We start from the raw sequence: 57671 nt of genomic DNA on the forward strand, positions 1-57671 counted from the left end.
TAACTTATGCTACCGTGCTGAAAATGAAAATCGTTATCAGGAGAATATAATGGATGCGTTAGAACTGTTACTTAACCGCCGATCGGCGTCGCGCTTAGCTGCTCCAGCCCCTATGGGTGAGGCATTGGACCATATAATCCATGCTGGCATGCGGGCACCTGACCATGGCGCATTGCAACCATGGCACTTTTTTTTAATCGAAAATGACGGTCTGGAGCGTTTTAGTCAATTGTTACAAAAAGCGGTTCAGCAGGATGGTGCCAATGAAGCTGTACTGGAAAAAGCGAAGCAGGCTCCTTTCCGCGCGCCGCTGATTATCACGGTCATCGCCCATGTCACGGAAAATCCCAAAGTACCCAATTGGGAACAAGTGGTTTCAGCCGGCTGTGCGGTGCAAGCCATGCAGATGGCGGCGCTGGCTCAAGGCTTTAATGGCATTTGGCGTACCGGCTCCTGGACTCACCATCCGGTTGTTCGTAAGGCGTTTGACTGTCGCGAACAAGATGAAATTGTCGGTTTCCTCTATCTTGGGACACCACAATTAAAATCAGCGACCAAAGTGATACCACCGGATTACACTGCTTTTGTTAGCCATTTCTAAGAGTTATAGGTTATTTCTCAGGTTATACATCGCAGCTTGTGCTTTTTATCGACAACAAGCTGCGTTTTCGCCTGCTTTGTGAGCAACCTATCTGCCCGGCAGTGGCTATCTACTTACCAAACCACGTTATAGACGCTACCATAGGTACCCTGGGGTTTTGCCTTATCTGCATTATTCCTGACCAAATTACTGACTTATTGATTTAACTGCTTATTACTGACCATCAGACGGGAGAGTGTTATGACATCGCCAGCGATACGTCTTACTCAATACAGCCATGGAGCCGGCTGCGGTTGCAAGATTTCACCCAAAATTTTGGATAAAATTTTGCATACTGAGCAACAAAAATGGCTAGATCCCCGGCTGTTAGTAGGAAACGAAACCCGTGATGATGCAGCAGTTTATGATATTGGTAACGGTGTCGGTATTATCAGTACCACCGATTTTTTTATGCCGATCGTTGACGATCCTTTCGATTTTGGCCGAATAGCCGCCACTAACGCCATTAGTGATGTCTATGCGATGGGCGGCAAACCGATTATGGCGATTGCGATACTGGGCTGGCCAATAGATAAATTGGCACCAGAAATCGCCCAACAGGTTATCGACGGTGGGCGCTATGTTTGCCAGCAGGCGGGTATTTCCTTGGCAGGTGGCCATTCCATTGATGCACCAGAACCGATTTTCGGTTTGGCGGTTACCGGTATTATCAGCACGGCGCAGGTTAAGAAAAACAGTGGAGCCAAGGCGGGTTGTAAACTGTTTCTGACCAAACCGCTGGGTATCGGTATTCTGACCACGGCGGAAAAGAAAAGCAAATTGCGTCCTGAGCATCAAGGAATTGCCACCGAAACTATGTGCCAGTTGAATAAGTCGGGTGCTGACTTTGCCCATATCCCCGGTGTCACGGCGATGACTGATGTTACTGGGTTCGGTCTACTGGGGCATTTGAGTGAAATTTGTCAGGGATCCGGTGTTCAGGCAACGCTACATTTCTCTGTCATCCCACGGTTACCTGCGGTCGAAGAGTATATTGCTGCCGGCTGTGTGCCGGGAGGGACGGGGCGTAACTTTGACAGTTATGGTCATCTGATTGGCAATATGTCTGATCTGCAAAAACAATTATTATGTGATCCACAGACTTCCGGTGGTTTGCTGCTCGCGGTATTACCTGAGGCTGAGGCACAAATACAGGCGATTGCTGCTCAATATGGTATGAGGCTCAGCCCGATTGGCGAGCTAAGTTCAGTGGATAACCACCGGGCGCTGATTGAGATTACAGAATGACCTTTTCTTTGATGTCCTTTCCTTTGATGTATTCGTGCGGTGAATGATGCGACTTTTTATTGCTGAAAAACCCAGCTTAGCGCGGGCAATTGCCGATATTTTGCCAAAGCCGCATCGTCGAGGCGATGGATTCATTGCCTGTGGTAGTGATCAAATGGTGACCTGGTGTGTGGGTCACTTGCTGGAACAAGCCCAGCCTGATGCTTACGATAGCCGCTATGCACGCTGGTCGTTGGCTGATTTACCTATCATTCCCGAAAAATGGAAATTACAGCCACGGCCCTCGGTCAGTAAGCAATTAAATGTTATTAAACAACTTTTACAGCAGGCCGATGAAGTGGTTCATGCCGGTGACCCGGATCGCGAAGGGCAACTTTTGGTTGATGAGGTATTGGATTACCTCGATTTGGTGGCAGAGAAACGGCAAAATGTGCGGCGCTGCCTGATTAACGATTTAAACCCACAAGCGGTTGAACGTGCTGTGGAGCGTTTACGTTATAATCGTGAATTTATCCCATTATGTGTTTCTGCTTTGGCCCGTGCCAGAGCTGACTGGCTGTATGGCATCAATATGACACGCGCCTATACCATTCTTGGGCGTAATGCGGGTTATGACGGTGTTTTGTCAGTAGGGCGGGTACAAACACCGGTATTGGGGCTGGTGGTGCGCCGTGATGAAGAAATTGAAGACTTCATCTCCAAAGATTTTTTTGAGGTAAAAGCCCATATCGTCACCCCTGCTGATGAGCGTTTTATCGCGCTATGGCAGCCGAGCGGCTCCTGTGAGTCGTATCAGGATGAAGAAGGGCGTTTATTACACCGGTCATTAGCTGAGCACGTTGTGACCCGCATCACGGGCCAGCCCGCATTTGTTACATCTTATAATGATAAACGGGAATCAGAAACAGCACCGTTACCTTTCTCCCTATCAACCTTACAGATTGAGGCGGCCAAACGCTTTGCTCTAAGTGCTCAGCAAGTGCTGGATATTTGTCAGCGTTTATATGAAACGCACAAATTGATTACGTATCCGCGTTCAGATTGCCGATACCTACCAGAAGAGCATTTCGCTGGGCGTCATTCGGTGCTGAATGCTATCAGTATTCATCAGGCAGATTTATTGCCGCTAGATGTAATGGATAGTGATAGGCGCAATCGTTGTTGGGATGACAAAAAAGTCGATGCCCACCATGCAATTATCCCAACGGCCCGGGCAAGTAAAGTGAATCTGACCACCGATGAAGGCAAAGTATACCGCTTGGTGGCGCAGCAATATCTGATGCAGTTTTGCCCTGATGCGCAGTTCCGTAAATGTGTTATTGAATTGGATATTGCCGGCGGGAAGTTTGTCGCTAAGGCGCGTTTTTTGGCTGAAGCGGGTTGGCGTACCTTGCTCGGCAGCAAGGAACGTGATGAGGAAAACGAAGGCGCGCCATTGCCAGTGGTCAAGAAAGGCGCTGAGCTATTGTGTGAGCATGGTGAGGTTGTGGAGCGTCAAACTCAGCCACCAAGGCCATTTACCGATGCTAGCTTGTTATCTGCCATGACGGGAATTGCGCGTTTTGTACAGGACAAAGAGCTAAAGAAAGTGCTGCGAGCCACCGATGGATTGGGCACTGAGGCGACGCGAGCCGGGATTATTGAGCTACTTTTCAAACGCACTTTCTTATTTAAAAAAGGGCGCTACATACATGCAAGCCCGGCCGGAAGAGCGTTGATTCATGCGTTACCCGATATTGCGGCTCGGCCGGATATGACGGCACATTGGGAGTCGACATTGACACAAATCAGTGAAAAAAACTGTCGATATCAGGATTTTATGCAACCGTTGGTGGCGACATTGCAGGATTTAATTGGTCAGGCAAAGCAAAATCGATCACCTCAGGTTTTTCGCGGATTGCCAGCAGCACCTTCTGGAACGATAACTAAGCGTAAAAAAACACCATCTAAGGCCAAGGAGAATAAGTCATGAGAACATGGGTACTGCTGGGTTGTATTAGTTTTGCTACGTTTATTTCCGGTGCGGCAATGGCTAATCGTAACAATGTTGATGTTGTCGTCCCCCTGCCTCCAGAGATATGGAATAACTCATCAAACCGTAACACTAACAATAATCTGTGCACACGCTGCTGTATTTATCAAAATCAGAATTATTCGGAAGGCGCTGTATTACGGGTAGAAGGCGAAGTCTTGCAATGTGTGCGTGACTCTAGCGTGGTGGGCACTAATCCACTGATCTGGAAAAGATTAACCCGCTAGTACCTGGCGTTTTAGTGCAATAAAAGCATCCAATAGTGGGATATCGGCTGGTGCCAGAGGATAATGATAAGCATCCTCTGGCACCAGCCAGACAATAGCTGAGTGACAATGTAACACTGGCTCACCACTGAAGGTGTCAATGTGCCAGGCATGTAGTCGGATGGTGTATTGCTCCGAATCCCACTGATTGGTGGCGATATATCTTGCTACCATCGCCTCAATATTTAACTCTTCGGCAAGTTCACGTATTAGCGCTTGTGGTTGGCTTTCACCAGCGTCAACTTTCCCACCTGGGAACTCCCACAATCCAGCCTGATCGCGGTCTGCGTCTCGTTGCGCGAGTAAAATTTTGCCGTTTCGTTCAATAATTGCGGCGACGACATCAATCATTTTTTATTTATCCAACGCCGGTGGCTGGTTTGTACTGTTAATAAATGGCCCTCTATTTGAACAGGGCTTATCACCAACGTTATTAGAGCGCGAATTCGGACCATACTGGCGCATGATCTGATGGTTTCTCCATCCCGCGGATCTCGTAATCAATACCTGTTGCAATACAGCGGGCTGCCAGTGGTTGGCTTGCCAATAATAAATCTATACGCAGTCCTCTATTTTCATCAAAGCCCCGTGAACGGTAATCAAACCAAGAAAATTGATCATTACAATCAGGATTTGCTGCACGGAATGTATCAACCAGGCCCCAATTTTGTAGACGCTCTAGCCATGCACGCTCTTCAGGCAGGAATGAACACTTACCGGTGCGCAACCAGCGCTTACGACTCTCTTCACCGATACCAATATCCAGATCCGTTGGGCTAATATTGATATCTCCCATAATCAGCACCTGAGCATCCGCTGAAAGCTGTTGTTCCAGATACTGCTGTAAGTCAGCATAAAAACGTTCTTTTGCAGGAAACTTTATCGGATGATCGCGACTTTCTCCCTGAGGGAAATAGCCATTAATAACAGTTAAAGGGCCTTGTGGCGTTGCAATATCAGCCATGATAATACGGCGCTGAGCATCTTCTTCATCAGTAGGGAAGCCACGGCGAATAGCTAAAGGTTCTTGTTTAGTTAGCAGTGCAACACCGTAATGGCCTTTTTGCCCATGATAAAAAACGTGATAGCCATGCTTACTGACATCATCAAGGGGAAACATATCATCGTGTACTTTAGTTTCCTGAAGTCCGATAACATCTGGTTGATGTTGCTCGATTATTGCGGCCAGTTGATGAGGGCGAGCACGTAGGCCATTGATATTAAAAGAAACAAACTTCATGGTTAGCACCGTTTTTTGCTAAAAAATGATCTCAAATATTAGCAGATACAGAATAAAAATGTAATGCGTCAGCAGTGAATAAAGAAAGCGAATGATTTATCATTATCGTAATAGATAATGATAAATCATTTTTATTTAAACCAGACTCTCTGACTTCTTCATTAATTTCATGTGTTATTCATTAATGGTTGTTTTGAAATAGTTTATGATATGACGCTCTCTTCTTTAAATAAATGGTCTAATAGAGAATTAAATGCGAAATGTTATTCAAAAACTCCATTCACTATAATGTAATATTTTTATCTTTAATATATAAAAATATAATGCCATCAGATGTTATTCCGGCCTGAAATGGGTATTCTAAAATGTTATTTATTTTTTCATCCTCAACGAATTATTCGTTTTTGATGGTGATGAATCTTTTATCATAACTGGGTGTGTTAACTAATTTTGTAACAGGGAGAATAAAAAATAGTTATTTAATATCATGGAACTACGGTGATTTGTCTGTTAAAAGTGTGTGTAATATCGAGATGTTAATACACGCGTTTACTTAATGCATGATTATTGAATATGCAGGTTTAGATGGCTGTTTTTGCGCGATAATATCTTTATTATTAATCAAGTAATTATTATAAATAAAGTTTATGCAATTAACTTATTGAATATTGAACTATATCTACAGCTAGTATTATTAATATAGGCAGACCTGTCGTTTTTCTCTGATAAATATTAACACAAAGGATTAGTGAATTATGTTTCTATCTCGAAAGCTAGAAGCCTTTATGGCTGTGGTCGAAAATGGCTCGTTGAGTAAGGCTGCAAGAGTGATGAACAGGACTACACCGCCAGTGGCTAAGTCGATAAAAGACTTTGAAATTATAATAGGGAAAAGACTTTTTAAAAGAGAGAAGTTTGGTATGAGTTTAACGAGGGATGGTGAAGTTTTGTATAATGATCTGAAAGATTTGTATCAGCAAGAAAAAGAAATCACTAAAAAACACCTTACCGGTCATGTATCCAATGTCATCAATATTTACTATGATTGGGGTAAAAGTGAAAATTTGACAAGTTTGTATAAAGTGGCTGAAAAAAATAACATTCAAGCTAATATAATTAAATTTTACTATGAAAACATTGATGAAATTGGAGACTATGATGGAAATTCACTTATTCTTTCATCAGAAAAAATTTCCAGTGAACGATTTATGCTGTTAAATGAAATACCAGACAGCGGTTTTGGTATCTATGGCCGTAAAGATATAATTAATGGGAGTCAAGATGTTATAAATATTCTTCATAAGAATGTTTGGTTATGTAATCCGACATTATATAGAAGTGATTTTGTTAAGAATCTTGAAAAATCAGTTAAAAAACAATATGATAAAGTTAGTGTTAGACAGGTGGATAACTTGGCTTGTTGCTTGAATTTTATCTACTCTGGTAGATATATATGTATTACAGATTCAATAATGGATGATTTTAATGGTGATTCTAAGCTGGGATTTATAAATTTATCAAGTTTTAATAATGAGAATAAGTTATATTTTTATAAATCACGTTCACATTCAAGTGTATTAAATAAACTCATTGATTATATTTACACACTGATATGAAACTGCCCCAGCTATTAACCGTTGTCTCGCTACGCTCGGCGCGAACCTTATCGAAGGTTCTTACCTTCCCCACTGTGAGTACTATTTTAATTAATTGTATGCTGGGAGGTTTGAGATACTAGACAATGTGGTGGTGGGGGAAGGATTATTCGTCACGTTGTTCCTCACCCTTCGGGCCGCCGCTGCGCGTCGTTGTCTCGCTACGCTCGGCGCGAACCTTATCGAAGGTTCTTACCTTCCCCACTGTGAGTACTATTTTAATTAATTGTATGCTGGGAGGTTTGAGATACTAGACAATGTGGTGGTGGGGGAAGGATTCGAACCTTCGAAGTCGATGACGGCAGATTTACAGTCTGCTCCCTTTGGCCGCTCGGGAACCCCACCACAGAGTTCGTGGTCTTTATAGCAGAATACATGGACTAAACTGAAACTTAATGGTGGTGGGGGAAGGATTCGAACCTTCGAAGTCGATGACGGCAGATTTACAGTCTGCTCCCTTTGGCCGCTCGGGAACCCCACCACTGGCCTAACTACTTAGCAATACTGTCTTGGTAAGCGGGGCGCATCATATCAAATGAAACGCCCCTGTAAAGACGTGAAATGAAAAAAATAATTCGTTCGATGCTTTTTTGTTCTCAGCGATGCTTATATGGACAAAAAATATCTATTTATTGTGTGCTTACAGAATAACCGTACGGTTACCATACACAAAAACACGTTGCGCCAAAACACGATACAGAGCACGGCTCAAAACATTTTTTTCCACATCACGTCCAGCTCGCATCATATCTTCAGCAGTATATGAATGATCAACATGAATCACATCTTGCATGATAATTGGGCCTTCATCCAAGCTGTCATTGACGTAGTGAGCGGTGGCACCAATAATTTTCACCCCTCGTTCATAAGCTTGATGGTAAGGGCGAGCGCCGATAAATGCTGGTAAGAATGAATGGTGGATATTAATAATCTGGTAGGGGAAACGCTGAACAAAGGCTGGCGTCAGTACACGCATGTACTTAGCCAGTACAACATAATCGGGTTGACATTGTGCAATCTGCTCAATCAAACGCTGATCATGTTGATCACGGGTTATACCTTCATGGCTGATTAGGTGGAAAGGTATATCAAAGCGCTCGACCAAGTTCTGGAGTGCATCGTGGTTACCAATGACCGCCGCAATTTCGACATCCAAGCCACCATAGGCGCTCTTCATTAATAAGTCGCCCAGGCAATGCGCTTCTTTCGTGACCATAATGACAATACGACGCCGCCCCGCGGTGTGTAATTCGCGGTTAGTCCCTTCTGGTAATGCATCGTCCAAATCTGCGAGTAGGGTAGCGTCATCAAAAATACCCTCAAGCTCGGTACGCATGAAAAAACGACCCGTCAAATGATCAACGAATTCATTATTCTGTACAATATTTAACTGATGCTTGTAGCAGATACTCGTGATTTTTGCGATTAAACCTTTGGCATCAGGACAAATAGTGCGTAACACTTTCTTTTGAACATTCTGGTGTGGCATAAGGTGGTACATCCTGTCTTAACAGTACTTGATGTTATGTAAAAGTGTGATGTTACGGTCAGTCGTCAGTAATGAAACGTTTTTACTGTTAACGTCCGCAGCATTTCTTATATTTTTTCCCCGAACTGCAAGGGCATATATCATTTCTACGCACGGATGGCCGGACTCCGTCGATATAATACCAGTGTTCTTTTATTTGAAGGAAGCGCGAACGTTCATGCATCGTGCTGATCTGTGCAGTATTTGTATCGGTAAGGCTGGTATCAGTAAAACGGGCAATGAACTCAACAAAGGCTTCTCCATCATGAGTGCCAGCCATTTCATTGAGTATTGTTAATCCGTGCCATGAAGTATTGGTAAAGCTTTGGATTATCCCTGATCGCCACTCTTGGGCCTGGCAGTCGGGGTGCCAGGTTCTAACCAAGTAATCCACATCTTTTTTTGCATAGGCGCTATAACGGGAGCGCATCAAAATTGCAGGCTTAGCCGCAATCTGAGTACCAAGAATATAGGGTTCACAGCATACCTGGTATTCCAGGGCACTGCCGCATGGGCACGGTTCTGACAAAATTTCTCCGAAAAAATCATTAATGCCGCTATATCTACTGATGATAGGTCAGTTACAGATAGGGATGGGCAAGTAAAATAGTTATCAATATGGGACTATCTTACCTAATCGCGAGTTGAGGTTCAAAGTTGATCATTTTCTGAGGATACTCACTAAAATTAAGTTTTGTGATTACCATCACAAAAATACTTGACCGGCGTTTCATTATGGCGTAACTTGGCAATTGTGATGTGTGTCACAAAAAAATAATGATATTTACAGGAGCAACCCATGAAGCTGATCAATAAAGTCATCGCACTGTTCGAAAAAATGAGTGTCTCATTCGGCACCATCAACGGTTGATTTTCCGTAAGAATTCATAATATTCTGGCTCAAGTCCGACATATAGTTAATAGCACTGTAGCCATCGAAAGCTGGTAGTGAAATGAAAGCGTAATATGCGATTATCTATTTATCGAGCTTTATATTACCAGGTAACTGTTGATCGGTATGATCCTGAGTATTTATTCTGAATGGTCACCATTATGGTGGCCATTTTGCATTCTTATATCAGTTATTGAAAAATAAAAGCTAACACATTACCGCTTGATAAATTAATTGCATATTACTCCTCTGCCTATCAATTTAGTTACTGCTATTCAACGATTTCACCATATATAGACTCAATGGGTCGTCTTGGTAACAAGCAAATTCAGATGTAAGCTCGACGCTTAATCGTTGATATAGCTTTACCGCTTCAGATTGATAAATTCCCGTTATCTAGATAAATAGCCTTTAAATTTAATTGGTTAGATCTACCAATCAACGTTGCTGCTAACCGACCTGCAATCCCACTGGCACGATAGTTTGGGGTGACAAATACGCGTTTAATTTCAGGGGCTATTTTCAAGCAGAGAAAGAATAGCATACCCGACAGCCTGCCCTTCCAGCCTGGCAATATAAACGAATGTCTTTATCTGACGCATACTCATAATTGACTCTGCATGATTGCTCCCAGTTGGGTAGAGTGCTGTTTGATACGCATCTAATTGAGCAATCAATGCAATAAGATCAGGGTTAAACAGATCGGCCTAGCATATTTCAATATTCACAGTATATCCCTCTGCCGTGCCGCTATATCATTAGTAATGAAATGTAAACTATTTGTATCAATTTACCAGAAGGATTAATGTTCACTATAGTTTAATCCGTAGAGTTATAAAACTAACGGAGGAAAATACCTTTTCCTCCTGCGTGGCAGGTAAGCTGTAGCCTGATAATTTAAGCACCATAGAGTTGTACTGGTAGCCCTAGCTTGAGTTGATTTGTTCGCTTGATGAATAAAGTGCCAAACTGATTGAAAATGGACGAAATAAAATGAGAAAAATCAAGGTTGGACTGGCTCTTGGAGCTGGAGCCGCTAAAGGATGGGCACATATTGGTGTCATTAACGCGCTGAAAAAAATGGGCGTAAAAATCGACGTTGTAGCCGGTTGTTCGGTGGGTTCGCTGGTCGGTGCTGCTTATGCCAGTGACCACTTGGATGCGATGGAGCATTGGGTTCGTTCATTTAAATATTGGGATGTTATTCGTTTGATGGATTTTTCCTGGCACCGTGGTGGGTTGCTGCGGGGGGAGAGGGTTTTTAATGCGGTAAACAAAATAATAGCAGTGCAGGATATTGCAGAGTGTAAATTGCCTTTTGGTTCAGTCGTAACAAATTTAACGACAGGTCGTGAGTTATGGTTTACTGAAGGGGATATTAAATCGGCAATCAGGGCTTCGTGTAGCATGCCCGGATTATTTTCTCCTGTTTGGTTTGGTGGCTATTGGTTGGTTGATGGTGCGGTAGTTAATCCTGTTCCTGTCTCTCTGGCCAGAGCAATGGGGGCTGATATCGTAATAGCAGTTGACTTACAGCATGATGCACATCTTATTCAGCAAGATCTTTTCTCCTCACAAACATCCCCTGAAGGCAAACTTTCTGGTGTTCCTGAAAATTGGCATCAGCGTTTGAAGGCGCGAATAGCCAATATATCCGTTAGCCCAACTAAGGCGGTCCCCAGCGCGATGGAAATAATGTCTACCTCAATACAGGTGTTGGAGAACAGGCTAAAACGTAATCGTATGGCTGGGGATCCCCCCGATGTGTTAATCCAGCCTTATTGCCCACAAATATCAATGTTGGACTTCCATCGAGCGGATGAAGCAATTGCTGCCGGACAATTGGCCGTTGATAAAAAAGTTGAGCAGCTCAGTCATTTAATAAGGGATTAATGAGTAATAAGTGGCTGCCATAAAATTCATTCATAACAATTTCTGACAAGCACAAACAATCATTTTGAGCCACTATTACGTATAAGATTAGCAAGAGAAGCAGTACATGGAAAAACCATTAGCAGGTAAAAATATTTTAGTCATTGAGGATGAAACAGTCTTTCGCACCGTCATCGCGGGATTCTTGGGTTCACTCGGTGCTATGGTTCATCAGGCGGGAAATGGACTGGAGGCGTTAGAGCAGCTTAAAGTCCAGTCTCCGGACCTGATACTGTGTGATCTTGCTATGCCTAAGATGGGAGGCATCGAGTTTGTTGAGCGTTTACTTACCCAAGGGGTGAAGATCCCAGTATTAGTTATATCGGCCACTGATAAGATGACTGATATTGCTAAAGTTTTACGTTTGGGGGTAAAGGACGTTCTACTAAAACCGATAGTTGACTTGAACCGCATACGTGAAGCGGTACTGGCTTGTCTTTATCCTGCATTATTTACATCCCATGCAATTGAAGAAACAGAGCTTATTCAGGATTGGGAGGCACTACGTAAGAACCCTTATGAAGCTGCTCAACTATTAAAGCAACTACAACCACCGGCACAACAAACCATTGCACACTGTCGAGTAAATTATCGGCAATTGACAATGGTTGAGCAACCGGGGTTGGTACTTGATATTGCTGCATTATCAGACAAGGATTTGGCTTTTTACTGTCTGGATGTCACTCGAGCGGGGGATAATGGCATTCTGGCAGCATTATTGTTACGAGTGTTATTTAACGGGATTTTACAAGAAAATTTGGTACAGCAGCAGCAGCGTTTACCGCAAATGTCAACGTTACTGAAACAGGTTAATCAACTATTACGGCGCACTAATTTAGATGGGCAATTTCCTTTGCTCGTCGGTTATTACCATGTGGAATATCAGAATTTAATTCTAGTCTCGGCGGGCTTGCATGCGAATCTCAGCGTAGGGAAAAATCAGATTCAACTCAACAGTGGTGTGCCTTTAGGGACATTAAAAACAGCATATTTAAATCAAATTAGTCAGCGCTGTGAAGCATGGCAATGCCAAGTATGGGGAGGAGGAAGTCGTTTAAAATTGATGCTTTCAACTGATGAGTCACCCACACATTAAGTCTAGCACTCAATAAATAACCTCTATAATTAAGGTGTTTCTGTCTTTTATTTGTCACAAAGCCCTCCCTACCATAAATGGTTCTATAACGAATCTGTGAAATAAGCCTAATTTGTTTCAATCAATGTACATAGCCAAGATGTGCGAAATATCGGTTGATATACTTTCCTCCTTACTTATGACTGAACATTTTTAGTCTACATTTATTATTCGCTGGCAATAAAGGGTATCGCCTCAGGCTAAATTAAGGTTAGTTCCTGATAATGGTACGACAAGTACGCCCCTTATTGAATTCCAACTCGAGGATTGATTGCATGAAGGTTACGGTTTTTGGTATTGGTTATGTCGGCTTGGTGCAGGCAGCGGTGCTTGCCGAAGTTGGTCATGATGTTCTTTGTATTGATGTCGATGCAAACAAAGTTGCTGACCTACAGAAAGGCCGTATCGCTATTTTTGAGCCAGGATTGGCACCTTTGGTAAAAGAAAACTACGAGGAGGGTAGACTTCGGTTTTCAACAGATGCAAAAGCTGGCGTCGCGCACAGTACCATTCAATTTATTGCCGTTGGCACTCCCCCTGATGAAGATGGTGCGGCTGACCTTAAATATGTACTTGAAGTTGCTAGTACTATTGCTAAATATATGGATGCACCTAAAGTCATTATCGATAAATCAACAGTGCCAGTAGGTACTGCGGATAAAGTGCAACAAAGAATAAAAACTGTTCTACAGGAACGTGATAAGGACATCGCATTTAATGTAGTTTCCAACCCCGAGTTTCTAAAAGAAGGGGCAGCTGTTGCTGATTGTAAACGGCCTGAGCGTATCGTTATCGGTATTGATACTAATGATAATGGTGTAATCGATTTAATTAGCGAACTATACGAGCCCTTCAACCGAAATCATGATCGTATGTTAATTATGGATATCCGCAGTGCAGAACTGACCAAATATGCAGCAAACGGTATGTTGGCAACAAAAATCAGTTTTATGAATGAGATTGCTAATATAGCTGAACGGGTTGGCGCAGATATCGAGAAAGTGAGACAAGGCATTGGTTCGGACTCACGCATTGGGTACCATTTTATTTATTCCGGCTGTGGTTATGGTGGTTCCTGTTTTCCAAAAGACATTCAGGCATTAATTCGTACAGCCGAAAGTTATGGTTATCAACCACAACTATTACGGGCTGTAGAGCAAATCAATAATGAACAAAAGTATAAATTAGCCGAACTTATTCAGTATCATTTTGATTCACAACTTGCTGGGAAAATATTTGCGCTTTGGGGATTAGCATTCAAACCCAATACGGATGACATGCGGGAGGCACCAAGCCGAGTTTTAATGGAGACATTATGGAACGCAGGAGCGATTATTCAAGCTTATGATCCTGAGGCAATGGATGAGGCTCAGCGCATTTATGGCGCAAGAGATGACCTAAGATTGATGGGAACTAAAGAATCGGCACTACAGGGAGCGGATGCTTTGATTATTTGTACTGAATGGCAGAGTTTCAGGGCCCCCGATTTTGACATGATCGAGTCCCGGTTAAAACAACCGGTTATTTTTGATGGGCGCAATCTGTACGATCCAGAGCGTTTAAATAGTCGAGGATTTACTTATTATGGGATTGGTCGCGGTATGTCGATTAATCGGGTGTAAGGCGCGTTACAGATGATTTTAAGCGTGAGTACAAAGTTAAATTAGTTTCTATTTTGTACTCAGCTCATACACAGTGAGACTTAGCAACAGTTCATCGCCAATATTATGCTTTATGAAAATTATCGAATGATTCAGTCGGTTATATCGATGATGGTGGCTTTATAAATTAACGGAGTATTCTGATGGATATACAATCAGAATCATAACTAAAATTTATTTATCGAAGGCGATATGTTTAGGTTAGTTGTTCTTGGTTGACTGTATGTAAATTCACCGATGGCCAAGGTGAGAATTTCAACTATGATGGATTTGTTGGAAGGAAGCTAAAAAAATACCCCCCCTATAATAGGAGGGTATTTTTATCGTAATAATAAATTAATTAAGACTATTACAGCAGGAAATCATCCAGTGATTTGCCTTCTTCTTCAATGGCTTTCTTAATCACTGCTGGAGTACGGCCTTGGCCTGTCCAGGTTTTCGTTTCGCCATTTTCGTCTACGTACTTATATTTAGCTGGGCGCGCAGCACGCTTAGCTTTAGTCGTCGCTTTAGTTGCACTCATCGTTTGCAGCAGTTCATTTGGGTCAATACCGTCAGCAATAAGCATTTCACGGTATTGGCTCAATTTACGTGTGCGTTCTTCGATTTCTGCTTGTACTTGAGAATCTTCTTCGCGGCGTTCGTTAACGACCACTTCGAGTTTCTCTAGCATTTCTTCTAAAGTTTCTAGAGTGCATTCACGTGCTTGTGCACGCAGAGTACGGATGTTGTTAAGAATCTTTAACGCTTCGCTCATTGTCCTGGTCTCAAATTATAATTGGTGGGGGGGCGTCTGGATAATAATAGAGTGCTATTTTAATTTCTGCAATAGCCAATTTGATTAGCATACTCGAATTTACGTATTTTATTAGCGAAAAGTTGCTGCTTGCTACTAATAAGCGATGGATGCTTGTTATTCTCTGTGGTGTTTTTAACGTAAAAGTTCATTTTGCTCGCTAATGACCCTGCACGAGAACATGATTTCCTCACTAAGTTATAAGTTTGCTTTATATCAATAAAGCAAAAATAGGCTGTTCGCCATGTTGGTATGGGCAATAACTGATCACGCAAGAAAGTCGAGATATTGATATAGCGATCATGAAAGATTGAGTAAGGGAAAATCTCTGTATTGGATTTGTCAGATTTTGACAATATTTGTTATCACTATTCTACCAATTAACCATGAAAACACATTACTTGTATCATTAATGAGCCGATCGTGCGTTCCCATAGCGCAACACTATTGTTAGCCTATTACTCTAATCTGGTTAATGTTCAAGCAGAATGCGTTTACTGTGTCAATATTGTCAAATTGTTCATGTAAGGTACCTAATAGTAGTACTGAGTTTCAAATGAAAGGACAAACCGCGTCATTAACTTGATCGTTACTTAATATAGAAAACAGCAATATAGAGACGTCGCCTGCTCCAAGTAAAGTCTGATTCATGATAAACTTTGTTCACATTGTCATTGTGACCATTCATTATACCATTGGAGTTACGGGCCCATGGCTCAACTTTATTTTTATTACTCTGCGATGAATGCAGGGAAATCTACCGCGCTGTTGCAGTCCTCTTATAACTACCAAGAACGAGGTATGCGTACCTTGGTGTTTACCGCAGAGATAGACAATCGCTTTGCTGTCGGGACTGTCAGTTCACGCATTGGCCTGTCCTCACCGGCTCTGCTTTATAATAGTGCAACATCACTATTATCCATTATCACTGTGCAACATCAGGCAAAACCCATTCATTGTATTTTGCTTGATGAATGCCAATTCTTGACTAAAGAGCAAGTTCAGGAATTGTGCCAGGTGGTGGATGAATTGAATATCCCAGTGTTATGTTACGGCTTACGTACGGATTTCCTCGGCGAATTATTTCCCGGCAGCAAATATTTATTGTCTTGGGCTGATAAATTGGTTGAACTGAAAACAATTTGTCATTGTGGCCGCAAAGCGAACATGGTGCTGCGCTTGGATGAACAGGGCAGAGCGGTGCATAATGGTGAACAAGTGGTTATTGGTGGCAACGAAAGCTATGTCTCTGTCTGTCGACGTCATTATAAAGAAGCCATTAAAGCGGCTTGTCTTCAGCATCACTCTTAAACGCTAATTATCCGCAACAGGCTACCTCACAGGACTTATTGTTGAAGCTGTGGGGTAGCTAGCCTCCCGTTGAGTTGATTCCATATGGCTTCATATATTTCGTTTATGCCCGTGGCAAGCATTTGCCCTTAGGTTATATCCCTAAGAGAGTACTAAATTGATTTTATTGCTAAACGTTGCTCAATATCGCCAAATAGATACAGCCAAGTGACACTGAACCCATCAGGATATCTGGGATTGAGTGACATTATTGCGATGTGACATTTCATCGCGTAGGGCACTGGCGGGTTGTTGGGGCTGATATAAATAGCCATGCGGAGAGACTAAAGGGATCGGTAAGTTGCGAGCGAGGCTGGTGATTTAAGGGTTATGTTATGCAATTAAGCATGATTATAAAAAGAACCCCCCAATCAGCAATGGCTATTGGGGGGTATATTTTCTGTTGCTTACCCCATCCGAAAATGGGGTTTACACATTAAGATTATTATTGCTTCTTGGCTTTCTTCTCAGCTTTTGGCGCAGGAGTTGCGGCAACAGCAACGTCTTCACGATCAAGCTCTTCACTAAATTCGCGGCCGTAATAAGTATCCATCAGGATCTGTTTCAGCTCAGAGATCAGTGGGTAACGTGGGTTAGCCCCAGTACACTGGTCATCAAATGCATCTTCAGACAGTTTGTCTACTTTCGCTAAGAAGTCAGCTTCCTGAACGCCAGCTTCACGGATTGACGCAGGGATACCCAATTCAGCTTTGATCTCATCTAACCAAGTCAGCAGTTTCTGAATTTTTTGTGCAGTCCGGTCGCCCGGCGCACTCAGACCCAAGTGGTCTGCAATTTCAGCATAGCGACGACGCGCTTGTGGGCGGTCATATTGGCTGAAAGCAGTCTGCTTAGTTGGGTTGTCATTCGCGTTGTAGCGGATAACGTTGGAAATCAACATAGCGTTTGCCAAACCGTGTGGAATATGGAACTCAGAACCCAGTTTATGGGCCATTGAGTGACAAACACCCAAGAAGGCGTTGGCAAAAGCGATACCAGCAATAGTCGCGGCGTTGTGAACACGTTCACGTGCAACCGGATTTTTTGCCCCTTCATGGTAACTGGCTGGCAGGAATTCTTTCAGCAGTTTCAGCGCTTGCAGAGCCTGACCGTCAGAATATTCATTCGCCAATACAGAGACATAGGCTTCCAGCGCATGGGTTACCGCATCCAGGCCACCGAAGGCACACAGAGACTTAGGCATATTCATAACCAGGTTGGCATCAACGATTGCCATATCTGGAGTCAATGCATAGTCAGCCAATGGATATTTCTGGCCTGTTGCATCGTCGGTGACAACCGCAAATGGTGTTACTTCTGAACCGGTACCTGATGTGGTTGTTACGGCGATCATTTTCGCTTTCACACCCATTTTCGGGAACTTGTAGATACGCTTACGGATATCCATAAAGCGTAATGCCAGCTCTTCGAAGTGAGTTTCAGGATGCTCGTACATGACCCACATGATTTTTGCAGCATCCATCGGTGAACCACCACCCAGCGCGATAATCACGTCTGGTTTGAAGGAGTTCATCTGCTCTGCACCTTTACGCACGATGCTCAGGGTAGGGTCCGCTTCTACCTCGAAGAAGACTTCAGTTTCAATACCGTGAGATTTCAGTACGCTGGTAATTTGATCAGCATAACCGTTGTTGAATAAGTAGCGGTCAGTCACGATGAAGGCACGTTTTGCACCGTCAGTTGCCACTTCTTCCAACGCGATAGGCAGGGAGCCACGGCGGAAGTAAATAGATTTCGGGAGTTTATGCCACAACATGTTTTCTGCTCGCTTAGCCACAGTTTTCTTGTTGATCAAGTGCTTCGGACCGACGTTCTCAGAGATGGAGTTCCCCCCCCAAGAGCCACAACCCAGCGTCAGTGATGGCGCTACTTTGAAGTTATACAGGTCACCGATACCACCATGAGAGGCAGGCGTGTTGATCAGAATTCGGGCGGTTTTCATTTTATCGCCGAAATACTTAACGCGTGCAGGCTGGTTATCCTGGTCGGTATACAGGCAAGAGGTATGGCCGATACCGCCCATTTCTACTAGTTTCTCTGCTTTTTCAACCGCGTCTTCAAAGTTCTTCGCACGATACATTGCCAACGTCGGTGACAGTTTTTCGTGAGCGAATGGCTCGGATTCATCAACAATTTTAACTTCACCGATAAGGATTTTGGTGTTGCCAGGAACTTTGATACCCGCCATTTCAGCAATTTTAGTTGCCGGCTGACCCACAATCGCCGCGTTCAGGCCGCCATTCTTCAGGATAATATCCTGAACAGCTTTCAACTCTTTACCTTGTAACAGGTAGCCACCGTGGGAAGAGAAACGTTCGCGAACAGCATCGTAAACTGAATCAACGACGATAATGGACTGTTCTGACGCGCAAATCACACCGTTATCGAAAGTTTTAGACATCAAGATGGAGGCAACAACACGTTTGATATCGGCAGTTTCGTCAACGACGACCGGCGTGTTACCTGCACCAACACCGATAGCGGGTTTACCAGAACTATAGGCCGCTTTAACCATACCTGGGCCACCCGTCGCCAGAATCAGGTTAATGTCTGGGTGGTGCATCAGTTGATTAGACAACTCAACGGTAGGCGCATCAATCCAACCGATAATATCTGCTGGCGCACCTGCAGCGATAGCGGCTTGAAGCACGATATCGGCGGCTTTATTGGTTGCGTCTTTAGCTCGTGGATGTGGAGAGAATACGATACCGTTACGGGTCTTCAAGCTAATCAATGCCTTGAAGATCGCAGTAGACGTTGGGTTAGTCGTTGGTACGATACCGCAGATCAGACCTATTGGTTCTGCGATAGTGATAGTACCGAAGGTTTTATCTTCTTCCAGGATGCCACAGGTCTTTTCATCTTTGTAAGCATTGTAAATGTATTCTGAAGCAAAGTGGTTTTTGATCACTTTATCTTCAACAATACCCATACCCGATTCTTCTACCGCCAATTTGGCCAAAGGAATACGGGCATCCGCTGCGGCTAACGCTGCGGCACGGAAGATTTTATCAACCTGCTCTTGAGTAAAGTTGGCATACTCGCGCTGGGCTTTCTTGACGCGTGCTACTAACTCGTTAAGTTCAGCGACATTCGTTACAGCCATAATGCTCTCCTGATAATGTTAAACTCTTTTAGTAAATGAGCTGTTGAAGCAACTAGTATAGACAGGCTCTAGCGTGCTGTATGGTCAAATAGAGATAGTTTTATAGCTTACTTTCTCATTTATTACCGCTGATTTACTGAAAGAGCTTTTGTTTCACAAGGGATAAAATAGGGGGAAGAAAATACCTTTTTCAACCTGACACTCTTTATTACCCAGTGGAATCGCTCTCTACCACCGCTCAGAGCTTAACTATTCTTAGGTATACATTTCGTGATTTAAATCACAAAAACGTCAAGCTGACACCATTCAGCAGTTATTTGTTGAGAGTAATTATCATTAACTAAAATAAATTGATAATTCATGACCCTAACGGATCATTACCCCTACAGGTTGTTAACAATTATTGTCATTTTAAGCGCTAAACATTCACCCCATATAAATGCGGGTTTATTACATGGATTCCTATGACTAATTCTATTACATTAGCGCGCACATCTATTGGGATGCCATTCTAAGGGTGATTTTTAGTGGAAAGAACTGCATTCAGGTGCTGAAATTATGCAGATCAGCTTCTGATATCATTTACGTCGTAAATTTTCTAGGTTCGAGCTACAAGGTGTGTTGTCCTGGGGCATTAATTATAATGACCTGTTATCTGTGATGTATTTATCAGCAATTGCGCGGAGTGATGTGTGAGTCAATCACTGTTGGATCTTTCAGGTTACATCAAGTTTTTTGTTGGCTTATTTGCACTGGTTAATCCGGTGGGCATATTGCCGGTATTTATCAGTATGACCAGCTATCAGGCTGCTGCTGGGCGGGATAAAACCAATCTGACAGCTAACTTGTCGGTCGCCATAATCTTGTGTATCTCCTTGTTTTTTGGAGATTCTATCCTGAAAATTTTTGGTATTTCCATTGATTCATTCCGTATTGCCGGTGGGATACTGGTGGTTAGCATTGCGATGTCGATGATCAGCGGAAAACTGGGTGAAGATAAGCAAAACAAGCAAGAAAAAACAGAAACTGCGGTCCGTGAAAGTATTGGTGTCGTCCCACTCGCATTACCATTGATGGCAGGACCGGGTGCTATTAGCTCAACTATTGTTTGGAGTTCTCGTTACCACAGTTGGCCGAATTTACTGGGGCTAACGGTAGCTATCGCTTTATTCGCTTTCTGTTGTTGGCTGTTATTCCGTGCCGCGCCTCTATTAGTTCGGTTGTTAGGGCAAACGGGTATTAACGTCATAACGCGAATTATGGGGTTGCTGCTAATGGCATTAGGCATCGAATTTATTGTTACCGGTCTCAAGGCGATTTTCCCCGGATTGCTTTAATCTCTCCTGACTACCCTTATACCAAGGCCACCGGTTTATTCTCGGTGGCTTTTGTCATTCTATAAGCCTGATATTTGAATACTTAGGCATTGATTTGGTGCAAATAATGTATGAACTTTAATCTGTTGCACTTAAATGCTGCAATAATAGTTGCTCTGTAGAAATAATTTGGCTTAAGGCTTATTTGTTCATCTTTAATAGCTGCTTTACTGATGCCAGATTAAATTTAATACATTATTTGTTGTTAAAATGCTCACATCATTCTATAGGGCTTGTGCGGAATTTATCTAGATGTTATTAGTGATTACACTGTAATGGTAGGTGTTTATTCTGGTAATGATGTTGATGTTAACTTTATGTTTCTAAAACCGGGGGTTTTAAGTTTCCCCTGATATAAAGTTAAAATTAATATTATAATTATCCAATAAAATCAATTTGTTAATTTTTTTTATAATGGTTGGCTCAGTTGTTTATTCTCATTGGTGGCTCACTAGAAAAGAGAATTGCTTAACATTTCTGTAAAATTTATTGGCGTCAGATTTCAGGTTCTGTTAGTTTCCGGACAACTTTCAATGAGAGATTTCTTGTTTTTTTCATGAAACTAAACCGTAATTCTGATTTTTGGAATAGTTATTGCTAGTCGTTGTTGGCGGCAGATTGGCATAAACCTTGAGAAAAACATCACAAAATCTCGTAAAGGGCGGTTAGAAATGCAAATAAAGTTTAAGCAACGGCCACTGGCAATAATTGGCACTCTTCTGGCTTTGTCATTTTCGTCCGTATTGATGGCGGCGGTAGTTCCTGCGGGTGTGGTATTAGCGATAGATCAAAGTATTACCGTTAATAATGGTTCTGAGGTCGCCTCTTTGGACCCGCATAAAGTAGAGGGAAACCCTGAAACTAATATTATCCTGAATTTATTAGAAGGCTTGGTTAGCAATGATGCTAATGGTCATATTATTCCTGCCGTTGCTACCCACTGGGATAATGATGGTTATAAGGTATGGACCTTCCATCTGCGTGATAATGCGGTATGGAGTGATGGGACTCCGGTCACGGCCCAAGATTTCGTGTATAGCTGGCAGCGATTGGCCGATCCGAAAGTGGGGTCACCGTATGCCAGTTATTTGCAGTATGCTCAAATTAAGAATGTTGACGAAGTATTAAAAGGCACCAAAAAACCCGATGAGTTAGGTGTTAAGGCGTTAGATGCTAAAACGTTGCAAGTGACCTTAACTGAACCTGTCCCTTACTTTATCAGTATGTTGTCACACACCTCGATGAAACCCGTTAAGCGTGAGGTTGTTGAAAAATACGGGGATAAATGGACTCTGCCACAACACTTTATCGGTAATGGTGCCTACCAATTAAAAGATTGGGTGGTCAATGAGCGGATCGTGTTAGAACGTAGTCCGACTTACTGGAATAACAAAGAAACAGTGATCAATAAGGTAACCTTTTTGCCAATAGCGTCTGAAGTAAGTGATATTAATCGCTTTCGCAGCGGTGAGGTCGATATTACCAACAGCGCCATTCCTGCGAATCTTTTTGCCAAAATGAAGAGAGATCTGCCATTACAGATTCATGTCAGCCCGTATCTGTGTACGTTCTATTACGAAATTAATAATGAAAAAGTGCCATTTACCGATGCCAGAGTAAGAACAGCCATCAAACTAACGCTGGATCGTGACATTATCGCGACCCAGATTATGGGGCAAGGGCAAATACCTGCTTATGGTTTTACGCCGACGTTTACCGACGACGGTAATTTTGCTTTACCCGAATGGGCAAGTTGGACGCAGGAAGAACGTAATGCTGAAGCCAGGAAACTGCTGGCTGAGGCCGGTTTTAATGTTCAAAACCCATTAAAATTTAATTTGCTCTACAGCACCTCAGATCAAAATAAGCAGCAGGCTATTGCCGCGGCCTCTATGTGGAAAAAAAATCTGGGTGCGATAGTAACCTTACAGAACCAAGAATGGAAAACGTCGTTAGAAAGCCGCCATCAAGGGCAGTTTGATGTCGCCAGAGCGACCTGGTGTGGCGATTACAACGAGCCGAGCGCCTTTCTGAATATGTTGTTATCGGACAGCAGCAATAATACTTTCTTCTATAAGAATCCTGAGTTTGATGCGCTGTTGGCGAAAACACTGGCGGCTCCTAATACCAAAGCGCGCACCGCGTTATATCAGCATGCTGAGAATATATTGGATAAAGATTCTGCGATGGTGCCCGTTTATTACCGCGTCAGTGTCCGGCTTATTAGGCCCACAGTCGGTGGGTTTACCGGCAAGGATCCACAAGATTTAATGGATTTAAAAAATCTGTATATTCGCAAGTTGCCGCAACAAAAATAGAGTCATAAAAGACATAGCAGTAAAAACAAACTTATATGTTAATTGTTCATCGTCGTGAGTCGTTGTGACATGACATTGGTAAGAAAACAGACAGAGTAATAGGGATGTATCGCACAGTATGGATTTTAGTCTGATGCTGATACAGAGGGATATTACATTGCCGGATTCGTTCCCCGTGCGATGTAATGTAAAAATACCTTTTAAAGGTGAAGCTTGCTCAGTCACTGAGCGATGCGATAATAAAAACTGGAGTGGATATCAGCATGACCAACATCACGAAGAAACATTTACTGGCAGCAGGTATTGCTGCTGCTATGGGTATGATGGCTGTGGGAAATACCTTTGCAGCCAATGTGCCAGCTGGCGTACAACTGGCAGAGAAGCAAGTTTTAGTCCGTAATAATGGCTCCGAACCTCAGTCATTGGACCCGCATAAAATTGAAGGCGTTCCTGAATCAAATATTTCACGCGATTTGCTGGAAGGGTTGGTTATCAACGATCCAAACGGCAAAATTTTGCCGGGTGTAGCAGAAAGCTGGGATAATAAAGACTTCAAAGTTTGGACTTTCCATCTGCGCAAAGATGCTAAATGGTCAAATGGGGAACCTGTAACGGCACAAGATTTCGTTTATAGCTGGCAACGTCTGGCTGATCCTAAAACGGTTTCCCCATATGCAAGCTATGTACAATATGCCCATATTGAGAATATCGACGATATCATTGCCGGTAAAAAAGCCCCGAATACACTGGGTGTAAAAGCGTTGGATGACCATACTCTGGAAGTCACGCTGACCGAGCCCGTTCCTTATCTGGACAAACTGTTAGCTCACCCATCTATGTCCCCGGTTAATAAAACTGTGGTTGAGAAGTTTGGTGAGAAGTGGACTCAGCCACAGAACTTTGTCGGTAACGGTGCCTATAAGTTGAAAGACTGGATCGTTAACGAACGTATTGTGTTAGAACGCAGTCCAACTTATTGGGATAACGCGAAAACTGTCATCAATCAGGTGACTTACCTGCCAATCTCTTCTGAAGTGACTGATGTTAACCGCTATCGCAGTGGTGAGATTGACATGACCTATAACAACATGCCGATCGAATTATTCCAGAAACTAAAAAAAGAGATCCCGCAAGAAGTTCATGTTGACCCGTATCTGTGTACCTACTACTACGAAATCAATAACCAAAAAGCCCCCTTCACCGATGCTCGGGTTCGTGAAGCACTGAAACTGGGTATGGATCGCGATATCATCGTAAATAAAGTGAAAAACCAAGGTGATTTACCTGCTTATGGCTTCACTCCACCGTACACCAGTGGTGCCGAACTGACACCACCAGAATGGTTTAGCTGGACGCAAGAAAAACGCAATGAAGTGGCTAAGAAGTTGCTGGCCGAAGCCGGTTACACTAAAGATAAGCCACTGACATTCAACCTGTTATACAACACATCAGATCTGCACAAGAAACTGGCTATTGCTGCGGCATCTATCTGGAAGAAAAACCTGGGTGTTGATGTTAAGTTGGAAAACCAGGAGTGGAAAACCTTCCTTGATACCCGTCATCAGGGGACTTTCGATGTGGCTCGCGCTGGCTGGTGTGCAGACTATAACGAACCTTCTTCATTCCTGAATATGATGCTATCTGACAGCAGTAATAACACTGTGCACTATAAAAGCCCGGCGTTTGACAAGCTGATACAAGATACGCTGAAAGTTAAATCTGAAAAAGAGCGCGCTGGCTTATACCAACAAGCTGAAGTCTTGCTGGATAAAGATTCCGCTATTGTACCGTTGTTCTACTACGTGAATGCCCGTTTAGTGAAACCTTATGTCGGTGGTTATACCGGTAAAGATCCACTGGATAATATGCACGTTAAAGATCTTTATATTATCAAGCACTAATCTATTAGGGGCAGTCGCGGAACTCGCGTGCTGCCCTTATTGCTTTGAAATATAAAGTCGCAGTAAGAGGCTAAAGGTACAGGCAATGTTAAAATTTATTCTACGCCGCTGTCTGGAAGCGATTCCGACACTTTTTATTTTGATAACCATCTCATTCTTTATGATGCGTCTCGCCCCCGGCAGCCCATTTACCGGCGAACGCAATCTTCCTCCTGAAGTGATGGCCAATATTGAGGCGAAATATCACCTCAATGATCCGGTTTATAAACAGTATTTCAATTACTTGGGCCAACTTGCGCAAGGTGATCTTGGACCTTCGTTTAAATATAAAGATTACACCGTGAATGAGCTGGTTTCAGCATCGTTTCCTGTTTCCGCCAAACTCGGATTTGCCGCATTCTTACTCGCGTTAGTATTAGGTGTTAGCGCCGGTGTTATTGCGGCACTGAATCAAAATACCAAATGGGATTATACCGTTATGGGGTTTGCCATGACTGGAGTCGTGATCCCGAGTTTTGTGGTCGCGCCTTTATTGGTATTAGTTTTCGCTATTATATTGAAATGGTTGCCGGGTGGCGGTTGGAATGGCGGGGCACCGAAGTTTATTATCTTACCGATGGTGGCGCTATCATTGGCTTATATCGCCAGTATCGCGCGTATTACCCGTGGTTCAATGATTGAGGTTCTTCACTCCAACTTTATCCGCACTGCGCGGGCGAAAGGCTTGCCACTGCGGACCATTGTGTTACGTCATGCACTAAAACCTGCGCTGCTGCCTGTTTTGTCCTATCTGGGGCCTGCATTTGTCGGCATTATCACCGGTTCGATGGTCATAGAAACCATTTTTGGTTTGCCGGGAATTGGCCAGTTGTTTGTCAACGGAGCGTTAAACCGCGATTACTCTTTGGTTCTGAGTTTGACCATTTTGGTAGGCGCATTAACCATTTTATTCAATGCGATTGTTGACGTGTTGTATGCCGTTATCGATCCGAAAATCCGTTACTAGCACTGGAGCACGCCAATTATGTTGAGCAAGAAAAATAGCGAAGCTCTGGAGGTTTTCAGTGAAAAGCTGGAAGTTGAAGGGCGCAGCCTTTGGCAGGATGCCCGTCGCCGTTTTATTCATAACCGTGCGGCGATCACCAGTTTGGTGATCCTGATATTAATTACCTTATTTGTTATTCTGGCCCCGATGCTGGCGCAGTTTACCTATGCAGACACTGACTGGGGCATGATGTCAGCGGCACCTAATATTGAGTCTGGCCACTATTTTGGTACCGACTCATCAGGGCGTGATCTGCTGGTACGTGTTGCTATCGGTGGTAGGATCTCATTGATGGTGGGGGTTGCCGCGGCTTTGGTTGCCGTGGTTGTCGGCACACTATATGGCTCTTTATCGGGCTATCTCGGTGGTAAAGTCGATTCACTGATGATGCGTATTCTGGAAATTCTTAACTCATTCCCCTTCATGTTCTTCGTTATTCTGTTGGTGACCTTCTTTGGTCAAAACATCCTATTGATATTTGTCGCTATCGGTATGGTGTCCTGGCTGGATATGGCGCGTATTGTGCGTGGACAAACGCTAAGTCTGAAACGAAAAGAGTTTATTGAAGCTGCGGTCGTGGGCGGTGTTTCGACCCGTAATATTGTATTGCGCCACATCGTCCCGAACGTATTGGGGGTCGTGGTGGTATACGCTTCTTTACTGGTTCCCAGCATGATTTTGTTTGAATCCTTCCTGAGCTTCCTTGGTCTGGGGACACAAGAACCATTGAGTAGTTGGGGAGCGTTGCTAAGCGATGGTGCCAACTCAATGGAGGTTTCTCCATGGTTACTGATGTTCCCTGCCGGTTTCCTGGTAGTGACTTTGTTCTGTTTCAATTTTATCGGCGATGGCTTGCGTGATGCCCTCGACCCGAAAGATCGCTGAGGAGTAGCACTATGACGACTATTGATAATCAGTCTGCTGTTCAGCAACCGGTCTTGTTGGATGTAAAAGATTTGACCGTGACTTTCGGCACGCCAGACGGTGATGTGACCGCAGTTAATGCCCTTAATTTTGACCTGCGTGCCGGTGAAACGTTAGGCATTGTAGGTGAGTCAGGATCAGGTAAATCACAGACGGCTTTTGCTTTAATGGGGTTGCTGGCCAGTAATGGCCGGATAGGTGGCTCTGCGAAGTTTAATGGTCGTGAAATTCTGAACCTGCCAGAGAAACAATTGAACCGTTTGCGGGCTGAGGAAATCTCAATGATTTTCCAGGACCCAATGACCTCTTTGAACCCTTATATGCGCGTCGGCGAGCAGTTGATGGAAGTGCTGCGATTGCATAAGAAGATGAGTAAGAGTGAAGCATTCGAAGAATCCATTCGTATGCTTGATGCGGTAAAAATGCCTGAAGCACGTAAACGCATGCGTATGTATCCTCATGAATTTTCGGGTGGTATGCGTCAGCGGGTGATGATTGCGATGGCGCTGTTGTGTCGGCCTAAATTATTGATTGCCGATGAACCGACAACCGCATTGGACGTAACAGTTCAGGCACAAATCATGACGTTGCTGAATGAACTGAAAAATGAGTTTAACACTGCGATTATTATGATTACCCATGATCTTGGTGTGGTTGCCGGTATCTGTAATAAAGTTTTAGTGATGTATGCAGGACGAACTATGGAGTACGGTCAAGCCCGTGATGTGTTTTATCACCCAAGCCATCCTTATTCTATCGGTTTACTGAATGCGGTTCCTCGCCTTGATGCTGAGGGTGAATCTCTCATGACCATACCGGGTAATCCGCCGAACTTACTGCGCTTACCGAAAGGGTGCCCGTTCCAGCCCCGTTGCCAATATGCCATGGATCGCTGCGGGACGGCTCCTGCGTTGGAGCACTTTGGTGAAGGCCGTTTACGTGCCTGTTATAAGCCAATAGGGGAATTGCTATGAATGCCATGACAGAGAAGAAGGTACTGCTAGAAGTGGCTGACCTGAAAGTTCATTTTGATATTCAGGATGGCAAACAGTGGTTCTGGCAGCCGTCAAAAACACTGAAAGCCGTTGATGGTGTAACCTTACGTTTGTATGAAGGCGAAACCTTAGGTGTGGTGGGTGAGTCAGGCTGTGGGAAATCAACTTTCGCGCGAGCTATTATTGGTTTGGTTAAAGCGACCAGCGGCAGTGTCACCTGGTTAGGTAAAGATTTGCTTAATATGAGTGATACGCAGTGGCGCGCCACTCGCAGCGATATTCAGATGATATTCCAGGATCCGCTGGCGTCATTGAACCCGCGAATGACCATCGGTGAAATCATTGCCGAACCATTGCGCACTTATCATCCAAAAATGCCGCGTCAGGAAATCAAAGACAAAGTTAAGGCCATGATGCTTAAGGTCGGTTTGTTGCCTAACCTGATCAACCGTTATCCTCATGAGTTTTCGGGTGGACAGTGTCAACGTATTGGCATTGCCCGCGCGTTGATTCTTGAGCCGAAACTGGTGATTTGTGATGAGCCGGTTTCGGCGCTTGATGTGTCAATTCAGGCGCAAGTGGTGAATTTGTTGCAGCAATTACAGCGTGAAATGGGGCTGTCACTGATTTTCATTGCGCATGATTTGGCGGTAGTAAAACATATTTCTGACCGGGTATTGGTGATGTATCTGGGCCATGCAGTCGAGCTTGGTACCTACGATGAGGTTTACCATAATCCACAGCACCCTTACACCAAAGCGCTGATGTCAGCGGTTCCTATCCCTGATCCAGACAAGGAAAGGGCGAAAGTCATTCAGTTGCTGGAAGGGGAGTTACCTTCACCGATTAATCCGCCATCAGGTTGTGTATTTCGTACCCGTTGCCCGATTGCCGGGCCAGAGTGTGCGAAAACCCGCCCTCTAATGGAAGGCAGCTTCCGACATGCCGTTTCTTGTCTGAAGGTCGATCCGCTATAGCGTCATTATTTAGGCATTAAACGCCTAATAGCAAAAATCCCCGTCAGATAAATGACGGGGATTGAGATTCATGACAACGCTATTAATCGTTCAGTGAGTCAAAGGGTGATCGATTACTCTTTCCACAAAATGTGGCAAAGTTTATGGTCTTTCTCACGGCACAAGAGAACACGAGCAAACACATCGTTAATCTCCTCACCATCACTATCAGCAAGACCAATGACCACTTCGGCGAAAAAGTCCGGGTTTAAATCAAAATCGACATGTTCTTGCCAATCTTCTGCCGGATCAAATAGCTCCGCACCGCCGCGTTCTTCAAACTGAAGGTTAAACAACAAAATATCTGCTGGATCGAGGTTATCCCCCGCCAATTCCAGAAAAATATCGTAAGCCTGTTCCAGTGTTTCATCTTCAGTCAGGCGGTTATTGAGATCCATTGAGCTTGGCTCTGGTACATTCTGGTCCATTTTCAGATTCCCATTTGTCATTTGCAGATTGCGTTCATTAAAACATTCTCTATGCCGCTTTTACAATTATTATGCTATCTGAAGTCGATAACTCAGAGGATCTACAAAAGAGTCTGAGCCGTTCGGCTTATTACAGTAATGGGCTGAAAAAGTAGAATAATCTTTCGGTTACTCGATGCCAGAGAGGGCGCTTATTCCACAGTTCGCCATCTAACAACACCGAGCGGGCAATATAATCGCCCTGAACCTGAGCCAGATCTGCGCCAAAACCATCGTCATCAATCACCAGTGTGATTTCAAAATTCAGCCATAAGCTGCGCATATCCAGATTGACCGTCCCGACCAGACTCAGTTGGCCATCGACCAGCACACTTTTGCTGTGCAACAGACCGCCTTCAAACTGGTAAATTTTAACCCCGGCTTCCAGTAATTCTGAAAAGAACGCTCGGCTGGCCCAACGAACCATCATCGAGTCGTTGTCCCGTGGAACAATAATGCTGACATCAATACCCCGTTGTGCAGCGGTGCAAATGGCATGGAGCAAGTCATCACTGGGAACAAAATACGGGGTCGTCATGATCAACTGCTCACGGGCGGCATATACGGCAGTTAATAATGCTTGATGGATCATCTCTTCAGGGAAGCCCGGACCGGAGGCGATAACCTGAATAGTATGGCCGCTCTCTTGTTCGAACGGCATGATATTGGTTTCAGGTGGGGGGGGCAGAATACGTTTACCGGTTTCAATCTCCCAGTCACAGGCATAGACAATACCCATCGTGGTGGCTACCGGGCCTTCCATCCGTGCCATCATATCAATCCATTGACCCACCCCGGCATCTTGCTTAAAGAAGCGAGGATCAACCATGTTCATGCTACCGGTATAAGCGACATAGTTGTCAATCAACACGATTTTACGGTGCTGACGCAAATCCATCCGGCGCAGAAATACCCGAAAAACATTCACTTTGAGCGCTTCGACTACTTCGATTCCGGCATTGCGCATCATTGCAGGATAGGGCGTACGAAAGAATTGCTGACTGCCCGCTGAATCCAGCATCAGTCTGCAATGAACACCCCGACGGGCGGCAGCCATTAGCGACTCGGCGACCTGGTCAACTAAGCCACCCGGTTGCCAGATATAAAACACCATCTCGATATTGTGACGAGCCAGTTCAATATCACGGACCAATGCTTTTAGCGTATCGTCAGTGGTGGTCAATAATTGTAATTGATTGCCTTTAACGCCACTGATGCCTTGGCGACGTTCACATAGTTGAAACAGGGGGGTCGCCACCTCGCTATTTGAGCTGGCAAAAATGTGTTGGCAATCTTTCAGTTCACTGAGCCAACGAGCAGTAGAGGGCCACATAGCTTTTGCTCTTTCGGCGCGGCGCTTCCCTAAGTGAAGCTCACCAAATGAGAGGTAAGCAATTATTCCGACCAAGGGTAAAATATAGATAATAAGCAGCCATGCCATGGCCGAAGGAACGGCTCTGCGCTTCATCAGAATACGCAATGTTACCCCGGCAATAAGCAACCAATAGCCAAAAACCAAGAGCCAACTGATTACGGTATAAAATGTTGTCATAAGGGCGGAAGTCCTGTTCACAAACGGTCACTAAAGAGTGTACGCACAGTATTACAAAGTCGAAACCTTTAATCAGATATATTACTGGATAAAATCTTTAAAGCTAAGGGACTTGCAACAGCTAAGTCAACAATTGGCGGGTACTTTTCAGTCTTTCCGAACGACAAAAAATAGGCTATTTGGACTAAATACATGATTTCGCCGCACAGCGACTTGGATCAATAGATGAAAAGTTTATAATAGCCTAGTTCTCAGCTTTGGAAGAGTTGTTTCATGAGACGGAGTAGGAATGAGGTAGGCCGCTGGCGTATGCTGCGGCAAAATCAGCGCCGAAGAAATCGCTGGCTTGAAGGTCAATCACGGCGTTATCGCCATATATACCGTATCAGGCAACTCCACGAGCATCAGCATCGGCGGTCATTATTGTTCACTGTGGCTTATGAATGGTGATCCAGCGTGATGGTCATAAAAACAGTCTCTTTATGAGGCTGTTTTTGTTTTCCCCTTGGCATAAATACGCCAATTATTAACTTGTCACTGCAACACCGTGCATATAATAGGTTCCTAACCTGGTGGTTGCATATGAAATCGTCAATAGGCGCTAGCTGATTTTAAATTCAGTTATGATATCTTCCACTTAACATCACACTTTTTTCCGCAGAAAAATGACTCCTATCCTAAATTATCAAAATGCGACAATTCTGATGTCATTATTAATAATAAAATGCACCAATAGTAATGAATAAGTTTATTTCACATTATAATGACATCGCGTTACTCTATATATCAGGTCGCTTCGTTCTAACCATTCAGTTTCAGGGGTGTTACTGTTTGGTTGTTCGAGGTGACCTTTTCCATACTAAATTAATAGTAATTAAAATAAACATCGCTATAAAATAATAATTTTATATCTTTCAATGGGTTGTCATGTTACCTTGCTTTTGGGTCACTTTTACTATCGTTTTTAATCACTGATAATAAAAAATTGAACAATTTTACCAATTGATCAATACGACTATTCTAATTAAATAAAAGGAACTTACCGTGAGTAGCAGGCTAAACATTGCTGTTGATTGCATTTTTATCTGTGAGCCGGTTTACCGGCAGAACGGTAAGTTATTTGCTATGGAGTTATTGAGCCGGTTTACTACAAGCTCTTTTAAATCGCCCATTTATACTGAGCGTTTTCTGCATCAGTTAAATGCTCCGATGAAGATTAAATTGTTATGTGACCAATTATATGAGGTGGAAAATCACCAGAAATGGTTTATTGATCAACAAATAATACTCTCAATAAATATAGATTTTGATATGGCTCAAGCTGTGTTGTATGACGAAGAAATCATATTATTATTAAGCTTGATGCCCTTTATCCGGCTAGAAATAATGGAGAGTTTCCCTAATCTCAGTGATGGGCCGAAGAACACATTATTGAGTAAACTGGCTGAACGGTACTCTTTATGGTTGGACGATTTTGGTAGCGGCAATGCTAATCTTGCTGCTGTTGCCAGTGGCTTCTTTGAGTGCGTCAAAATTGATAAACAATTTTACTGGCAATGGGGAGGGAGTAGTACGTTTGATAATCTGGTCACGCGTTTACGTGACCATTGCCAGTGTGTGATAGTTGAGGGAGTCGAAACTCAGCAGCAGTTTATTCAGTTAACTGAGATGGGCGTTGATGCTATGCAAGGTTACTTATTTAGTTCATTGCCGCTGAGTGAAGTCAATAAGTTGCCGCTAGAATTTCTCAGATAGGACATCGACTTAACGAACTTTTGCTGTGAATATCACAGTTATACAACGCTGATCAGCGGATGATATGATCCCAATTTCAGCAAAGGCGATCGTTCATGTCTCAATATAAATTAGCGAAAACAGTATTCTTCGGGGATTTGAAAGTCAGTACCGCACTTTATAAGTATGAGATTTATTGTGAAGAGTCTGAGCTGCTATACCATGCCGCTATTTATTCTGAACAAATCATTGCTGCCGGTAAACACACTTATCCTGTCTGGGTAAGGAAAGACCATATGATATTAAAATCACCAGCGCACATGCTGGATAAAGCCGTTGAGGCATGCGAAGAGCATTGGCTGAAGCACTACAAAGTCTAGTGAGTGGTGGTTTTATGTTGAAACATCGATTTTAAACGCCAGCATAAAAAACAATACGCCTAGGCTCAGGCGTATTGTTGAGTATCTACAATGCTATCAAGGTGGTTAATCAAATAATTCTGACAAGAAACTTTTCTTCTTGTAGTACTTAGGTTTTGCATGCCCATGATTATCACGATCCTGGCCTCGATTGTCAGAATGAGGGGCCGGTACAGCTACACTCTCAGCGGATTTTTCAATAATTTTATCGAGTTCCCCACGATCCAACCAGATACCACGGCAATCAGGGCAGTAATCGATCTCAATGCTTTTACGTTCAGACATTACCAGTTGGGTATCTTTGCATACTGGACATTGCATAGTCTTGATCTCCGCATTTAACAAATGACGTTACGTCACGATATAAAAATCGATATCTGATTAGACAATCATTCTCAGTAAGTATAAGTAAAGATGATTAAATATAGGTAATCGTGGGGATGACCGACAGGTGGTATAGGGCGGTAAAACAGAAGATGGCTACGTATATTCAGTTTTGTTTATATATTAGCAGGATATACGTAACAAATTATTACTGATTTAGAACACCCGCTTATAGGGTTTTACGCTGACGGATTGATATACACCGGCAGCAATATAAGGATCATCGTTGGCCCAGTTTTTCGCCTCTTCCAGTGAGGCAAATTCAGCGATCACCGTCGAGCCAGTAAACCCAGCGGCACCTGGCTCGGCGCTATCAATAGCCGGATTTGGGCCAGCAGTCAGTAGGCGGGCTTGATCCTGCAATGCTTGTAAGCGTGCCAGATGTGCTGGGCGTACGGATAAACGCTTTTCAAGTGAGTCGGGGACATCAGTGGCAAAGATTACATACAGCATGTTTCACCTTTAAAATATTGATACTCGCCATACTGCACGCGGTAGGGATTGCCTGCCAGCAACTCAAATTATTGAGGGAGTATAACGAGGTAAGTTGTGCTCGGTGCTCCATAACAGCATGTTCCATCGATAAGTTCAATCATGCATGGCGGTGCCCTCCCTACGGTTATCCAATGAGTACACCGGTCATTAATCAGGAAACCAAATGATCATCAAGTGTTAAAGGAACCTATTATTTCACTGACATTGCCGCTTAAAACATCATTTAAGGCTATTCGATAAGATTGTTTGTCGTTGCTTATTGAATATGATTGCTATTTGCATTTAAACTTAGCTGCATCAGAGGACACTGAATTATTATGCAGCTAAATAAAATTTTCCTGGGTCGACGGCTTACATGGCCAATCGCATTTTCAGTAGGGCTACACGGCAGTGTGGTTGCAGCATTGCTGTACGTTTCCGTAGAGCAAATGAAAATACCACCTGAAATAGAAGATGCGCCACTGGCAGTGACGATGGTCAATATAGCTACCTTTGCCGCTCCACAACCTGTGGCTGCTGAGCCACAGGCCGAGCCTGAACCTATTGAGGAGGAGGCAGCTCCAGAGCCTGAAATATTGCCAGAGCCTGTTGCTGTCGCCATCTCTGAACCCGTGAAACCAAAACCGAAGCCTAAACCTAAACCGGTGAAAAAAGAAATCAAAAAGCCGGACGTGAAGACGGTTGAAGCGCCACGAGATGAAAAATCGGTCAAATCCGATGAGCCAGCACGGGTGGCTAACAATGCGCCGGTAAAATCAGCGCCTAAGGCTTCGGTTCCGGGCATCTCTACCACCGCAGGGCCAAAAGCCTTGAGTAAGGCGAAACCGATTTATCCGGCAAGGGCACTGGCTTTAGGGGTCGAAGGGCAGGTCAAGGTACAATACGATATTGACGAAAATGGCCGGGTTACCAATGTCAGGGTGCTGGAAGCGACACCTCGCAACACTTTTGAGCGTGAGGTGAAGCAAGTGATGCGTAAATGGCGTTTTGAAGCGGTAGCGGCGAAAAATTATGTCACAACCATCGTGTTCAAGATTGGCGGCAGTATGGAAATGAATTAATGCCGTTATTGATTGCGTTGTTCAGGGGGGAATAGGTCCGTCCCAGAATAAGAAAAGGGTCGCTTTTAGGGCGACCCTTTTAATCTCAGAAAACGTGGTTAGCCACTATTGAGTGGCACCAACCTCGAAATTCCCTCGGCCGTCAGGTAACGCACGGGCCTTACCAGTATCATCAACGGCGACATAGGTAAAGACGGCTTCAGTGGCGCGATAGCGTTGACCAATCGGTTCAGAAGAGACCTTTTTCACCCAGACTTCGATATTGATGGTAATAGAGCTGCGGCCGGTTTTAATACAGCGTGCATAGCAGCAGACGACATCGCCAACCGCAACAGGTTTGAGGAATGTCATCCCATCAACCCGTACAGTAACCACCCGCCCCTGTGCTATCTCTTTGGCCTGGATGGCACCACCAATGTCCATTTGTGACATCAACCAGCCACCAAAGATATCGCCATTGGCATTGGTATCAGCGGGCATTGCAAGGGTACGAAGTACCAATTCACCGTTAGGTAATGATTGCTCACCCTGAGGTGATAGTTGTTCCTGGGTCATCTCTGCCTGCTTTTGAAATTATGACTTTTTCTGTTCTTCCGGCATATGCCGGTAAATATAAACGCCGCTGATTAGTGTGAAAATCAAGGTCAGTGCGGTTAAGCCAAAGACTTTAAAATTCACCCAGATATCCTGAGGTAACCAAAATGCCACATAGATATTCAGCAAGCCGCAAGCCAGGAAGAACAGCGCCCAGGACATATTCAGTGTTGACCAGACCGCATCAGGTAGCGTCAGTTCTTTGCCGAGCATCCGTTGAATCAATGGTTTTTTCATAACCCATTGGCTTACTAATAAAGCGACCGCAAACAGAACATACAGGACAGTCACTTTCCATTTAATGAATAAGTCACTGTGGAATGCCAGCGTTAAGGTTCCGAATACCAACACCATAACCGCGGTGATCAGCGTCATTTTTTCTACCTTGCGATATTTAATCCAGGTAAAGGCCAACGCTAATAAGGTGGCGACAACCAGTGCCCCTGAGGCGACAAAAATGTCATACATCTTGTAGAAAATGAAAAATACGACCAATGGGAGAAAATCTAAAAGTTGCTTCATGAATCAATCCATCATTTGTACACCGCCCGACTATACCGGATTCAACGAAGTGAGGGTACCTGCGGCAAAAGACTATTATCCTTAATTATCTGCCGGAATGCGCGCTTCGCCAGTGGAATTTGCAGAAACTTACGATAAATAAGTAACAGATTCTGTTTGCATATTGCCAGTAATACGTTAACCCAGCATGATAAGTAATAAATAGTGGGTTAAGGCGGGTTGGAGTCAATATGCAAAGAAAGTCACTGCGGTATTGGATGCCGGGGTTAACCCAATTAATGGCTTATGAACGCGGTTGGCTCAAACCGGATATCAGGGCGGGTTTATCTGTGGCCGCAGTAGCATTGCCTATTGCGATTGCTTATGCTGAATTGACCGGTGTCAGTGCTGCAGTTGGTTTGTATTCCTGTATTCTACCGATGATTGCCTATGCCTTTTTTGGTTCCTCGCGGCAATTGATTGTCGGGCCTGATGCCGCAACTTGTGCAGTGATCGCCGCCGTGGTAGCACCGCTGGCGGCAGGTAATAGCGAAGTTCACTGGCAGTTGACCATTATGATGACGTTGATGATGGGAACGTGGTGCCTGGTGGCCAGCCGTTTTAAACTGGGTGCATTGGCCGATTTGTTATCGCGGCCGATACTGACCGGCTTGCTCAATGGGGTGGCCATTACCATTATTGTCGATCAGTTAGGCAAGGTTTTTGGTTTTATGACTCGGCCGCCACAACTGATCGAGCGGGTACTGGCGCTGCCGCATAATTTGATTAACAGCCATTTACCCACGGTTGCTATTTCGTTACTGACCTTCGTCGTGCTGTATGGCGTCAAATGGTTACGGCCAAACTGGCCAGCGCCTTTGTTGGCAATCGTTATGGCAACTTTTGTTTCTTGGGCTGCCAATATGCAGCAGTTTGGGGTGGGTGTGGTCGGTGGTTTTGACGGTGGCCTGCCCATGGTGCATTGGCCTGATTTTCAACCGGGTCTGTTACGCGACATGGTTATCCCGGCCCTTAACCTGGCGGTGGTCAGTTTTGTCAGCATGATGCTGACTGCCCGCAGTTTTGCGGCGAAGAATGGTTATGAAGTGGATGCGGATGTGGAACTGCGTGCATTGGGTATCACCAATATTGTTTCTGCTTTATCCCAAGGTTTTGCCATCAGTGGCGCCAGTACCCGAACTGCGGTTAATGATGCCAATAATGGTAAGAGCCAATTGGTTTCTATTATTGCCGCGTTGATGATTGCGCTGGTCTTGCTGTTTTTAACCCGACCACTGCAATTTATTCCGATCGCAGCGCTGGGAGTCGTACTGATTTATGCCGCTTGGTCGTTACTGGGATTCAGAAGTTTATGGCAGTTACGTAAACGTAATACGCAAGCTTTCTATTTGGCGATATTCACCTTCGTCAGCGTGGTATTGGTGGGTGTTATCAGTGGCATCGGTTTGGCGGTATTGTTGGGGTTATTACAATTCTTGCGTACGGTATTCCGCCCAACGGAGCAGCTATTAGGGGTTAATGCTGATGGCATGATCCATTCAATGCGCAGTGGTAATGGGATTAAACCCGTACCCGGCGTGATGATTTACCGTTTTAACTCGCCCCTCACGTATTTCAATGTGGCCTATTTTAAACGGCGCATTCTGAATCTGGTCGACAGTACACCACATCCGGCCAATTGGGTGGTGATTGATGCGGTTGCCAGTTTTACTTATGCCGATGTCAGTGTATTGGCGGCGATTGATGAGCTTAAACGCGACTTAAAACAGCGTAATATTAAGTTGATACTGGCAGGAAGGCGCACTGAACTGACGCGCTGGTTCCGGATTAATCGGCTGAAAAGTCATGATGATGACCTGATTTTGGTGCCGGATTTGTATCTGGCGCTTAAGTTGATTCAGAGCAAGCAGCGAGTGGCCGAGGCACAACAGCCAGAGCAACAAGTACCGGAAGCTGGGGCGGAGCCTGAAATTAGCTGATCGATTTTCATTATTGATGACTCATCCAAATAATAGCAAAAAGGGCCGTAATGGCCCTTTTGTCGTGTTATCTAAAGCGATATTTATACGGTAATATCGGCCGGGCGCAATAACATATATAAGCGGAACAGATACACCAGCAATAATGCTGACACCAGATTGCTAAGCGCACTTAAAATCACGGTGGCAATCGGGGTTGGCAGAGCAGTCAGGTGGCTAACTAAATACAGTAAAATCAGTTTAGCGGCTATCCATAACATCATGGCAGGGATAATCAACCGCACATTGGCGAATGCCAGTTTAGTGCTGGTTTTTATTGCCGCAAAAACACCCATTTTTTCAGTGGTAACAATAACGGGTGACAACGAAAGTGCGACGGCAATGACGACACCTGGCACAATAAACATCGTCAATCCTAACTGAATCAACAAGGTACCGATAAACATCAGTAGCAGTAAGCGAGGTAAAATGGGCACTGAAATACCAATAGCCTGCAATGCGCTAACACGGCGACCGGTTGATACCATAGAAATCAGCGTTAACATGCCACCGACTAATAATACGTTACCCACTAATGCGGAGAAGGTGGCTGCCGCAGAGACTTTGAGTAGCACCATCTGTTGCTCTGGTGTCATCTGCGACACTATCTCACTAATGCTTAAACCTGCTGATGACGTAATATCACTTTCTGTGGAACTCAAAAGACCTAATTGTTCAGTATCAGGGATAAATGCCTGATTTAACATGACGGTAATGAACGCAGTCAACACCGCCAGCAACAGGATTGCGGGCAGTTGATTACGTAAAAAGTTAAAACTGTCACGGTATAAAGTGTTAGCCGTGATAGGCATGAAAGCTCCTTGGGATCGAGAAATAGCGCTAGATGATGATTATACCTTGTTATGGCGCGCTGTGGCACACCGTCATTGGTCTACTACTGATTTCTTCTCATCTGATGACCTCGAAGTTATCCATCTGCAAGGATGGCAACCCTTTAATTTACAATACCTTACAAAATAAGCAACTAACCGATCACCATTTCACAGCTACGATCCCCCAGTATAGCTGCATGGCAACGGTTCCATTTCTCATTAATGGTCGTTAGCTCAATTTGGCGTAATGGTGCGATTATGATCCAGATCAATTTCAATATTATTAATGAATTAAATAACCCTACATAAAATAGGATTTATTTAAATTGTTATGAAAGATGTGATCTCGATTGGATCATAAATACTCATTTGTAGGTATATTCTGTTCGCGAATATACCTACAAAGGGAATGGATAATGAAAAAAATCACTTTGGCATTGTTAGCCGTAGCCACTCTGGCACCAACAGCGGCAAGCGCGCATCAAGCAGGCGATTATATTTTCCGGGCAGGGACGGCAACGGTCAGGCCAAATACAGGGTCTGATGATGTATTAGGTTATGGTTCCTTCAAAGCAGATAACAATACTCAGTTCGGTTTGACCTTCAGCTATCTGATAACCGATAATATCGGTGTAGAGCTGCTGGCTGCTGGCTGCTGGCTGCTACGCCGTTCCGCCATAAAGTTGGCCTTGGGCCGACCGGAGACATTGCCGAAGTTAAGCAATTGCCTCCTACATTAATGGCACAATATTATTTCCGCGATAAACAAGACAAACTGCGGCCATATCTGGGTATCGGTCTGAATTACACCACTTTCTTTGATGAGAAATTCAATAACACCGGTACGGGTGCCGGATTGACGGATTTAAGCGTTAAAGATTCGTGGGGTATTGCCGGGCAGGCGGGTATGGATTACATGGTCAGTGAAAACTGGATGCTAAATATGTCGGTCTGGTGGATGAACATCGAAACTGACGTCAAGTTTAAAGCCGCAGGCGAAGAACAGAGCATTCATACCCGCCTTGATCCATGGGTGTTTATGTTTGGTGCTGGCTACCGTTTCTAACCTATTGTCGCTCGACGCGGTGGGGCGGCGGGTTTGTAAAGGAGGCGCAGAGATGCGCCTCCGATCATTATACTATTTGATTTGCATTTGGTTACTGACCGATTTCACACCCGGTACGGTACGCGTGATTTGCACGGCACGGTTTGCATCCTGACTTGAGCTAACGAAACCACTCAACTGGACTCGCCCTTTGAAGGTCTCAACACTGATTTCAGTAGATTTTAGATTCTTCTCACCCAGTAATGCTGATTTCACCTTGGTTGTGACCACGGTGTCATCCAGATACCCCCCGGTTCCTTCTGACTTGGTTGTTGGCGCACATGCTGACACTGCCATTGCCATGACAACTGCGATACATAAAGCTGAAAGGGTCTTAAAAAGCCGCATAAATTACTCTCCATGTTTATCAATGTGTAAGAGGACGTTGCAGAACAGAGACGGTCAATAAATGATTAGCTGTTACATAATTATTGGTGATGAATGGCTTTTATTCAAACTGACAACGAAGATACCGCGTGGGAGAGGTGAAAAGAGAGTGAATGTAGCGCCTGATCTGCACGAGTCATCAGGCGCTGATTGGCCAGTTAACGGCGGGTTGCCGCTTTCATTTTAGTGACGAAATGGGCCAACTGAAGCAACATTTCGGCGGGCTGTGAGACATTATTTTCGATGATTTTCACAATCGCAGATCCTGAAATTGCACCTGCTGCGCCTGCCGCCAAACTGGTTTTCACCTGTTCAGGTTCTGAAATACCAAAACCTTGCAAGGCTGGAGCCGCATGATATTCACGCAATTTATCAATCAAATGATTCAACGGGAGATGACCGTGATTCTCAGCGCCGGTGACCCCCGCGCGGGAGAGCAGATAGGTATAGCCACGGCCATGAGAAGATATTTCTCGCAGTAGGTCATCATCTGCATTGGGTGGGCAGATGAAGATAGGGGCAATCCCGTGGCGCAATGCCGCCGCACGGAAAGGGGCCGACTCTTCAAAGGGGACATCCGCGATCAGCACAGAATCGACGCCTACATCGGCACAACGCTGGTAAAAGTTATCGATACCGTTGTGGAATACCAGATTCGCATACATTAGCAAGCCAATGGGAATAACAGGGTGTTTTTTGCGAATTTTTGCCAGCATATCAAAACAGATATCGGGGGTGACTCCGGCGGCAAAAGCACGTAGTGCCGCGTTTTGAATCGTCGGGCCATCAGCCAACGGATCAGAGAATGGGATACCCAGCTCTAAGGCATCGGCACCTGCGGCAATTAAGGTATCGATAATATCTAAGGAAATGTCGGGTGACGGATCGCCTAGCTGGACGAAAGGAACGAATGCGCCTTCTCTCTTTGCCGCCAATTGGTTGAAAAGCTGCTGATAACGCTCCATTAAATCTCTCCCCGTGCTTTCAAAATATCGTGAACGGTGAAAATGTCTTTATCACCGCGCCCGGACAGATTCACCACCAGTATCTGTTCTTTTTCCGGCGATGCTTTAATCATTTTCAAGGCATGAGCCAGTGCATGAGAGGATTCCAGTGCCGGGATAATCCCCTCTTTGCATGACAGTGCTTTAAAGGCTTCCAGCGCTTCGTCATCGGTAACCGAAACGTAATCAGCGCGGCCAATGCTATTCAAGTAAGCATGTTGTGGCCCGACTGATGGGAAGTCTAATCCAGCAGAGATTGAGTAAGATTCTTCGATTTGCCCATCGCTGGTTTGCATCATCGGCGATTTCATCCCGAAGTAGATGCCCACTTTACCGTGTTTAAGCGGGGCACCATGTTGGCCGGTTTCGATACCCAGCCCGGCCGGTTCAATACCAATCAGAGCAACGCCCGGTTCATCAATAAAATCAGCAAACATACCAATAGCATTCGAGCCACCACCGACGCAAGCCAATACCACATCTGGCAGGCGGCCTTCTCTGGCCAGCATTTGCGCTTTGGTTTCTTCGCCAATCATACGTTGGAATTCACGCACAATAGTCGGATAAGGGTGCGGGCCTGCTGCGGTTCCCAGCATATAGTGGGCGGTTTCGTAGCTACCAGACCAATCGCGGAGTGCCTCATTACAGGCGTCTTTTAGCGTTGATGAACCACTGTGCACCGGGATGACTTCTGCACCCATCAGGCGCATACGGAACACGTTCGGGGACTGGCGTTCAATATCTTTGGCCCCCATATAGATACGGCATTTCAAGCCCAGCAGAGCGCAAGCCAGTGCTGAAGCGACCCCATGTTGACCCGCCCCGGTTTCCGCGATGATTTCGGTTTTACCCATACGTTTCGCCAATAAAGCCTGGCCTAAAACCTGATTGGTCTTATGTGCGCCACCGTGTAGCAAGTCTTCACGCTTCAAATATAACTTGGTTTTTGTCCCTTCGGTCAGGTTTTGGCACAACGTCAGTGCTGTCGGGCGGCCAGCATAGTTCTTTAGCAAATCCTGAAATGTCGCCTGGAACTCAGGGTCCCGTTGAGCACTGACAAAAGCCTCTTCCAGTTGCTTCAATGCTGGCATCAAAATCTGGGGCACATACATGCCACCGAACTCGCCAAAATAAGGATTAAGTGTGGTCATTTTTTTGTCCTGGTAAGTAAATTAGCAGCTAGTAAGCGCGTAATGTCTGGAACACGGCGGCGATCAACTGGGGATCTTTGATGCCGGGGGCGCTTTCTACACCGGAATTGATATCCAAACCTGCACAGCCCAGTTGGGCCGCAGCATCACAGTTATCGGGACCTAGTCCACCGGCTAGCAAGACATTATCCAGTGGTTGGTCGGCTAATAACGACCAATCGAATTGTTGCCCGGTGCCACCGTTGCCGCTATCAAAGACATAGCGTTCGACATGCGTTAGATTACGTGCTGGTATGGTGTCTTTGACACTCAGTGCTTTCCAAATCTGGCAACCGGCAGGCAGAGCCTCGCGCAATTGATTGATATAGGTTTGATCTTCTTGCCCGTGCAATTGCACAGCGGCCAGTGATAATCGCTCCGCCGTTTGTTGTATGGTTTCTACTTTGGCATCACGGAACACTGCGACATATTTCAGGGGCGCGCCACTGATAACTGCTCGGGCCTGAGCAATATCCAGGTTACGTGGTGAGCTGCCAACAAAAATCAACCCACCATAGACGGCCCCAGCACGGTAAGCGGCGGCGGCATCTTGGGCGCGGGTCAGACCGCAGACTTTATTCTCGCCCAGTAATACGCGGCGTACTGCGGCATTAAGGTCGGGATCAGACATCAAGGCACTGCCAATCAGGAAACCGTTGGCAAACTGGCTCAGTTCGCGCACTTGCTGGTAATGATTAATGCCGGACTCGCTGATGACCGTGACACCTTCAGGCAGACGCGGAGCCAGTTCACGGGTACGATCCAAACTGATAGACAAATCACGTAAGTCACGGTTATTGATGCCCACCACTTTAGCACCCAATGCAATGGCACGATCCAGTTCTGCGGCATTGCTGGCTTCAGTTAGCACGCCCATATTCAGGCTGTGCGCAACGGCGGCCAGTTGGCGGTAGGTGTCATCGTCGAGTACCGATAGCATCAACAAAATGGCATCAGCCTGATAAAAACGGGCGAGCTGAATCTGATAAGCATCGATAATAAAGTCTTTGCACAATACTGGCTGAGTCACTACCGCGCTGACTTGCGGCAAAAAATCAAAACTGCCCTGGAAGTACTTTTCGTCCGTTAATACCGAAATAGCCGAGGCGTAATTATTATAAACAGCCGCAATTTCTGCCGGATTGAAATTATCGCGAATAACGCCTTTGGACGGAGACGCTTTCTTACATTCCAGGATAAAAACGGTTTTACTGTCTTGTAACGCATGATAAAAATCGCGTTGGCTCAGCGTGATCCCGTTTTGGAAACTGGCCAGAGGCTGTTGCAACTTCCGCGCGGCAACCCAGATTTCCTTATCTCGCACTATGTTGTGAAGTACGGTTTCCTGCATGATTTATCCTCTTGCTGCCAGAGCGGTAACACAGTCAAAAGCCTGACCGCTGTGGATCATTTCCAATGCCTGCTGCGCGTTATGGCGCAGGTTTTCCTGACCGTGCAATTTCAGCAATAACGCCACGTTAGCCGCGACGGCTGCGGCGTGTGCCGGTTCACCTTTACCTTGTAACAACCGTGCTAAAATGTCACGGTTTTCTTCCGGTGCGCCGCCTTGCAACGCGCCGAGTGAATAGCGGTTCAGACCAAAATCTTCCGGTGTCAGCTCATAACTTTCAATACTGCCGTTATTTAGCTCCGCGACCTGAGTCGGGGCATGGATCGCTACTTCATCCATTCCGCCACCATGAACCACGGCTGCGCGCTGGTAACCCAATACTTTCAGGGTTTGGGCGATGGGCAATACCAGTTCAGGGCTATAGACACCAATCAGCGCCAGTGGTGGGCGGGCGGGGTTAATTAATGGACCCAGTACATTAAACAGGGTGCGGGTCTTCAACTGTTGGCGAACCGGCATCGCATGGCGAAAACCAGTGTGATACTGCGGCGCAAACAGGAAACAAACCCCTAATTCATCCAATGCTAATCGCGATTGCTCGGCGCTCATGTCCAGACGAATGCCAAAAGCGGCCAGTAAGTCTGATGAACCGGAACGGCTGGAGACACTGCGGTTACCGTGTTTAGCCACTTTCACCCCACAACTGGCGGCCACAAAGGCGCTGGCTGTGGAAATATTAATGCTGTTAGTGCCGTCACCACCGGTACCGACGATATCGGCGAACAGATAGTCAGGGCGCGGAAAGAATTGTGCATCGGCCAATAGAGCTTGTGCGGCACCGGCAATCTCTGCTGGTGTTTCACCGCGTATTTTCATACTGATCAACGCTGCGGCCAATTGGCTGGCTTCCAGTTCGCCACGCACGATAGCGGCAAAAAGCTGTTGGCTTTCTTGTTGGTTCAGCGATTCGGCGCGAAACAGCTTTTCTAATAACAATTCTTTCGATAATAAAGTTTGCATCTTATATTCCTTCATTACGCTAACGCCCAAGCTAATGTCTGCTCAAGTAAACGGGCACCTTGAGTGGTTAAAATCGACTCCGGATGGAATTGGTAACCACAAACCCGGTGGGCATCATGACGAACCGCCATGACCATCTCGCCAAAACGGGCGTTAACAGTTAATTCTATGGGGATATTACTGCCGACTAATGAGTGGTAACGGGCCACCGGTAATGGATTAGGCATCCCCGCAAACATGCCTTGCCCATCGTGTTCAATGGCCGACGCTTTGCCATGCAAGATCTCACCGGCCTGACCAACATGGCCGCCATAGGCTTCGACGATAGCTTGATGACCAAGGCAAATGCCAATAATGGGTAACTGACCACGTAAACGTTGCAATAACTCCGGCATGCAACCCGCCAGTGCCGGGGTTCCGGGGCCGGGTGATAGCATCAGCACCGGTTGTTCGAGTTGCTGCAAACGCGCAATAATCGTCTCGGCGGCAATCTGGTTGCGGTAAATCACGACGCGATGACCACTAGAACGCAGTTGGTCCACCAGGTTGTAAGTAAATGAATCGATATTATCGAGCAGCAAGATATCGGCCATCAGAAAATCTCCCTGGCATGGTGGGCGGTGGCAATAGCGCGCAGAACAGCACGTGCTTTATTGCGAGTTTCATCGGCTTCCGCCTGTGGAATTGAATCCAGTACCACACCGGCACCGGCTTGTACCGTGGCGATGCCGTCTTCGACATAAGCTGAACGGATAACAATGCAGGTATCCAAATCACCGTGCGCGGTAAAATAGCCTACTGCGCCGCCGTAACTGCCGCGACGAGACCCCTCACTGCCCGCGATCAATTGCATAGCGCGGACTTTTGGCGCACCGCTCAGGGTGCCCATGTTCATACAAGCCTGATAAGCATGCAGTACGTCCAAATCATGACGCAGGGTACCCACAACGCGGGAAACCAAATGCATGACAAAGGAATAGCGGTCGACTTTGGTTAAATCAGCCACATAGCGACTACCAGGCTCGCAGATACGCGCCAGATCATTACGTGCCAAGTCCACCAACATCAAGTGCTCCGCCAGCTCTTTATGGTCGGTGCGCATCTCCAACTCAATGCGGCTATCCAAATCACGGTCCAACTCACCATTGGCCCTGCGGCCGCGTGGGCGGGTACCCGCAATAGGGTAGATCTCAATTTGGCGGTTGGTGGCATCGTATTTCAGAGCGCTTTCAGGTGACGCGCCAAACAGCGAGAATTCGTTATCCTGCATAAAGAACATATACGGACTTGGATTATGGTCTTTCAGGGTTTGATAAGCAGCCAGTGGTGACGGGCAAGGCAGCGAGAAACGGCGTGAAGGAACCACCTGGAAAACCTCACCTTGACGGATAGCCTGTTGCAATTCACTGACTACTGCGCCGTACTTTTCATCTGATTGGTTACACTGTAACGTCATTTCAGGCACTGGCTTGGCAGGAATAGGCTGTGGTGCTTGTTGTAGCTGGTGGCTAAGCTGCGCCAAACGGGTGGTCAGGCGCTGATGCTCGCTGCTATCAGGGGTGAACAGGCTGGCTTGTAACTGAGTAGTACGATGCTGATGATCTAATATCAGCAATGTTTCAGCTAAATAGAAGCAGAAATCCGGGCAACGGTTTTCATGACGCAGTGGCGGTAGGTTTTCAAAACCGGCAACCAAATCGTAAGCGAATAACCCGCCAAGGAACATGGCTTCCCGCCCGGCCATTGGGACCGCGACCAATTGTAACAGCAGGCGTAACGCATCAAAAACCGATAATGCCTGTAAACGCGAGTCTTCATCCTGTACTTCATTAATGACTGGGAAGGTTAATTCGCGGCCATTAGGGCGTAGCTGAATGTCAACTTCTGCGGGTAATACTGCATCCAACAACGGTAATAAAGATGCGCCATTGCGCGTCAGAGCTTCAATTGTCACTTTCTGCGCCAGCGCCGTAATACGCAACGCGCTGTCGATAATCAGCAGGCTTTTTAGGTTCTGTTTACTGGTCACTTCTGCAGATTCAAGCAGCAGCGTTGCGGGTCGTGCACCGCAAAGTTGGTGAAACAGCGCGGTAGGGTCATCGCGGTAACACGCCGTAGCGGTCAGTAACTGTAAAGTAGGGCGCGAGGTCTGCATCATTTATCTGTCCTGAAAAAAGTGATTACGCTGAAATCTGTCCATAAAAAAGCCCGCTATTAGCGGGCTGAAGCAATCTGCACTGTCTGATGACTGATATGCGTGATTACATCGCCCGAGAGAGGGAGATGTGCCACCAACGTAGTAAAGAAATCAGGGGAGTTTTCATTATCAGTCACTACTCATCTATGATTGCATTCAGTTTATCCCCTTAGCCTTTTAGCTGTGGGGGGCGTTCAGGCTCTTAAGTGCCTGTGAACTTATGTACTAGTTAACTGGTTCGCGAGGTGAATGTCAACCCCTTGATTGATTGTTTTTTAATAAACTCTTTTTTAGTCGTCCCCATATCCCCTAACTAATTCGAGTGGCAGGAAGGCGGCAACTGAGGGAATCCCCAGGAACTGACATGAGTAAGTGACTAGAGTGAACGAAGGAAGCCAACGCATATGCAGCTTGAAATATGACGGGTATAGATACTATCGAGTCTTATTAGCGAGTATGATAACCCGCCACGCTTTTTCCGGACTTTTATTTTGGCTAATAGGACCGCTTTGATAAATAAACCCATTTTGATTGATAACGCCCCCTTATCTAATACGGCTGATTTGCCCGATGTCACCCCCATGCCAATGGCTTTTACACTCTATGATCTGCATAGCCATACCACCGCGTCAGATGGTTCGCTGACACCTGAGGCATTGGTCATAAGAGCCGCGCAGATGCGGGTAGGTGTTTTGGCGATTACCGATCATGATACCACGGCGGGGTTGGCGCAAGCCGCAGCAACCATTGCACAACAGCAACTGGCATTACGGCTTATCTCTGGGGTAGAAATCTCCACATTATGGGAGAACCACGAGATCCATATTGTGGGTCTGGGCATTGATGTCCACCACGCCAGCATCTGCACATTATTAAGTGAACAGTCCGACCGCCGCTATGTGCGGGCGCAAGAGATCAGTGTGCGTCTGGCAAAAGCCCGTATTCCTGATGCCTGGGAAGGGGCTAACCGATTGGCGGCAGGCGGTCAGGTCACCCGTGGGCATTTTGCCCGTTATCTGGTGGAATTGGGGCTGGCGAGCAATTTCGGGCAGGTTTTTAAAAAATACTTAGCCAAAGGCAAGATAGGCTATGTTCCTGCTCAATGGTGTACAATAGAACAAGCCATTGATGCCATTAAGCAATCTGGTGGGCAAGCGGTACTGGCGCACCCCGGTCGTTATGATTTAACGGCGAAATGGCTGAAACGTTTGTTAGCCCATTTTGCCGAACATGGCGGAGATGCCATGGAAGTTGCCCAGTGTCAGCAAGCCCCCCATGAGCGGGCGCAACTTGCACAGTACGCACGCGACTATAATTTACTTGCATCCCAGGGGTCTGATTTCCATCAACCTTGTTCCTGGATTGAGTTGGGCCGCAAATTGTGGCTGCCCGCTGGGGTGGAACCGGTATGGCGTGATTGGCCTGTAGAGCCAGCCCAGCCAACTCATACATTTAATGATTAGGTGAGAGTTATGAGCCAATTTTTTTATATTCACCCGGAAAACCCTCAGCCGCGATTGATCAATCAAAGTGTGGATGTGTTGCGCAAAGGCGGTGTGGTGGTTTACCCGACAGATTCTGGTTATGCCCTTGGCTGCCGTTTAGAAGATAAAACGGCAATGGAACGTATCTGTCGTATTCGTCAGTTGGATGGTAATCACAACTTCACTCTGGTGTGCCGTGATTTATCTGAGCTATCTACTTATGCCTACGTCGATAATCCGGCGTTTCGGTTGATCAAAAACAACACCCCCGGCAATTACACTTTTATATTGAAGGCAACGAAAGAAGTACCTCGGCGTTTAATGAATGACAAACGCAAAACTATCGGTTTGCGTGTGCCTTCTAACCCGATTGCGCTGGCTTTACTGGATGTATTGGGTGAGCCACTGATGTCGACCACGTTGATGCTACCAGGCAATGACTTTGCAGAATCCGACCCGGAAGAGATCAAAGAGCACCTGGGTAAACAAGTGGATTTAATCATCCATGGCGGCTCATTGGGTCAGCAGCCAACCACGGTAATTGACCTGACTGACTCCTCTCCTGAGGTTATCCGCGAAGGTGCAGGGGACGTAACACCGTTCCGCTAAAGCCACTTATTGTGATAAACACACCCATTATGATTAATGGCCGCAAAACTGAAAACTCTAATCACAGCCGATACCCGTTTGGAATTGAGCGGTGATGGGGCTGATTTGAGTGCCAACGTGACTGGCAGCGGTGACCTGGCAATTAATACCGGTGCAGCCGATAGCGTTTAATCTGCCATTGGAGAGACTGAAATTAATATAAAAAATTCCATTGCGCTCTGTGGTAAACTTAGACCCGTTGTTCACCAATTTGTTGTCCATATTGTGTGCCTTAATGTTGTAATTCATTGATATCTAATGAAGCATTAAGCTAACGTATTGATTCTATTGTTAAAGCTGACGCCTGTGAAGGCGACATTAGAGGTTGCTCAATGAGCGAGAAGTCAGAAAACCAAAAGTTACCCCATGCAAAGTCACCAAGCCCTAAATCGCAGGGTGACAAGGTTGTGGGTGAAAAAATAAAAGTTGTCGGTGAAAAATTACAGAAAATCTTGGCCCGAGCCGGTCACGGTTCTCGTCGGGAAATCGAAACAATTATCCAACAGAGCCGCGTTAGCGTTGATGGTAAAATATCAAAACTGGGTGATCGTGTTGAAGTGACCCAGGCCACTAAAATTCGTCTGGATGGTCATCTTCTTGCTATTAAAGAATCTGAAGAGAACGTTTGCCGTGTTCTGGCGTATTACAAGCCGGAAGGTGAACTCTGTACCCGTAATGATCCCGAAGGCCGCCCTACGGTATTCGATCGTTTACCTAAACTGCGCGGTTCGCGTTGGGTTGCGGTCGGCCGGTTAGATGTCAATACCTCCGGTTTATTACTGTTTACCACGGATGGAGAACTGGCTAACCGCCTGATGCATCCAAGCCGTGAGGTTGAGCGCGAATATGCAGTACGGGTATTTGGTCAAATCGACGACGAAAAAATCAAGTTGCTTAGCCGTGGTGTGCAGTTGGAAGATGGTCCTGCGGCCTTCCGCACGATCAGTTTCCAAGGCGGAGAAGGGGTTAACCAGTGGTATAACGTCACCTTGACCGAAGGGCGTAACCGTGAAGTTCGTCGCTTATGGGAAGCCGTTGGCGTGCAGGTTAGCCGCCTGATTCGAGTGCGTTATGGTGATATTAATCTGCCGAAAGGGCTGCCACGTGGTGGCTGGACTGAATTGGACCTGAAGGCAACCAACTACCTGCGTGAGTTGGTTGAGATGGATTCTGAAACCGTCAGTAAATTGCCCGTTGAGAAAGACAGACGTCGGGTTAAAGCCAATCAAATTCGTCGTGCGGTTAAACGCCATACTGAAGTTGCTGGCCGCCAGGTTGCGGGCCGTCAAGGTTCTGCACGTAAAGGTTCTACCCGCCAGAATGTGGGTAATGCCGCCCCGGCAGCGACTGCCGGCCGTCGTGGGTCGAATAAGCGCGGGTAATTAAACCCGCTTAATGTTAGGCGATCGCCCTTATCTTTATTGCCGCCGTTTTCTGACTGCGGCAATTTTACTTCTAGGTCATATCCTTGTTACCAGTCAATACCTTGTTGGGCTTTAACTCCGGCATCAAAAGCATGTTTGACCGGGCGTAGTTCACTGACAGTATCCGCCATTTCCAACAAATCCCGGTGGCAACCACGGCCAGTAATAATCACGGTTTGATGAGCAGGCCGCTGCTGTAGCGCATCGAGCACCTCATCCAGTGGCAAATAGTCATAAGCGACCATATAAGTCAGTTCATCCAGTACCACTAAATCCAGTGTCGGGTCTGCCAACATACGCAAAGCGTGCTGCCATGCCTCCTGACAGGCGGCGGTATCGGTTGCTCTGTTCTGGGTATCCCAGGTAAAACCGGTTGCCATAACCTGGAATTCAACCCCATGTTGTTGCAGCAAATTTTTCTCGCCGTTCGGCCATTCACCTTTAATAAATTGTATGACACCGGCCTTTAGACCATGGCCAACCGCGCGGGTCACGGTACCAAATGCTGCGGTGGTTTTACCTTTGCCGTTGCCGGTAAAAACAATCAAGATGCCGCGTGTTTCCTGCGCTGCCGCAACCCGTGATTCAACTTTTTCTTTTATTTTCTGTTGGCGCTGTTGATGACGTTCTTCAGACATAACACATTCCTTTTATTCTGCTGGGCCGGGTTTACGACCGGGTTGTGCATCGAAGCTAATGCCGGTTTTTCTCCGGCTATCATCGCCCATCAGGTAAAGATACAGCGGCATAATATCGGTTGGCGTTTTTAACTTAGTGACGTCTTCATCTGGAAAGGCGGTTGCGCGCATCTGGGTTCGGGTACCCCCCGGATTAATACAATTAACGCGCAGGTTACTGTGCTTATATTCTTCAGCAAGCACTTGCATCATACCTTCAGTGGCGAATTTAGACACCGCATAAGCCCCCCAACCGGAACGGCCCTGGCGGCCAACACTGGAACTGGTGAATACCAGAGAAGCACTGTGAGATTTTAATAGCAGTGGTAATAATGCTTGTGTAAGCATAAAGGTCGCATTAACATTCACCTGCATTACCTCTTGCCAGACCGCGATATTTTGTTTGCTCATTGGGGCGATATCACCCAATAACCCCGCATTATGTAATACGCCATCCAGATGGGAAATTTGCTTACTTAACGTATCCGCTAATTGTTGGCAATCTCGTTCCGTCACCTGTAACAAGTCCAGAACCAGTACCAATGCGGGTAACCCTTGGGCATCGGCAATCTGTTGTTGTACCGCAATCAATTTGCTTTCAGTTCGGCCAACTAAAACGACACGGGCACCAAACCGGGCATAGGTCAGTGCAGCTTCACGACCAATACCATCACCTGCGCCAGTGACTAAAATAGTGTGTTTATCGAGCAGGTCATCTTTAGGTTGGTAATGCATAATTATTCCTCTACTGTCGTCGGGCATTTTACCCTGGCATGCCACGATATCTCTTACATTCTTATATTTAAGCGAAACCAATGCAATTCTTCATTTGCGCAAGACGCCAGCGCAGTGGTTCGCTAGAATGCAAGTATCTCTCTAATGCAAATGAATAAAGGCGGTATCTGTGGAGTTAATTTCTCTGTACGGACTATTTCTGGCCAAAGTCGTGACCATCGTGGTTGCGATTGGTGCAGTAGTGTTACTGATTGTCAGCCAAGGGATGAGGAAACAAGGGCAACGGGGAGAATTGAACCTGGTCGATCTGGGTGAGCAATATAAGGAAATGCAGCGAGAAATGCGGTTGGCACGAATGAGCCATGCTGAACAAAAAATCTGGAGTAAAGAGTTCAAAAAGCAGCAAAAAGCAGATCAAAAACTGAAAAAACAACGTGCTAAAGCGGGGGCAATGGCTGCGATAAAGCCCTGTCTGTATGTAATTGATTTTAAAGGTAGTATCGATGCCCACGAAGTGACTTCATTGCGTGAAGAGATTTCTGCGGTGCTGGCCGTTGCCACTGCACAAGATGAAGTGCTACTGAGACTAGAAAGTCCGGGTGGGGTGGTGCACGGTTATGGGTTAGCGGCTTCGCAATTGGAACGTTTGCGTCACAAAGGTATTCGCCTGACGGTGGCAGTAGATAAAGTGGCCGCCAGTGGGGGTTATATGATGGCCTGTGTCGCTGACCGAATCATTAGTGCTCCGTTCGCCATCATTGGTTCTATCGGTGTCGTGGCTCAAATTCCGAACTTCCATCGGTTGCTCAAAAAGAACGATATTGATGTTGAATTGCATACTGCCGGTGAGTTTAAACGAACCTTGACATTGTTTGGTGAGAATACCGAACAAGGGCGTGAGAAATTCCGTGAAGATCTGAATGAAACACATTTGTTATTTAAGCAGTTCGTACAGCAACAGCGCCCCTCTCTGGATATAGATGCAGTCGCGACCGGTGAACATTGGTTTGGGACGCAAGCCAAAGAGAAAGGGTTGGTCGATGCCATTGGTACCAGTGATGATCTCCTGATAGCTGAAATGGATAACCATGAGGTTATTGGTGTGCGTTATTCACGTCGTAAACGCCTGATGGATCGTTTTACCGGCAGCGCAGCAGAAAGTGCTGACCGCTTGCTCTTACGCTGGTGGCAACGTGGTGAAAAGCCGCTGTTATAACCTGATGTGATACAGTTTTAGCCGATCAACGGTAGGGGACTTGCCCCCTGCCGTTAATGACAAATCCAGCATTAAGCCCAGTGCGTGAAGGGGCTATTGCCCTTTATATTAATCGATTAAATGATATTTAGCTGACAAGACGTGAGCCAGATGTTTGAACATATTAAATACTGCCGTGGTTTTTGCCGTTGGTAAACCGTCCGCATCAAAGAAAAACTCCCCGCGAAATACCAATACCGGGCCTTTCTGCTCAACCTCCGTTGCCTGCATACCATGCAGATAATCGTCATGTTGGCGAATAATCTCATTGGCTTCGGCCAATAATTTATTACGTTCAATCGGTGTTGTGTTTCCGAGCATTATATTCTCCTCACTGCCATTATATTTCCCCATTACAAGGTAATTTCTCCCATTATTGTACTGTGGGTTAGCATTTGTTCGCAAACCGGCTAAGGTTTATTCGAGCCACTGGTGGCATTATGGCGGCGATTGGATAAATTCAGATTCCTTGCTAATTAAGTTGCGTAGCGCCTTTTATCAGGTACAGTGTGGGATTTTATACTATCAGGTGGCCGATTTTGTTGACCCCGTGGGGCAGAATTCACTGCTTTAGCTCTGGGTACGGGCAAACGTTTTGAGGGTCGCCAGGTAAGATTCGGAAGGCTGTTTTGCCGTGCCGATCAAAAAAATAGGTTGATCTCCTCGAAAAGTACCGCAATATAAAAAAGAGATACAGAATGCCGTGGTACGGCAAGATAAAAACCTTCTTTTAGAAGAAATAATTTAGGTAAAGGTACTTATGGGTAAAGCTCTCGTAATAGTTGAGTCCCCGGCAAAAGCCAAAACTATTAATAAATACTTAGGGAATAACTACGTGGTTAAGTCCAGCGTCGGTCACATTCGTGATTTGCCGACCAGTGGCTCAGCCAGTAAAAAGAGCGCTAACTCAACTGAAGATAAAGCCAAGAAAACCGACAAGCCCAAGACTAAAGTAAAGAAAGACGAAAAGGTTGCGTTAGTGAACCGTATGGGTGTTGATCCTTATCATGGCTGGAAAGCACAGTATGAGATTTTGCCCGGCAAAGAGAAAGTGGTTGCCGAGCTGAAGGCATTAGCCGAAAACGCTGACCACATCTATCTCGCAACCGACCTTGACCGCGAAGGAGAGGCCATTGCCTGGCATTTGCGGGAGGTGATTGGTGGTGACGATAATCGCTTTAGTCGTGTGGTATTTAACGAAATCACCAAGAATGCGATTCAACAAGCGTTTAACCAACCTGGTGAATTAAATATCAACCGGGTTAATGCCCAGCAAGCCCGTCGCTTTATGGACCGGGTTGTGGGTTATATGGTTTCTCCACTGTTGTGGAAAAAGATTGCCCGTGGCCTGTCAGCAGGGCGTGTGCAGTCGGTTGCCGTGCGCTTGGTGGTTGAACGTGAGCGGGATATCAAAGCATTCGTTCCTGAAGAGTACTGGGAACTGCATGCTGATCTACTGGCGAAAGGTGACGTCCCGATCCAAATGGAAGTCACTCATGCTCACAATAAGCCGTTTAAACCGGTAAATCGCGAGCAGACACATGCCGCACTGAAATTGCTGGAAAACGCCCGCTATAACGTACTGGATCGTGAAGATAAACCCACCAGTAGCAAACCGGGCGCGCCTTTGATTACCTCCACCTTGCAACAGGCCGCCAGTACCCGCCTGGGCTTTGGTGTGAAGAAAACCATGATGATGGCGCAGCGCTTGTATGAAGCAGGTCATATCACCTATATGCGTACTGATTCCACCAATTTAAGTCAGGACGCACTGACGATGGTGCGTGGTTATATCGGCGATAATTTTGGTGATAAGTACCTGCCATCTGCCCCGAATCAATACAGCAGCAAAGAAAATTCGCAGGAAGCGCATGAAGCTATTCGTCCTTCGGATGTGAATGTGCTGGCTGAGCAGTTAAACGATATGGAAGCCGACGCCCAGAAGCTGTATCAGCTAATTTGGCGTCAGTTTGTGGCCTGCCAGATGACACCGGCCAAGTATGACTCCACCACGCTGACCGTGCAGGCAGGTGATTTCCAACTGCGCGCTAAGGGCCGTACTTTACGCTTTGATGGTTGGACCAAGGTGATGCCGGCATTGCGCAAAGGCGATGAAGACAGAGTGTTACCGGTGATTGAAGTTGGCAGTGATCTGGATTTACAGAAACTGATCCCAAGCCAGCACTTTACCAAACCGCCAGCGCGTTACAGTGAAGCATCACTGGTCAAAGAGCTGGAAAAACGCGGTATTGGCCGCCCATCCACCTATGCGTCGATTATCTCGACCATTCAGGATCGAGGCTATGTGCGGGTAGAAAACCGCCGCTTCTATGCCGAGAAAATGGGTGAAATTGTCACCGACCGGCTGGAAGAGAACTTCCGCGAACTGATGAATTACGATTTCACTGCACGTATGGAAAGTGGTCTGGATCAGGTCGCCAACAATCAGGCTGAGTGGAAAGCCGTGCTGGATGGTTTCTTCGCCGAATTCAGCGAACAACTGGAAAAAGCAGAGAAAGATCCTGAAGAGGGCGGTATGCGCCCGAATCAAATGGTCATGACCAGTATCGACTGCCCAACCTGTGGCCGTCAGATGGGGATACGTACTGCCAGTACTGGGGTGTTCCTCGGTTGTTCCGGTTATGCGTTGCCACCCAAAGAGCGCTGTAAAACCACGATTAATCTGGTGCCAGAAGCGGAGATCCTGAATATTCTGGAAGGTGATGATGCGGAAACCAACGCCTTACGCGCCCGCCGTCGCTGCCAGAAATGTGGCACCGCCATGGATAGCTATCTGATCGATAACCAACGTAAATTGCATGTTTGTGGTAATAACCCAGCGTGTGATGGTTATGAGATAGAACAGGGTGAATTCCGTATCAAAGGGTATGAAGGCCCGATTGTTGAGTGCGAGAAATGTGGCTCTGAAATGCACCTGAAAATGGGGCGTTTTGGTAAGTACATGGGGTGTACTAATGACGAGTGTAAAAATACCCGTAAAATCTTGCGCAGTGGTGAAGTTGCACCACCGAAAGAAGATCCGGTACCGTTGCCAGAATTGCCTTGTGAGAAGTCAGATGCCTATTTTGTGCTGCGAGATGGTGCCGCAGGTGTGTTCCTGGCTGCCAATACCTTCCCTAAATCGCGTGAAACTCGAGCGCCGTTAGTCGAAGAGTTGGTTCGCTTCAAAGATCGTTTACCTGAGAAATTACGCTATCTGGCTGACGCGCCAGTGGCAGATAACGAGGGGAATAAAACCTTGGTACGCTTTAGCCGTAAAACCAAGCAACAGTATGTTTCGTCAGAGAAAGAGGGCAAAGCCACCGGTTGGTCTGCTTTCTATATCGATGGCAAATGGGTTGAAGCAAAAAAATAAGTGTCTTACGGCGCAAATCAACCTTTCGGTGGCATTAAGCAGCTAGCGAGTTTGCGAGTGACATACTGAGTACCGTAATTGAAACCAGCCTTGATGGCTGGTTTTTTATTGGGCGAATCTAGTCAAGTGATTTATAGTCTTAGCTAATCCGTCAAAGCTTATTCATCTTTGGCCGCCGTCTGCATGTACCAAAAAACACTATTTTTTAGGCTAATATGCTCAAATACCAAATCAGCAGGGTATATACAGTTGCCGATGAAATGATATGATAGTTATATAAAATATTTTTTTATTACGTAACGTTATTATAAGATCAATACTGACCAGCTCTGTATCATGCAGTTATGAGTTTCAGTTAACAACCTCTCGGCATACCGGGTGATACCGATATACCAAACTGTGGGTTTCCCGCAGTGTTTAACCTAGGATGGTATAGCTATGAAATTGCAGCAGCTTCGTTATATTGTTGAGGTGGTTAATCATAACCTTAACGTATCGTCCACTGCCGAAGGTCTGTATACCTCGCAACCGGGGATCAGTAAGCAGGTTAGGATGTTGGAAGATGAGCTGGGTATCCAGATTTTCGCCCGTAGTGGCAAACATCTAACGCAGGTGACCCCCGCAGGGCTGGAGATCATTCGTATAGCCCGCGAAGTATTGTC

Annotated in this window: 53 protein-coding genes, 2 tRNA genes, 1 other RNA gene, 1 pseudogene and 1 other annotated feature (1 of these 58 running past the window's edge); of the genes and pseudogenes, 29 read left to right on the plus strand and 28 right to left on the minus strand. The window is 45.6% G+C overall.

The window, feature by feature from the left end; translation table 11 throughout:
* The first annotated feature begins 49 nt into the window (after positions 1 to 49).
* The 4 genes from AEP37_RS01275 (at position 50) to AEP37_RS01290 (ending at position 4147) form a co-directional block, all read left to right on the plus strand.
* Positions 50 to 601 carry an NAD(P)H nitroreductase gene (locus AEP37_RS01275; RefSeq protein WP_049608646.1) on the plus strand — a complete coding sequence of 184 codons (552 nt, stop codon included), beginning with the start codon at positions 50 to 52 and terminating at the stop codon, positions 599 to 601.
* Between the two features lie 240 nt (positions 602 to 841).
* Positions 842 to 1888, plus strand: coding sequence for a selenide, water dikinase SelD (gene selD, locus AEP37_RS01280; RefSeq protein WP_049608649.1), 1047 nt, complete (start codon positions 842 to 844; stop codon positions 1886 to 1888).
* Between the two features lie 46 nt (positions 1889 to 1934).
* Entirely contained in the window at positions 1935 to 3860 is a 1926-nt protein-coding gene (locus tag AEP37_RS01285; RefSeq protein ID WP_049608652.1) for a DNA topoisomerase III, read from the plus strand.
* Positions 3857 to 4147, plus strand: a complete 291-nt coding sequence (locus AEP37_RS01290) for a DUF1496 domain-containing protein (RefSeq protein WP_049608655.1) — start codon at positions 3857 to 3859, stop codon at positions 4145 to 4147. The genes AEP37_RS01285 and AEP37_RS01290 overlap by 4 nt, the downstream gene beginning before the upstream one ends.
* Here AEP37_RS01290 and AEP37_RS01295 read toward each other — a convergent pair.
* Together AEP37_RS01295 and xthA are read right to left on the minus strand one after the other, a co-directional pair.
* Complete coding sequence (locus AEP37_RS01295) at positions 4136 to 4537, minus strand: pyrimidine (deoxy)nucleoside triphosphate diphosphatase (protein ID WP_049608657.1); 402 nt, start codon at positions 4535 to 4537, stop codon at positions 4136 to 4138. The genes AEP37_RS01290 and AEP37_RS01295 overlap by 12 nt on opposite strands.
* Before the next feature lie 82 nt (positions 4538 to 4619).
* On the minus strand, positions 4620 to 5426 hold the full coding sequence (gene xthA, locus AEP37_RS01300; RefSeq protein WP_049608659.1) for an exodeoxyribonuclease III: 807 nt from the start codon (positions 5424 to 5426) through the stop codon (positions 4620 to 4622).
* Positions 5427 to 6181: 755 nt separating this feature from the next.
* On the opposite strand from xthA, the gene AEP37_RS01305 reads away from it, so the two are divergent.
* Entirely contained in the window at positions 6182 to 7042 is an 861-nt protein-coding gene (locus tag AEP37_RS01305) for a LysR family transcriptional regulator (RefSeq protein ID WP_049608662.1), read from the plus strand.
* Positions 7043 to 7170: 128 nt separating this feature from the next.
* Here the strand turns inward: AEP37_RS01305 and AEP37_RS24135 are convergent.
* The 6 genes from AEP37_RS24135 to AEP37_RS27835 all read right to left on the minus strand — a co-directional run bounded on the left by AEP37_RS24135 (position 7171) and on the right by AEP37_RS27835 (position 10045).
* Positions 7171 to 7297: non-coding RNA, RtT sRNA (locus tag AEP37_RS24135), on the minus strand.
* 44 nt (positions 7298 to 7341) lie between these two features.
* Positions 7342 to 7426: transfer RNA gene (locus AEP37_RS01310), tRNA-Tyr, on the minus strand.
* 51 nt (positions 7427 to 7477) lie between these two features.
* Positions 7478 to 7562 (minus strand) — tRNA-Tyr (locus AEP37_RS01315).
* Positions 7563 to 7721: 159 nt separating this feature from the next.
* Positions 7722 to 8570 (minus strand): formyltetrahydrofolate deformylase, encoded by an 849-nt coding sequence (gene purU, locus AEP37_RS01320; protein ID WP_049608665.1) that lies wholly within the window; start codon positions 8568 to 8570, stop codon positions 7722 to 7724.
* 88 nt (positions 8571 to 8658) lie between these two features.
* Positions 8659 to 9138 carry a YchJ family protein gene (locus tag AEP37_RS24125; protein WP_053101921.1) on the minus strand — a complete coding sequence of 160 codons (480 nt, stop codon included), beginning with the start codon at positions 9136 to 9138 and terminating at the stop codon, positions 8659 to 8661.
* Positions 9139 to 9874: 736 nt separating this feature from the next.
* Positions 9875 to 10045 (minus strand): GNAT family N-acetyltransferase, encoded by a 171-nt coding sequence (locus tag AEP37_RS27835; RefSeq protein WP_408068314.1) that lies wholly within the window; start codon positions 10043 to 10045, stop codon positions 9875 to 9877.
* A gap of 449 nt (positions 10046 to 10494) precedes the next feature.
* On the opposite strand from AEP37_RS27835, the gene rssA reads away from it, so the two are divergent.
* From rssA to AEP37_RS01335, 3 genes are all read left to right on the plus strand, one after another.
* Positions 10495 to 11394 carry a patatin-like phospholipase RssA gene (gene rssA, locus AEP37_RS01325; RefSeq protein ID WP_049608669.1) on the plus strand — a complete coding sequence of 300 codons (900 nt, stop codon included), beginning with the start codon at positions 10495 to 10497 and terminating at the stop codon, positions 11392 to 11394.
* Positions 11395 to 11500: 106 nt separating this feature from the next.
* On the plus strand, positions 11501 to 12529 hold the full coding sequence (gene rssB, locus AEP37_RS01330) for a two-component system response regulator RssB (RefSeq protein WP_049608672.1): 1029 nt from the start codon (positions 11501 to 11503) through the stop codon (positions 12527 to 12529).
* Positions 12530 to 12843: 314 nt separating this feature from the next.
* On the plus strand, positions 12844 to 14190 hold the full coding sequence (locus tag AEP37_RS01335) for a UDP-glucose dehydrogenase family protein (protein ID WP_049608675.1): 1347 nt from the start codon (positions 12844 to 12846) through the stop codon (positions 14188 to 14190).
* Positions 14191 to 14578: 388 nt separating this feature from the next.
* On the opposite strand, the gene hns is transcribed toward AEP37_RS01335, so the two are convergent.
* A complete protein-coding gene (gene hns, locus AEP37_RS01340) occupies positions 14579 to 14986 on the minus strand; it encodes a histone-like nucleoid-structuring protein H-NS (protein WP_049608678.1) in 408 nt (135 codons plus the stop codon).
* A 750-nt stretch (positions 14987 to 15736) separates the two neighbouring features.
* On the opposite strand from hns, the gene AEP37_RS01345 reads away from it, so the two are divergent.
* The gene (locus tag AEP37_RS01345; RefSeq protein ID WP_049608682.1) at positions 15737 to 16336 is read left to right on the plus strand and encodes a thymidine kinase; all 600 of its coding nucleotides are present in this window, start codon (positions 15737 to 15739) and stop codon (positions 16334 to 16336) included.
* Between the two features lie 484 nt (positions 16337 to 16820).
* Here the strand turns inward: AEP37_RS01345 and adhE are convergent, their stop codons facing one another.
* Complete coding sequence (gene adhE, locus AEP37_RS01350; protein ID WP_049608685.1) at positions 16821 to 19502, minus strand: bifunctional acetaldehyde-CoA/alcohol dehydrogenase; 2682 nt, start codon at positions 19500 to 19502, stop codon at positions 16821 to 16823.
* 692 nt (positions 19503 to 20194) lie between these two features.
* Here adhE and AEP37_RS01355 point away from each other — a divergent pair.
* The 7 genes from AEP37_RS01355 (at position 20195) to oppF (ending at position 29038) form a co-directional block, all read left to right on the plus strand.
* Positions 20195 to 20839 (plus strand): YchE family NAAT transporter, encoded by a 645-nt coding sequence (locus AEP37_RS01355; protein ID WP_049608688.1) that lies wholly within the window; start codon positions 20195 to 20197, stop codon positions 20837 to 20839.
* Between the two features lie 710 nt (positions 20840 to 21549).
* Complete coding sequence (locus tag AEP37_RS01360; protein ID WP_049608691.1) at positions 21550 to 23196, plus strand: ABC transporter substrate-binding protein; 1647 nt, start codon at positions 21550 to 21552, stop codon at positions 23194 to 23196.
* A gap of 263 nt (positions 23197 to 23459) precedes the next feature.
* Positions 23460 to 25097, plus strand: coding sequence for an oligopeptide ABC transporter substrate-binding protein OppA (gene oppA / locus AEP37_RS01365; RefSeq protein WP_049608693.1), 1638 nt, complete (start codon positions 23460 to 23462; stop codon positions 25095 to 25097).
* A gap of 85 nt (positions 25098 to 25182) precedes the next feature.
* Entirely contained in the window at positions 25183 to 26103 is a 921-nt protein-coding gene (gene oppB / locus AEP37_RS01370) for an oligopeptide ABC transporter permease OppB (protein WP_049608695.1), read from the plus strand.
* Positions 26104 to 26118: 15 nt separating this feature from the next.
* Positions 26119 to 27027, plus strand: coding sequence for an oligopeptide ABC transporter permease OppC (oppC, locus tag AEP37_RS01375; RefSeq protein WP_049608698.1), 909 nt, complete (start codon positions 26119 to 26121; stop codon positions 27025 to 27027).
* 11 nt (positions 27028 to 27038) lie between these two features.
* The gene (oppD, locus tag AEP37_RS01380; RefSeq protein WP_049608701.1) at positions 27039 to 28040 is read left to right on the plus strand and encodes an ABC transporter ATP-binding protein; all 1002 of its coding nucleotides are present in this window, start codon (positions 27039 to 27041) and stop codon (positions 28038 to 28040) included.
* A complete protein-coding gene (oppF, locus tag AEP37_RS01385) occupies positions 28037 to 29038 on the plus strand; it encodes a murein tripeptide/oligopeptide ABC transporter ATP binding protein OppF (protein WP_049608704.1) in 1002 nt (333 codons plus the stop codon). Before oppD ends, oppF begins: the two co-directional genes overlap by 4 nt.
* Positions 29039 to 29151: 113 nt before the next feature.
* On the opposite strand, the gene AEP37_RS01390 is transcribed toward oppF, so the two are convergent.
* Positions 29152 to 29475 (minus strand): HI1450 family dsDNA-mimic protein, encoded by a 324-nt coding sequence (locus AEP37_RS01390; protein ID WP_032819973.1) that lies wholly within the window; start codon positions 29473 to 29475, stop codon positions 29152 to 29154.
* 160 nt (positions 29476 to 29635) lie between these two features.
* Complete coding sequence (gene cls, locus AEP37_RS01395) at positions 29636 to 31096, minus strand: cardiolipin synthase (RefSeq protein WP_049608707.1); 1461 nt, start codon at positions 31094 to 31096, stop codon at positions 29636 to 29638.
* 273 nt (positions 31097 to 31369) lie between these two features.
* Here cls and AEP37_RS24520 point away from each other — a divergent pair, with 273 nt between their 5' ends.
* From AEP37_RS24520 to AEP37_RS01405, 3 genes are all read left to right on the plus strand, one after another.
* Positions 31370 to 31546, plus strand: a complete 177-nt coding sequence (locus AEP37_RS24520) for a YciY family protein (RefSeq protein ID WP_072086220.1) — start codon at positions 31370 to 31372, stop codon at positions 31544 to 31546.
* Positions 31547 to 32140: 594 nt separating this feature from the next.
* Complete coding sequence (locus AEP37_RS01400) at positions 32141 to 32851, plus strand: EAL domain-containing protein (protein WP_049608710.1); 711 nt, start codon at positions 32141 to 32143, stop codon at positions 32849 to 32851.
* A 95-nt stretch (positions 32852 to 32946) separates the two neighbouring features.
* Positions 32947 to 33210, plus strand: coding sequence for a hypothetical protein (locus tag AEP37_RS01405; protein ID WP_049608713.1), 264 nt, complete (start codon positions 32947 to 32949; stop codon positions 33208 to 33210).
* Positions 33211 to 33315: 105 nt separating this feature from the next.
* Here AEP37_RS01405 and AEP37_RS01410 read toward each other — a convergent pair whose 3' ends face one another.
* Entirely contained in the window at positions 33316 to 33570 is a 255-nt protein-coding gene (locus tag AEP37_RS01410; RefSeq protein WP_049608716.1) for a TFIIB-type zinc ribbon-containing protein, read from the minus strand.
* Positions 33571 to 33789: 219 nt separating this feature from the next.
* On the minus strand, positions 33790 to 34086 hold the full coding sequence (locus AEP37_RS01415) for a YciI family protein (protein WP_049608720.1): 297 nt from the start codon (positions 34084 to 34086) through the stop codon (positions 33790 to 33792).
* A gap of 359 nt (positions 34087 to 34445) precedes the next feature.
* Here AEP37_RS01415 and tonB point away from each other — a divergent pair, with 359 nt between their 5' ends.
* Positions 34446 to 35189: a TonB system transport protein TonB gene (gene tonB, locus AEP37_RS01420; protein ID WP_049608723.1), complete on the plus strand. Its 744-nt coding sequence runs from the start codon at positions 34446 to 34448 to the stop codon at positions 35187 to 35189.
* Positions 35190 to 35294: 105 nt separating this feature from the next.
* Here the strand turns inward: tonB and yciA are convergent, their stop codons facing one another.
* Together yciA and AEP37_RS01430 are read right to left on the minus strand one after the other, a co-directional pair.
* Positions 35295 to 35744: an acyl-CoA thioester hydrolase YciA gene (gene yciA, locus AEP37_RS01425; protein WP_049608725.1), complete on the minus strand. Its 450-nt coding sequence runs from the start codon at positions 35742 to 35744 to the stop codon at positions 35295 to 35297.
* Between the two features lie 18 nt (positions 35745 to 35762).
* Positions 35763 to 36305, minus strand: coding sequence for a septation protein A (locus tag AEP37_RS01430; RefSeq protein WP_049608728.1), 543 nt, complete (start codon positions 36303 to 36305; stop codon positions 35763 to 35765).
* A 230-nt stretch (positions 36306 to 36535) separates the two neighbouring features.
* On the opposite strand from AEP37_RS01430, the gene AEP37_RS01435 reads away from it, so the two are divergent.
* Positions 36536 to 38284 (plus strand): SulP family inorganic anion transporter, encoded by a 1749-nt coding sequence (locus tag AEP37_RS01435; protein ID WP_049608731.1) that lies wholly within the window; start codon positions 36536 to 36538, stop codon positions 38282 to 38284.
* 83 nt (positions 38285 to 38367) lie between these two features.
* Here AEP37_RS01435 and AEP37_RS01440 read toward each other — a convergent pair whose 3' ends face one another.
* The gene (locus AEP37_RS01440; RefSeq protein ID WP_049608734.1) at positions 38368 to 39135 is read right to left on the minus strand and encodes a YciC family protein; all 768 of its coding nucleotides are present in this window, start codon (positions 39133 to 39135) and stop codon (positions 38368 to 38370) included.
* Positions 39136 to 39572: 437 nt separating this feature from the next.
* Here AEP37_RS01440 and ompW point away from each other — a divergent pair.
* A pseudogene (ompW, locus tag AEP37_RS01445) lies at positions 39573 to 40222 on the plus strand (outer membrane protein OmpW).
* 72 nt (positions 40223 to 40294) lie between these two features.
* Here the strand turns inward: ompW and AEP37_RS01450 are convergent.
* From AEP37_RS01450 to trpL, 8 genes are all read right to left on the minus strand, one after another.
* A complete protein-coding gene (locus AEP37_RS01450) occupies positions 40295 to 40609 on the minus strand; it encodes a BON domain-containing protein (RefSeq protein WP_049608737.1) in 315 nt (104 codons plus the stop codon).
* Positions 40610 to 40806: 197 nt separating this feature from the next.
* Positions 40807 to 41613 carry a tryptophan synthase subunit alpha gene (trpA, locus tag AEP37_RS01455; RefSeq protein ID WP_049608740.1) on the minus strand — a complete coding sequence of 269 codons (807 nt, stop codon included), beginning with the start codon at positions 41611 to 41613 and terminating at the stop codon, positions 40807 to 40809.
* Positions 41613 to 42803: a tryptophan synthase subunit beta gene (gene trpB / locus AEP37_RS01460; RefSeq protein ID WP_049608743.1), complete on the minus strand. Its 1191-nt coding sequence runs from the start codon at positions 42801 to 42803 to the stop codon at positions 41613 to 41615. Before trpB ends, trpA begins: the two co-directional genes overlap by 1 nt.
* A gap of 28 nt (positions 42804 to 42831) precedes the next feature.
* Positions 42832 to 44193, minus strand: a complete 1362-nt coding sequence (gene trpCF / locus AEP37_RS01465; RefSeq protein WP_049608747.1) for a bifunctional indole-3-glycerol-phosphate synthase TrpC/phosphoribosylanthranilate isomerase TrpF — start codon at positions 44191 to 44193, stop codon at positions 42832 to 42834.
* Positions 44194 to 44196: 3 nt separating this feature from the next.
* Positions 44197 to 45213: an anthranilate phosphoribosyltransferase gene (trpD, locus tag AEP37_RS28025; protein ID WP_049608748.1), complete on the minus strand. Its 1017-nt coding sequence runs from the start codon at positions 45211 to 45213 to the stop codon at positions 44197 to 44199.
* A 14-nt stretch (positions 45214 to 45227) separates the two neighbouring features.
* On the minus strand, positions 45228 to 45806 hold the full coding sequence (locus AEP37_RS28030; protein ID WP_049608751.1) for a glutamine amidotransferase-related protein: 579 nt from the start codon (positions 45804 to 45806) through the stop codon (positions 45228 to 45230).
* Positions 45806 to 47368, minus strand: coding sequence for an anthranilate synthase component 1 (locus AEP37_RS01480; RefSeq protein ID WP_049608978.1), 1563 nt, complete (start codon positions 47366 to 47368; stop codon positions 45806 to 45808). Before AEP37_RS01480 ends, AEP37_RS28030 begins: the two co-directional genes overlap by 1 nt.
* Positions 47369 to 47411: 43 nt before the next feature.
* Positions 47412 to 47513: a sequence feature (Trp leader region), on the minus strand.
* Complete coding sequence (gene trpL, locus AEP37_RS25575; protein WP_082170648.1) at positions 47475 to 47537, minus strand: trp operon leader peptide; 63 nt, start codon at positions 47535 to 47537, stop codon at positions 47475 to 47477. Its footprint overlaps the feature before it by 39 nt.
* A 454-nt stretch (positions 47538 to 47991) precedes the next feature.
* On the opposite strand from trpL, the gene rnm reads away from it, so the two are divergent.
* The 4 genes from rnm (at position 47992) to rluB (ending at position 50924) form a co-directional block, all read left to right on the plus strand.
* A complete protein-coding gene (rnm, locus tag AEP37_RS01485; RefSeq protein WP_082170649.1) occupies positions 47992 to 48873 on the plus strand; it encodes an RNase RNM in 882 nt (293 codons plus the stop codon).
* Between the two features lie 9 nt (positions 48874 to 48882).
* Positions 48883 to 49503: an L-threonylcarbamoyladenylate synthase gene (locus AEP37_RS01490; protein WP_049608756.1), complete on the plus strand. Its 621-nt coding sequence runs from the start codon at positions 48883 to 48885 to the stop codon at positions 49501 to 49503.
* 36 nt (positions 49504 to 49539) lie between these two features.
* On the plus strand, positions 49540 to 49674 hold the full coding sequence (locus tag AEP37_RS27540; RefSeq protein WP_268872735.1) for a hypothetical protein: 135 nt from the start codon (positions 49540 to 49542) through the stop codon (positions 49672 to 49674).
* Positions 49675 to 49874: 200 nt separating this feature from the next.
* Positions 49875 to 50924: a 23S rRNA pseudouridine(2605) synthase RluB gene (gene rluB, locus AEP37_RS01500; protein WP_049608762.1), complete on the plus strand. Its 1050-nt coding sequence runs from the start codon at positions 49875 to 49877 to the stop codon at positions 50922 to 50924.
* A gap of 89 nt (positions 50925 to 51013) precedes the next feature.
* On the opposite strand, the gene cobO is transcribed toward rluB, so the two are convergent.
* The gene (gene cobO, locus AEP37_RS01505) at positions 51014 to 51604 is read right to left on the minus strand and encodes a cob(I)yrinic acid a,c-diamide adenosyltransferase (protein ID WP_049608764.1); all 591 of its coding nucleotides are present in this window, start codon (positions 51602 to 51604) and stop codon (positions 51014 to 51016) included.
* Between the two features lie 12 nt (positions 51605 to 51616).
* Positions 51617 to 52378, minus strand: coding sequence for a YciK family oxidoreductase (locus AEP37_RS01510; protein WP_049608767.1), 762 nt, complete (start codon positions 52376 to 52378; stop codon positions 51617 to 51619).
* Between the two features lie 169 nt (positions 52379 to 52547).
* Here AEP37_RS01510 and sohB point away from each other — a divergent pair, with 169 nt between their 5' ends.
* On the plus strand, positions 52548 to 53594 hold the full coding sequence (gene sohB / locus AEP37_RS01515) for a protease SohB (protein ID WP_049608770.1): 1047 nt from the start codon (positions 52548 to 52550) through the stop codon (positions 53592 to 53594).
* A 108-nt stretch (positions 53595 to 53702) separates the two neighbouring features.
* Here sohB and AEP37_RS01520 read toward each other — a convergent pair whose 3' ends face one another.
* A complete protein-coding gene (locus AEP37_RS01520) occupies positions 53703 to 53954 on the minus strand; it encodes a YciN family protein (protein ID WP_049608773.1) in 252 nt (83 codons plus the stop codon).
* A gap of 439 nt (positions 53955 to 54393) precedes the next feature.
* Here AEP37_RS01520 and topA point away from each other — a divergent pair, with 439 nt between their 5' ends.
* Both topA and cysB read left to right on the plus strand, forming a co-directional pair.
* On the plus strand, positions 54394 to 57009 hold the full coding sequence (gene topA, locus AEP37_RS01525; RefSeq protein WP_049608775.1) for a type I DNA topoisomerase: 2616 nt from the start codon (positions 54394 to 54396) through the stop codon (positions 57007 to 57009).
* A 438-nt stretch (positions 57010 to 57447) separates the two neighbouring features.
* Positions 57448 to 57671, plus strand: the start of a protein-coding gene (cysB, locus tag AEP37_RS01530; RefSeq protein WP_049608778.1) for an HTH-type transcriptional regulator CysB. 751 nt of this gene lie beyond the right edge of the window; the window shows 224 of its 975 coding nt (coding positions 1-224); its start codon is at positions 57448 to 57450; its stop codon lies off the right edge, out of view.

Origin of the sequence: Yersinia pekkanenii, from assembly GCF_001152565.1 — a bacterium.
Lineage (GTDB): Bacteria > Pseudomonadota > Gammaproteobacteria > Enterobacterales > Enterobacteriaceae > Yersinia > Yersinia pekkanenii.

Coding starts and splice junctions, on each gene's coding strand:
- AEP37_RS01275 (WP_049608646.1), top strand. CDS start 50: ATGGATGCGTTAGAACTGTTACTTAACCGCCGATCGGCGTCGCGCTTA.
- selD (WP_049608649.1), top strand. CDS start 842: ATGACATCGCCAGCGATACGTCTTACTCAATACAGCCATGGAGCCGGC.
- AEP37_RS01285 (WP_049608652.1), top strand. CDS start 1,935: ATGCGACTTTTTATTGCTGAAAAACCCAGCTTAGCGCGGGCAATTGCC.
- AEP37_RS01290 (WP_049608655.1), top strand. CDS start 3,857: ATGAGAACATGGGTACTGCTGGGTTGTATTAGTTTTGCTACGTTTATT.
- AEP37_RS01295 (WP_049608657.1), bottom strand. CDS start 4,537: ATGATTGATGTCGTCGCCGCAATTATTGAACGAAACGGCAAAATTTTA.
- xthA (WP_049608659.1), bottom strand. CDS start 5,426: ATGAAGTTTGTTTCTTTTAATATCAATGGCCTACGTGCTCGCCCTCAT.
- AEP37_RS01305 (WP_049608662.1), top strand. CDS start 6,182: ATGTTTCTATCTCGAAAGCTAGAAGCCTTTATGGCTGTGGTCGAAAAT.
- purU (WP_049608665.1), bottom strand. CDS start 8,570: ATGCCACACCAGAATGTTCAAAAGAAAGTGTTACGCACTATTTGTCCT.
- AEP37_RS27835 (WP_408068314.1), bottom strand. CDS start 10,045: ATGCTATTCTTTCTCTGCTTGAAAATAGCCCCTGAAATTAAACGCGTA.
- rssA (WP_049608669.1), top strand. CDS start 10,495: ATGAGAAAAATCAAGGTTGGACTGGCTCTTGGAGCTGGAGCCGCTAAA.
- rssB (WP_049608672.1), top strand. CDS start 11,501: ATGGAAAAACCATTAGCAGGTAAAAATATTTTAGTCATTGAGGATGAA.
- AEP37_RS01335 (WP_049608675.1), top strand. CDS start 12,844: ATGAAGGTTACGGTTTTTGGTATTGGTTATGTCGGCTTGGTGCAGGCA.
- hns (WP_049608678.1), bottom strand. CDS start 14,986: ATGAGCGAAGCGTTAAAGATTCTTAACAACATCCGTACTCTGCGTGCA.
- AEP37_RS01345 (WP_049608682.1), top strand. CDS start 15,737: ATGGCTCAACTTTATTTTTATTACTCTGCGATGAATGCAGGGAAATCT.
- adhE (WP_049608685.1), bottom strand. CDS start 19,502: ATGGCTGTAACGAATGTCGCTGAACTTAACGAGTTAGTAGCACGCGTC.
- AEP37_RS01360 (WP_049608691.1), top strand. CDS start 21,550: ATGCAAATAAAGTTTAAGCAACGGCCACTGGCAATAATTGGCACTCTT.
- oppA (WP_049608693.1), top strand. CDS start 23,460: ATGACCAACATCACGAAGAAACATTTACTGGCAGCAGGTATTGCTGCT.
- oppB (WP_049608695.1), top strand. CDS start 25,183: ATGTTAAAATTTATTCTACGCCGCTGTCTGGAAGCGATTCCGACACTT.
- oppD (WP_049608701.1), top strand. CDS start 27,039: ATGACGACTATTGATAATCAGTCTGCTGTTCAGCAACCGGTCTTGTTG.
- oppF (WP_049608704.1), top strand. CDS start 28,037: ATGAATGCCATGACAGAGAAGAAGGTACTGCTAGAAGTGGCTGACCTG.
- AEP37_RS01390 (WP_032819973.1), bottom strand. CDS start 29,475: ATGGATCTCAATAACCGCCTGACTGAAGATGAAACACTGGAACAGGCT.
- cls (WP_049608707.1), bottom strand. CDS start 31,096: ATGACAACATTTTATACCGTAATCAGTTGGCTCTTGGTTTTTGGCTAT.
- AEP37_RS24520 (WP_072086220.1), top strand. CDS start 31,370: ATGAGACGGAGTAGGAATGAGGTAGGCCGCTGGCGTATGCTGCGGCAA.
- AEP37_RS01405 (WP_049608713.1), top strand. CDS start 32,947: ATGTCTCAATATAAATTAGCGAAAACAGTATTCTTCGGGGATTTGAAA.
- AEP37_RS01410 (WP_049608716.1), bottom strand. CDS start 33,570: ATGCAATGTCCAGTATGCAAAGATACCCAACTGGTAATGTCTGAACGT.
- AEP37_RS01415 (WP_049608720.1), bottom strand. CDS start 34,086: ATGCTGTATGTAATCTTTGCCACTGATGTCCCCGACTCACTTGAAAAG.
- tonB (WP_049608723.1), top strand. CDS start 34,446: ATGCAGCTAAATAAAATTTTCCTGGGTCGACGGCTTACATGGCCAATC.
- yciA (WP_049608725.1), bottom strand. CDS start 35,744: ATGACCCAGGAACAACTATCACCTCAGGGTGAGCAATCATTACCTAAC.
- AEP37_RS01430 (WP_049608728.1), bottom strand. CDS start 36,305: ATGAAGCAACTTTTAGATTTTCTCCCATTGGTCGTATTTTTCATTTTC.
- AEP37_RS01435 (WP_049608731.1), top strand. CDS start 36,536: ATGCAAAGAAAGTCACTGCGGTATTGGATGCCGGGGTTAACCCAATTA.
- AEP37_RS01440 (WP_049608734.1), bottom strand. CDS start 39,135: ATGCCTATCACGGCTAACACTTTATACCGTGACAGTTTTAACTTTTTA.
- AEP37_RS01450 (WP_049608737.1), bottom strand. CDS start 40,609: ATGCGGCTTTTTAAGACCCTTTCAGCTTTATGTATCGCAGTTGTCATG.
- trpA (WP_049608740.1), bottom strand. CDS start 41,613: ATGGAGCGTTATCAGCAGCTTTTCAACCAATTGGCGGCAAAGAGAGAA.
- trpB (WP_049608743.1), bottom strand. CDS start 42,803: ATGACCACACTTAATCCTTATTTTGGCGAGTTCGGTGGCATGTATGTG.
- trpCF (WP_049608747.1), bottom strand. CDS start 44,193: ATGCAGGAAACCGTACTTCACAACATAGTGCGAGATAAGGAAATCTGG.
- trpD (WP_049608748.1), bottom strand. CDS start 45,213: ATGCAAACTTTATTATCGAAAGAATTGTTATTAGAAAAGCTGTTTCGC.
- AEP37_RS28030 (WP_049608751.1), bottom strand. CDS start 45,806: ATGGCCGATATCTTGCTGCTCGATAATATCGATTCATTTACTTACAAC.
- AEP37_RS01480 (WP_049608978.1), bottom strand. CDS start 47,368: ATGCAGACCTCGCGCCCTACTTTACAGTTACTGACCGCTACGGCGTGT.
- rnm (WP_082170649.1), top strand. CDS start 47,992: ATGCCAATGGCTTTTACACTCTATGATCTGCATAGCCATACCACCGCG.
- AEP37_RS01490 (WP_049608756.1), top strand. CDS start 48,883: ATGAGCCAATTTTTTTATATTCACCCGGAAAACCCTCAGCCGCGATTG.
- AEP37_RS27540 (WP_268872735.1), top strand. CDS start 49,540: ATGGCCGCAAAACTGAAAACTCTAATCACAGCCGATACCCGTTTGGAA.
- rluB (WP_049608762.1), top strand. CDS start 49,875: ATGAGCGAGAAGTCAGAAAACCAAAAGTTACCCCATGCAAAGTCACCA.
- cobO (WP_049608764.1), bottom strand. CDS start 51,604: ATGTCTGAAGAACGTCATCAACAGCGCCAACAGAAAATAAAAGAAAAA.
- AEP37_RS01510 (WP_049608767.1), bottom strand. CDS start 52,378: ATGCATTACCAACCTAAAGATGACCTGCTCGATAAACACACTATTTTA.
- AEP37_RS01520 (WP_049608773.1), bottom strand. CDS start 53,954: ATGCTCGGAAACACAACACCGATTGAACGTAATAAATTATTGGCCGAA.
- topA (WP_049608775.1), top strand. CDS start 54,394: ATGGGTAAAGCTCTCGTAATAGTTGAGTCCCCGGCAAAAGCCAAAACT.